At 51.0% G+C, this 57,671-nt stretch carries 52 protein-coding genes (2 of these 52 cut by a window edge); 36 read left to right on the forward strand and 16 right to left on the reverse strand.

The annotated features are described in order from the left end of the window. On the forward strand, positions 1-243 hold the 3' portion of the coding sequence (locus L9G74_RS12430) for a DUF2057 family protein (RefSeq protein WP_238896735.1). 198 nt of this gene lie to the left of the window's left edge; 243 of the gene's 441 nt are visible here — the last part of the coding sequence; its start codon lies beyond the left edge, outside the window; the stop codon is at positions 241-243. A gap of 250 nt (positions 244-493) precedes the next feature. After that, on the forward strand, positions 494-1,414 hold the full coding sequence (locus tag L9G74_RS12435; RefSeq protein ID WP_238896736.1) for a DUF2989 domain-containing protein: 921 nt from the start codon (positions 494-496) through the stop codon (positions 1,412-1,414). Between the two features lie 73 nt (positions 1,415-1,487). On the opposite strand, the gene mog is transcribed toward L9G74_RS12435, so the two are convergent. The 7 genes from mog to L9G74_RS12470 form a co-directional block, all read right to left on the reverse strand. Next, positions 1,488-2,018: a molybdopterin adenylyltransferase gene (gene mog / locus L9G74_RS12440; protein WP_238896737.1), complete on the reverse strand. Its 531-nt coding sequence runs from the start codon at positions 2,016-2,018 to the stop codon at positions 1,488-1,490. 75 nt (positions 2,019-2,093) lie between these two features. Then, the gene (locus L9G74_RS12445; protein WP_238896738.1) at positions 2,094-3,218 is read right to left on the reverse strand and encodes a GGDEF domain-containing protein; all 1,125 of its coding nucleotides are present in this window, start codon (positions 3,216-3,218) and stop codon (positions 2,094-2,096) included. Positions 3,219-3,398: 180 nt separating this feature from the next. After that, the gene (locus L9G74_RS12450) at positions 3,399-3,890 is read right to left on the reverse strand and encodes an NlpC/P60 family protein (protein ID WP_238896739.1); all 492 of its coding nucleotides are present in this window, start codon (positions 3,888-3,890) and stop codon (positions 3,399-3,401) included. 112 nt (positions 3,891-4,002) lie between these two features. Beyond that, positions 4,003-5,142 carry a DNA alkylation repair protein gene (locus L9G74_RS12455; RefSeq protein ID WP_238896740.1) on the reverse strand — a complete coding sequence of 380 codons (1,140 nt, stop codon included), beginning with the start codon at positions 5,140-5,142 and terminating at the stop codon, positions 4,003-4,005. Positions 5,143-5,232: 90 nt separating this feature from the next. After that, on the reverse strand, positions 5,233-6,588 hold the full coding sequence (gene gorA, locus L9G74_RS12460; protein ID WP_238896741.1) for a glutathione-disulfide reductase: 1,356 nt from the start codon (positions 6,586-6,588) through the stop codon (positions 5,233-5,235). Between the two features lie 109 nt (positions 6,589-6,697). Then, entirely contained in the window at positions 6,698-7,141 is a 444-nt protein-coding gene (locus L9G74_RS12465) for a hypothetical protein (RefSeq protein ID WP_238896742.1), read from the reverse strand. Between the two features lie 97 nt (positions 7,142-7,238). Further along, positions 7,239-7,931 carry a hypothetical protein gene (locus tag L9G74_RS12470; RefSeq protein ID WP_238896743.1) on the reverse strand — a complete coding sequence of 231 codons (693 nt, stop codon included), beginning with the start codon at positions 7,929-7,931 and terminating at the stop codon, positions 7,239-7,241. A 245-nt stretch (positions 7,932-8,176) separates the two neighbouring features. Here L9G74_RS12470 and prlC point away from each other — a divergent pair, with 245 nt between their 5' ends. Both prlC and L9G74_RS12480 read left to right on the forward strand, forming a co-directional pair. Further along, positions 8,177-10,216 carry an oligopeptidase A gene (gene prlC / locus L9G74_RS12475; protein ID WP_238896744.1) on the forward strand — a complete coding sequence of 680 codons (2,040 nt, stop codon included), beginning with the start codon at positions 8,177-8,179 and terminating at the stop codon, positions 10,214-10,216. 231 nt (positions 10,217-10,447) lie between these two features. Beyond that, on the forward strand, positions 10,448-10,978 hold the full coding sequence (locus L9G74_RS12480) for a thioesterase family protein (protein ID WP_238896745.1): 531 nt from the start codon (positions 10,448-10,450) through the stop codon (positions 10,976-10,978). On the opposite strand, the gene L9G74_RS12485 is transcribed toward L9G74_RS12480, so the two are convergent. Further along, positions 10,975-11,628 carry a glutathione S-transferase family protein gene (locus L9G74_RS12485; protein ID WP_238896746.1) on the reverse strand — a complete coding sequence of 218 codons (654 nt, stop codon included), beginning with the start codon at positions 11,626-11,628 and terminating at the stop codon, positions 10,975-10,977. The genes L9G74_RS12480 and L9G74_RS12485 overlap by 4 nt on opposite strands. Before the next feature lie 50 nt (positions 11,629-11,678). Next, positions 11,679-12,572, reverse strand: coding sequence for a LysR family transcriptional regulator (locus tag L9G74_RS12490; RefSeq protein ID WP_238896747.1), 894 nt, complete (start codon positions 12,570-12,572; stop codon positions 11,679-11,681). A gap of 120 nt (positions 12,573-12,692) precedes the next feature. Here L9G74_RS12490 and L9G74_RS12495 point away from each other — a divergent pair, with 120 nt between their 5' ends. Together L9G74_RS12495 and L9G74_RS12500 are read left to right on the forward strand one after the other, a co-directional pair. Continuing rightward, positions 12,693-13,388: a DNA-3-methyladenine glycosylase I gene (locus L9G74_RS12495; protein WP_238896748.1), complete on the forward strand. Its 696-nt coding sequence runs from the start codon at positions 12,693-12,695 to the stop codon at positions 13,386-13,388. Positions 13,389-13,836: 448 nt separating this feature from the next. Beyond that, positions 13,837-14,331, forward strand: coding sequence for a hypothetical protein (locus L9G74_RS12500; protein ID WP_238896749.1), 495 nt, complete (start codon positions 13,837-13,839; stop codon positions 14,329-14,331). Between the two features lie 1,254 nt (positions 14,332-15,585). On the opposite strand, the gene L9G74_RS12505 is transcribed toward L9G74_RS12500, so the two are convergent. Together L9G74_RS12505 and L9G74_RS12510 are read right to left on the reverse strand one after the other, a co-directional pair. Beyond that, the gene (locus L9G74_RS12505; protein WP_438944565.1) at positions 15,586-17,712 is read right to left on the reverse strand and encodes a sensor histidine kinase; all 2,127 of its coding nucleotides are present in this window, start codon (positions 17,710-17,712) and stop codon (positions 15,586-15,588) included. A gap of 2 nt (positions 17,713-17,714) precedes the next feature. Then, the gene (locus L9G74_RS12510; protein ID WP_238896750.1) at positions 17,715-19,103 is read right to left on the reverse strand and encodes a sigma-54-dependent transcriptional regulator; all 1,389 of its coding nucleotides are present in this window, start codon (positions 19,101-19,103) and stop codon (positions 17,715-17,717) included. Positions 19,104-19,384: 281 nt separating this feature from the next. Between L9G74_RS12510 and L9G74_RS12515 the strand changes: the two genes are divergently transcribed. The 9 genes from L9G74_RS12515 (at position 19,385) to L9G74_RS12555 (ending at position 27,470) form a co-directional block, all read left to right on the forward strand. Then, entirely contained in the window at positions 19,385-20,197 is an 813-nt protein-coding gene (locus tag L9G74_RS12515; RefSeq protein WP_238896751.1) for an ABC transporter substrate-binding protein, read from the forward strand. Beyond that, positions 20,197-20,904 (forward strand): ABC transporter permease, encoded by a 708-nt coding sequence (locus L9G74_RS12520; protein ID WP_238896752.1) that lies wholly within the window; start codon positions 20,197-20,199, stop codon positions 20,902-20,904. Before L9G74_RS12515 ends, L9G74_RS12520 begins: the two co-directional genes overlap by 1 nt. Then, on the forward strand, positions 20,905-21,615 hold the full coding sequence (locus tag L9G74_RS12525; RefSeq protein ID WP_238896753.1) for an ABC transporter ATP-binding protein: 711 nt from the start codon (positions 20,905-20,907) through the stop codon (positions 21,613-21,615). It begins immediately after the preceding gene. Beyond that, positions 21,593-22,192, forward strand: a complete 600-nt coding sequence (mobA, locus tag L9G74_RS12530) for a molybdenum cofactor guanylyltransferase MobA (RefSeq protein WP_238896754.1) — start codon at positions 21,593-21,595, stop codon at positions 22,190-22,192. The genes L9G74_RS12525 and mobA overlap by 23 nt, the downstream gene beginning before the upstream one ends. Positions 22,193-22,201: 9 nt before the next feature. Then, positions 22,202-24,001 (forward strand): bifunctional molybdopterin-guanine dinucleotide biosynthesis adaptor protein MobB/molybdopterin molybdotransferase MoeA, encoded by a 1,800-nt coding sequence (locus tag L9G74_RS12535; RefSeq protein ID WP_238896755.1) that lies wholly within the window; start codon positions 22,202-22,204, stop codon positions 23,999-24,001. A gap of 30 nt (positions 24,002-24,031) precedes the next feature. Then, positions 24,032-24,487: a hypothetical protein gene (locus L9G74_RS12540; protein WP_238896756.1), complete on the forward strand. Its 456-nt coding sequence runs from the start codon at positions 24,032-24,034 to the stop codon at positions 24,485-24,487. A gap of 18 nt (positions 24,488-24,505) precedes the next feature. Further along, positions 24,506-25,324, forward strand: a complete 819-nt coding sequence (gene mutM, locus L9G74_RS12545; RefSeq protein WP_238896757.1) for a bifunctional DNA-formamidopyrimidine glycosylase/DNA-(apurinic or apyrimidinic site) lyase — start codon at positions 24,506-24,508, stop codon at positions 25,322-25,324. A 300-nt stretch (positions 25,325-25,624) separates the two neighbouring features. Next, positions 25,625-26,050: a hypothetical protein gene (locus L9G74_RS12550; protein ID WP_238896758.1), complete on the forward strand. Its 426-nt coding sequence runs from the start codon at positions 25,625-25,627 to the stop codon at positions 26,048-26,050. Between the two features lie 157 nt (positions 26,051-26,207). Beyond that, complete coding sequence (locus tag L9G74_RS12555) at positions 26,208-27,470, forward strand: mechanosensitive ion channel family protein (protein WP_238896759.1); 1,263 nt, start codon at positions 26,208-26,210, stop codon at positions 27,468-27,470. Between the two features lie 378 nt (positions 27,471-27,848). Here the strand turns inward: L9G74_RS12555 and L9G74_RS12560 are convergent, their stop codons facing one another. Beyond that, the gene (locus tag L9G74_RS12560) at positions 27,849-29,393 is read right to left on the reverse strand and encodes a ZIP family metal transporter (protein WP_238896760.1); all 1,545 of its coding nucleotides are present in this window, start codon (positions 29,391-29,393) and stop codon (positions 27,849-27,851) included. Between the two features lie 164 nt (positions 29,394-29,557). Between L9G74_RS12560 and L9G74_RS12565 the strand changes: the two genes are divergently transcribed. The 3 genes from L9G74_RS12565 (at position 29,558) to L9G74_RS12575 (ending at position 33,188) form a co-directional block, all read left to right on the forward strand. Continuing rightward, complete coding sequence (locus L9G74_RS12565) at positions 29,558-30,163, forward strand: YhgN family NAAT transporter (protein WP_238896761.1); 606 nt, start codon at positions 29,558-29,560, stop codon at positions 30,161-30,163. A 107-nt stretch (positions 30,164-30,270) separates the two neighbouring features. Beyond that, the gene (locus L9G74_RS12570; protein ID WP_238896762.1) at positions 30,271-30,570 is read left to right on the forward strand and encodes a hypothetical protein; all 300 of its coding nucleotides are present in this window, start codon (positions 30,271-30,273) and stop codon (positions 30,568-30,570) included. Continuing rightward, positions 30,567-33,188, forward strand: coding sequence for an immune inhibitor A domain-containing protein (locus tag L9G74_RS12575; protein WP_238896763.1), 2,622 nt, complete (start codon positions 30,567-30,569; stop codon positions 33,186-33,188). The genes L9G74_RS12570 and L9G74_RS12575 overlap by 4 nt, the downstream gene beginning before the upstream one ends. On the opposite strand, the gene L9G74_RS12580 is transcribed toward L9G74_RS12575, so the two are convergent. Next, positions 33,175-33,738: a chorismate--pyruvate lyase family protein gene (locus L9G74_RS12580; protein WP_238896764.1), complete on the reverse strand. Its 564-nt coding sequence runs from the start codon at positions 33,736-33,738 to the stop codon at positions 33,175-33,177. The genes L9G74_RS12575 and L9G74_RS12580 overlap by 14 nt on opposite strands. A gap of 210 nt (positions 33,739-33,948) precedes the next feature. Here L9G74_RS12580 and L9G74_RS12585 point away from each other — a divergent pair, with 210 nt between their 5' ends. Next, positions 33,949-34,359 (forward strand): flagellar basal body-associated protein FliL, encoded by a 411-nt coding sequence (locus L9G74_RS12585; RefSeq protein WP_438944568.1) that lies wholly within the window; start codon positions 33,949-33,951, stop codon positions 34,357-34,359. 61 nt (positions 34,360-34,420) lie between these two features. Here the strand turns inward: L9G74_RS12585 and L9G74_RS12590 are convergent, their stop codons facing one another. Together L9G74_RS12590 and L9G74_RS12595 are read right to left on the reverse strand one after the other, a co-directional pair. Further along, entirely contained in the window at positions 34,421-35,326 is a 906-nt protein-coding gene (locus tag L9G74_RS12590; RefSeq protein ID WP_238896765.1) for a substrate-binding domain-containing protein, read from the reverse strand. A 26-nt stretch (positions 35,327-35,352) separates the two neighbouring features. Beyond that, complete coding sequence (locus tag L9G74_RS12595; protein WP_238896766.1) at positions 35,353-36,177, reverse strand: formate dehydrogenase accessory sulfurtransferase FdhD; 825 nt, start codon at positions 36,175-36,177, stop codon at positions 35,353-35,355. Between the two features lie 405 nt (positions 36,178-36,582). On the opposite strand from L9G74_RS12595, the gene L9G74_RS12600 reads away from it, so the two are divergent. The 17 genes from L9G74_RS12600 (at position 36,583) to L9G74_RS12685 (ending at position 57,330) form a co-directional block, all read left to right on the forward strand. Beyond that, the gene (locus L9G74_RS12600; protein ID WP_238896767.1) at positions 36,583-37,050 is read left to right on the forward strand and encodes a DUF3305 domain-containing protein; all 468 of its coding nucleotides are present in this window, start codon (positions 36,583-36,585) and stop codon (positions 37,048-37,050) included. Continuing rightward, positions 37,047-37,718: a DUF3306 domain-containing protein gene (locus tag L9G74_RS12605; protein WP_238896768.1), complete on the forward strand. Its 672-nt coding sequence runs from the start codon at positions 37,047-37,049 to the stop codon at positions 37,716-37,718. Before L9G74_RS12600 ends, L9G74_RS12605 begins: the two co-directional genes overlap by 4 nt. Positions 37,719-37,882: 164 nt before the next feature. Next, positions 37,883-39,541 carry a 4Fe-4S binding protein gene (locus L9G74_RS12610; protein WP_238896837.1) on the forward strand — a complete coding sequence of 553 codons (1,659 nt, stop codon included), beginning with the start codon at positions 37,883-37,885 and terminating at the stop codon, positions 39,539-39,541. Between the two features lie 10 nt (positions 39,542-39,551). Further along, the gene (locus tag L9G74_RS12615; RefSeq protein ID WP_238896769.1) at positions 39,552-40,211 is read left to right on the forward strand and encodes a TorD/DmsD family molecular chaperone; all 660 of its coding nucleotides are present in this window, start codon (positions 39,552-39,554) and stop codon (positions 40,209-40,211) included. Positions 40,212-40,278: 67 nt separating this feature from the next. Further along, a complete protein-coding gene (locus L9G74_RS12620) occupies positions 40,279-40,479 on the forward strand; it encodes a twin-arginine translocation signal domain-containing protein (RefSeq protein WP_238896770.1) in 201 nt (66 codons plus the stop codon). A 16-nt stretch (positions 40,480-40,495) separates the two neighbouring features. Beyond that, positions 40,496-43,348: a formate dehydrogenase subunit alpha gene (locus L9G74_RS12625; RefSeq protein ID WP_238896771.1), complete on the forward strand. Its 2,853-nt coding sequence runs from the start codon at positions 40,496-40,498 to the stop codon at positions 43,346-43,348. Between the two features lie 26 nt (positions 43,349-43,374). Then, a complete protein-coding gene (gene fdh3B / locus L9G74_RS12630; protein ID WP_238896772.1) occupies positions 43,375-43,971 on the forward strand; it encodes a formate dehydrogenase FDH3 subunit beta in 597 nt (198 codons plus the stop codon). Between the two features lie 43 nt (positions 43,972-44,014). Continuing rightward, a complete protein-coding gene (locus tag L9G74_RS12635) occupies positions 44,015-45,028 on the forward strand; it encodes a formate dehydrogenase subunit gamma (RefSeq protein ID WP_238896773.1) in 1,014 nt (337 codons plus the stop codon). Between the two features lie 378 nt (positions 45,029-45,406). Beyond that, the gene (locus L9G74_RS12640) at positions 45,407-45,601 is read left to right on the forward strand and encodes a formate dehydrogenase (RefSeq protein WP_238896774.1); all 195 of its coding nucleotides are present in this window, start codon (positions 45,407-45,409) and stop codon (positions 45,599-45,601) included. Between the two features lie 17 nt (positions 45,602-45,618). Further along, complete coding sequence (locus L9G74_RS12645; protein ID WP_238896775.1) at positions 45,619-48,474, forward strand: formate dehydrogenase subunit alpha; 2,856 nt, start codon at positions 45,619-45,621, stop codon at positions 48,472-48,474. A gap of 29 nt (positions 48,475-48,503) precedes the next feature. Next, complete coding sequence (fdh3B, locus tag L9G74_RS12650) at positions 48,504-49,073, forward strand: formate dehydrogenase FDH3 subunit beta (protein ID WP_238896776.1); 570 nt, start codon at positions 48,504-48,506, stop codon at positions 49,071-49,073. A gap of 50 nt (positions 49,074-49,123) precedes the next feature. Beyond that, a complete protein-coding gene (locus L9G74_RS12655) occupies positions 49,124-50,101 on the forward strand; it encodes a formate dehydrogenase subunit gamma (RefSeq protein WP_238896777.1) in 978 nt (325 codons plus the stop codon). Positions 50,102-50,389: 288 nt separating this feature from the next. Beyond that, positions 50,390-51,727, forward strand: a complete 1,338-nt coding sequence (locus L9G74_RS12660; protein ID WP_238896778.1) for a coproporphyrinogen III oxidase family protein — start codon at positions 50,390-50,392, stop codon at positions 51,725-51,727. 243 nt (positions 51,728-51,970) lie between these two features. Continuing rightward, the gene (locus L9G74_RS12665; protein ID WP_238896779.1) at positions 51,971-54,298 is read left to right on the forward strand and encodes a glycoside hydrolase family 2 protein; all 2,328 of its coding nucleotides are present in this window, start codon (positions 51,971-51,973) and stop codon (positions 54,296-54,298) included. 328 nt (positions 54,299-54,626) lie between these two features. Beyond that, positions 54,627-54,809, forward strand: a complete 183-nt coding sequence (locus L9G74_RS12670) for a type II toxin-antitoxin system prevent-host-death family antitoxin (RefSeq protein ID WP_438944566.1) — start codon at positions 54,627-54,629, stop codon at positions 54,807-54,809. A 1,138-nt stretch (positions 54,810-55,947) separates the two neighbouring features. Beyond that, entirely contained in the window at positions 55,948-56,709 is a 762-nt protein-coding gene (locus L9G74_RS12680) for an SDR family NAD(P)-dependent oxidoreductase (RefSeq protein ID WP_213683229.1), read from the forward strand. Between the two features lie 378 nt (positions 56,710-57,087). Beyond that, positions 57,088-57,330, forward strand: coding sequence for a type II toxin-antitoxin system Phd/YefM family antitoxin (locus L9G74_RS12685; protein WP_238896780.1), 243 nt, complete (start codon positions 57,088-57,090; stop codon positions 57,328-57,330). Positions 57,331-57,657: 327 nt separating this feature from the next. On the opposite strand, the gene L9G74_RS12690 is transcribed toward L9G74_RS12685, so the two are convergent. Then, a protein-coding gene (locus L9G74_RS12690) for a hypothetical protein (protein WP_238896781.1) crosses the window boundary here: on the reverse strand, positions 57,658-57,671 show its final stretch. 190 nt of this gene lie beyond the right edge of the window; only the last 14 of its 204 coding nucleotides appear in the window; its start codon lies off the right edge, out of view — the gene reads right to left on this strand; the stop codon is at positions 57,658-57,660.

A 57,671-nucleotide genomic window follows, 5' to 3' on the forward strand; every position in this document is an offset into this window, starting at 1 on the left:
TATTTTAGTGCGTATGCCGATGATTCTGGCGATTGGGTTAGCTCCAAAACCTTGTTTGCACACATTAAGGTGGGTGATCAGGCACAGTTAACCTTGGCTACTCCAGTGATCCAAAATGCGGCTGATGCCCGTGCATTTGTCAAACAGCCACAACTGCAATTGACTGATAACCAAGGCGGTAGCGCTACCGTGCAACTGCAATCGCAAGCGGCGTTGCTGACGCAATTGTTAGCGCGTCGCTAATTGTTCACGGTGTAACTTCCCCAGTAAGCCAGCCCCGCTCCCAGCGGGGCTTTTTATCGCTGAAATGTGCAGATTTTTTGTCGAGTCGTGATATCGAACGTGCTAAAAAATTAAGAAAATGTGATGATAGGTCGCTTATTCATAAGGGATTATCTGAACATCGTCGCCATAGTACCTTGGTGCTATCGGCGGTTAGCACCGCTGTTTACAGGTAATGGATCACCAATCTTCATGAGTGTTGTTGAGTAGTATGGCTAAGTCGAATTCAGTCGCAAAACTTGGTGTCGGAGCTGCAAGTGTGGTCGGTCTACTGTTATTAGCTGGCTGTGGTGGCAAATCACCCTTGGCAGAAATTTGTCATGATAATCCGCAGGTGTGCCGCGATTTAGATTTAGATGCAACGTGCCGCGAGCGGCGTACGCCGTTGTTGGAGTTACGCTTGGCAATCAAGCGCCAACAAGTCAGCGCTGATGATGAAACCCAGTTTAAACTGCTGCAAGCCTTGGAGTCGTATAACACCTGCTTGAAGCGGGCGGCGGGGATTCAGCATGTGAATAACCCATCACTGACCAGTAATGCCCAACGCGCTTATGCGTTAACCTCCGAAAGTTTGCAGGCGTTACAGCAGCAAACACAAGGGCGTGACAATGCCCATTTGGCCTATTATCACTGGACTAAATTAAGCGACCGTAGTGCGCTCGAAGTGCTGAATACGCTCCAGCAACAGCATAAAATTCAAGATGCCTACATTTTGGCGGGGCTGGGCACCGAGCGTTTGCGCAGTGAACCTGAGCAAGCGCGCGAGCTATTTTTGCAGGCACTGCAAAATGCTACGCCAGAGCAGTTTGTGGCGGATTGGCTGTTAGCGCTCGCCAGCGTAACACCGGATGTCGAGTTAAAATACCTGCTACAAAAAACCAATGTAGTGTTGACCGATCGCGGCGTGAATCAACGCATGTTAACTGACAGTTTGGGGGCGCGTCGCGCCGCACAGGCGGGCTTAGATACGGAGGCCCAGCAGTTAGCGCAAGCATTGCAGCGGGGCGAATACCAACAAAGCCATTGGCCTGATCGTTTAGCTTACACTGAACCTGTGGCACAAGCTCCAGTGGCCGCTTCAACCGATAACGCCAGCGTCAGCGGCGCAGTCACCTCACCCACGACGCGCTAGCGGTTAAATCGCTCATACAACAACGCCGAACCTTGAGTTCGGCGTTGTGCTGTTAACGCGGCGCTAATGGCGCTTATTTTTTCGGACGGAACGGCTTGATCACCGCTTCATTGCATTCCAAATACGGGCCTTCCATCAAGTCGATGCAGTAAGGAATGGCCGGGAACACCGCATCCAAACATTCACGAATCGATTTTGGTTTGCCGGGCAAGTTAACAATCAGCGTATCGGCACGTAATCCGGCAGTTTGACGTGACAAAATCGCCGTTGGCACATATTGCAGTGACACCTGACGCATCAGTTCGCCAAAGCCTGGCATCATGCGGTCACACACCGCTTCGGTGGCTTCTGGGGTGACATCGCGTTTGGCTGGGCCAGTACCGCCGGTGGTGACCACTAAACTGCAGCCGTCTTCGTCTGCCATGCGGATCAAGGTGGCTTCAATTACATCGCGCTCATCTGGGATCACCTCATAAACCGGTTCCCATTCGCTGGTGAGATAATCGTTAAGGGTATCGATAATGGCTTTGCCTGACAGATCTTCATACACGCCAGCACTGGCGCGGTCACTGACAGTCACAATGCCGATTTTGGCTTTTCCCATGGTTTACTCCACAATCTTGTTCGGCAGTATAAAAGCGCCACAATAGCATAATCGCGCCGAAAGAGCCTGTGTGGGTTATGTTGCGGTGGCGCTTGCGGCTAAGTAGACGACGTTGTCTCGCCCTTGCGCTTTGGCTTGGTATAACGCGATGTCGGCGCGGCGCATCAGCTGCGATAAGGTCTCATGCACGTATTGCGCTTCCGTCACACCAATGCTGGCACTTTTATGGCCGACCACCGGAAACTGGTGTTGGTTGATGCACTGTTGTAGCTGCTGCGCCACTTGCAGTGCTTGAGTCCCGTCGGTGTTGGGCAAAATAATAAAAAACTCTTCGCCACCAAAGCGACCAACATGGTCTTGCTTGCGGACGTTGCGCCGCAGCAAGGTGGCAAAGTGCGACAGCACTTTATCGCCAGCATCGTGACCGAATTCATCGTTCACCGCCTTAAAGTGGTCAATATCCAGCATGATCAATGACATCGGCTGTTTATGGGCGGCCACCTGTTGTTGTTCAAGCGTAAATAGCTGCGACATCTTTTCACGGTTCCACAGTTGAGTCAGTGGATCGCGGCTGGCGAGTGCGGCGAGTTCGAGATTTTTCTCATACAGCGAGTAGTGCGTGCGCTCCAATACCAAGGCGCAGACAAAGCCAAAGCTAAAGGCGGAAAACAGCCACATGATGTGTAGGTTGATAAAGGTGCTAGGCAGATCGGTCATAACACTGGCGCCGATAATAACCACGCAACTGCTGCTGGCGGAGATAAACGCATGTTTGAGCCGCAGGCCAGAAATGGCAAAAATCCACATGATGCTGAGATAAAACTCAGGGGCAAAATAGACAAAATAGCGCGAGCTGAGATTGAGATAAACGTTGATAGTATTGGCCCCAATGGGCGCCAATATCAACAACAGCAACATGGCGCGATGGTGCCGAGGAAAATGCGTCAAAATCCCTACGGTCGCCATGACGGACGGCACCAACACCGCGTGAAAGAAAAATCGCTCAGCGTTGTAGTTGGGTACAACCGTATATTCGACGACGGTGTAAATCAGGTACAGCAGCGTGGTGACGAGCGCGATATAACGAATTTGTGGCAGGCGTGTGCGCAACGCCCAAGTGTGAAAATCGTGGGTTTGGTGTGACTGGCTAATGGGTACATCGTTTTGAATTTTATTAAGAAAGCGCACAACCATTGACATCGTTGCCTCAAAAATGAATTGCCTGCTGTGCAAATACTCGGTGCTAGCGGGTCTGGTATTATTGGCAATCCTTGCTGTTAAAAATATCGCTGTAGTCGTCAACAGCTCATAGTATAAGCAGTTGACGCGTGAGTACATCGGTTAACGTAAATAAAATGTTAAATCAAACAGGCGCATTCCTCATTGTGTGATGGCAATCAAGCGCCGTGCTTGCCAAAAGGCATCGCGCCAATAGGGCGTGTTGAGCGAGGAGATGGTAACGCCTTCGCTGGTGGAGGCGTGCATGAAGTTGTTATGGCTCAGGTAAATACCCACATGGCGGCTACTCCAACCGGTCTTAAAAAAGACTAAATCACCACTCACCAACTCTGAACGTGCCACTTTGACGCCGCGGCTTGCTTGTTCCTCGGTGGTGCGCGGTAAATTCATCCGCGCTAGTTGCTGATAGGTGAGTTGCACAAAACCAGAGCAATCAATGCCGCGTTTGCTGCTGCCGCCATAACGATAGGGTACGCCACGCCACTGCTGCTCAAAGGCCGCCAGTGTTTTTACTGGTAATAACAGTTGGTTGGGGCTTGGCGCTGCCACCTTAGTGGGCTCCGGCGCACTGCTACAACCGGCCAGTAACAGCATGAACAATAACAACGATACGGATAAATAGGCGCGCAACATCTTTTCCTACGGGCGATGATATGTTTCAGACTAGCAGTTCAATGATGATCTAGACAATGATCAGTGCATTAGCGCAGCGTCATTGCACTATTTGGCATCTGGACTAGCGCCGCTAGCCCGGCATCACTAGCTCAAATTCCCCTCGTGCCACCACCAGACCATTGATCTGCAATTCCACTTTATGCGTTCCAGGGTAATACACTCGGGTGGTAATGGGTTTGATGGTATGTTTTTTAGCGATAGTGAGTGTTTTGCCTGCGCCGAGTTCAGCGGTGCGCCATTTAAACACTTTCGGAGATGTAGCACCGTTGGCTTTTTGGTGATGGACCACATAATCAATCATCAAAGACTGCGGATGTTTTGCTGTTGATGTAATACTCGCGGTCAATTGCATCGACCCACCATAAATGAGTTCTGATGCTGATAACTGCAATGAGCAGACGCCCAATTCAGCATCACGATAACCTAGTGCTTTCAAGGTTGCAGGGTGTCCTGCTTTAATCAAACTACGGCAAGCGTGTGCCACTAACTTTTGACGCTGCTTGTTCGCATTGATTAACCAATCCGCCGCTAGCTGGGCAATCAGATCTGGATGGTCTTTACTAATATCGTTGAGATTATTGGCAACCGAGCGGCGTACATATTCGCTTGGGTCATCTTTCAACTTGTCGAGCAACGATAAAACCGGCTGAGGATCTTGCACAAACTTATGCAGTCTCATGCCCCAAGGTAAACGAGGTCTTGAGCCTTCGCTGGCTAAACGACGAACATGCTCATTTTCATCCACAGCCCACTGATGCATGATCTGCATCGCTTGTTCAGTATGCCGATCTAAAAAAGGGCGGATGGCAAACTCTGAGCTGAATCGCTTGGTCATCTCTTTTAGTAGCAGCATAGAAACATCAAAATGCTGCATACCATGCTTTGCGACATAATCTGCCAGCGGCATTATCGCCCAACCACTTAAACCCTGTTGATCTTGGTCGCTGGTGGCAGTGAGCGCATTGGCATCAACTGTGTCACCAAGTAAGCGCTGGAGTATTGCGCTACTCTCAAGAAAGTCTTGCGGCAAAAATCGAGTGAGCTGTTCACAAATCAGATCACTACGCTGTTTAAGCTCAAGATGGTCTAGTTTGCTGTTGATCGAACTAACAAAGCTTGCTCCATCAAAGGTGTGGTGAACCTGTTGTATCTGCTTGGCAAGCTTGAGCACTAACTGCTGGTTAAATACGTTCTTAAACGGTTCAGACATAACGAGGTCACCAGTGGTGGAGGGAGGCAAAATTCTGTGTCATCGATAAAAAAGGCCGCTTATGCGACCTTTTTTATTAAAATCAAATGACTAGCGCATCGTCACGAACTCTTCAGCACCGGTCGGATGAATCGCTACCACCGCATCAAAATCAGCTTTGGTCGCGCCCATCTTAATCGCCACGCCAAAGCCTTGCAGGATCTCGTCCATACCAAAGCCGATGCCGTGAATACCGACCACTTTCTCTTCTGCGCCGACGCAGACCAGTTTCATTTTGCATGGCTGACGGTGCGCGGTCACTGCGGTGTACATGGCGGTAAAGCTCGAGGTGTAAACCTTCACTTTTTCTGCTCCGTAGCGGTCTTTCGCTTCTGGTTCAGATAAGCCCATGGTGCCAATAGGTGGGTGGCTGAACACCACGGTTGGAATACAGTCGTAATCCATCTTAGCATCGGGCAGTTTGCCAAAGAGGCGTTCTGATAACAGACGACCCGCTTTCACCGCGACTGGCGTTAGCTCAACACCGCCGGCCATGATGTCGCCGACACAGTACACGCCTTCTGCAGCGGTATTTTGCTGGGCATCAGTGATGATGTAGCCACGTTCATCGCGCGCCACATCGGTGTTTTCGAGGCCGATATTGCCGGTAGATGGATGACGGCCAATGGCCCAGATCAGGCTATCAACTTCATATTGTTCATCATTTTCTAGTGTCAGCGTCAGGCTACCATCGCTATTTTTGATGACCGATTTTGGCACGCTGTGGGTATGCAAGGTTGGACCATCGGCGGCCATGGCTTCCACCAATGTTTCATACAACATCGGGTCGAAGTTACGCAGTGGCGCGTGTTTACGCACAAACAGGTGGGTTTCGCTGCCGAGTGCCTGCAATACGCCAGCAATCTCCACCGCGATATAACCAGCGCCGATCACCGCCACGCGTTTGGGTTGTTCGGTCAGGGCAAAAAAGCCGTCTGAGTCGATGCCGTATTCCGCGCCGGGAATGTTCGGAATCGTTGGCGCGCCGCCAGTGGCGATCAGAATATGGTCAGCCGTGTAGTGCTCGCCGTTTACTTCGATGGTGTGATTATCCACAAAGCGGCCGTAACCGTTCACCACGGTGACTTTGTTATTGCCCAAGCCGCGTTCGTAAGAACCGTGAATGCGCTCGATGTAAGCTTCGCGGCTGTTAACCAGCGTTTGCCAATCAAACTTGTTGATGCTGACATCAAAGCCATAATCTGCGGCGTACAGTTTCATGGCTTCGGCGATGTGGGCGCCGTACCACATCACTTTTTTCGGTACACAACCCACGTTAACGCAGGTGCCACCCAGCTGTTTGGCTTCAATCAGTAGTACCTTTGCGCCGCGCATTGCCGCGCGATTGGCAGAAGCGATGCCGCCGCTGCCTGCCCCGAGGCAGATATAGTCAAAATGCTGTGCCATGTTTTACTCCATTGCTTGGATTGGCTGGCCAAAATTGGCCCCACGAGCTGATTAATGGAAGCCATTGTAGGGAGATTTAACTGGCCTTGCTAGCCTTGCACATGACCAACTATAAGCCACATCGCGCGTGGTCGCCTGCGGCAGGCCCGGCACCAGCACACTTCAAGCATTGCCACTGCTGTTGGTACTGGTTGATTTCATCATGAAAGTATTCGGCTAAGCGGGTATCCGACTTTAACCGCCGTTTCAATTCGCCCATGCGGCTGTGCAGCCAGCGACATCCTGCGTCATCCGCCACTTTATCAGCCTTGGCCGACTGGCGCGTTCTATGGCGCTGAGGGCTAACCTTAACGGGCGTGACCAACGCCTCATGGGCGTGATATTCCAGTGCGGGCGCATACTCGGTTGGCAGTGGGATCGGGTTGCCGTCGGCATCTAATGCTTGCTCCTGCGGGTGCTTGAGCGGTGTGTTGTTAGTGAGTTCAGTGGCGATGAGGTGACTGCTGGCAACCAATAGCAATAGGCTGAGCGTGAGGTGTGGCGCGAGTGACATTCCGTGTCCTCCGTGAGAAGCCATTCCGTTGGCGGTAATTGCGGCAAGGCGGAATTGTCAGTGTAAACATGGCCGCTGTTGCGCACCAGTGTTTAATTTAGAACTGATAACTGAACATCACCCCGCCAAAGGTTTGCTGGGCTTGGCATTGATCGCCTTGCTCATGTTTGATGTCTTGCTGGGCGATGCTACGGCTGACATGTAATGACAATGCCAGTTGTGGGTTGAGTTGCAGCTCGCCGATAACGCCAAATTGCAAGTTGTTGCGGCCATCATAGTCGGCGGTGGCAAAGCCAAAATCCCAGCCTTGGGTGACATAGGGCGATAGTTCGAGGCTATCATTAAGCGGCCAATGACCGGCTAGCGTGAATTCCAAAAAGCCGCCGTTGGCTGCCGTTGCATGAGTATAAACCAGCGAGGGCGTTAGCCACTGCCACGCTTGATATTCGAGCGCGGCGGCGAGTTCGTTATCGTGGCAGCGTTCATCACCGAAAAACTCCAAGCGGGTGTAACTGCCAATGAGTTGCCAATCATCAAATTGCAGCTGATAGCCGATACCGCCATTAAACTCGACATAGTTTTCGCTGCTGGCAACACCTTGGCGCTCAAACAGTAATACACTGCCATTTTGGTAATCGATACCACTCCAAATCACACCGCCACTGGGCAAATTATTGCGGCCTTCAGAGATGTATTTACTCTCCCAATCGACATAGATGGCGGTTTCTGCTGCATAGCTGTAACCCACACAGCAGCAGGCGATAAATGGCAGTAGGCACCCAGTTTTCATTGTGTTATTCCAAGAGTAAATGAGAATCGGTTTTATTATTGGTGCGATTAATGAACAAAAATTTTAACTCGGCATCACTTTTGGCGGTGGTTAACAAAAAATAGCCAATTAAGTGCAAATTTGTGAGTGGTGTAACGTCTTGCTGGAAAAATCAATCAGGGTGATCGCTTGCTAAGCCTTGATAAACAGCGTGGCAGACCTTATTTATAACCACATATTCGCATTACAACGCGCAAGGAATCATCATGACCAATCCACTCGTTACCCCAGCGGAATTGCCAGCCTTTTCGCAACTCAAAGCCGAGCACATTCAACCCGCCGTTGAGCAAGCGATAGCTGCTTGTCGCAGTAAAATCGATGCCGTGCTCGCCAGCGGCGGCCCCTACACTTGGGATAACTTAGTGGCGCCACTGGAACAAGTGGATGATGAACTCGGTAATATCTGGTCGCCGGTATCGCATTTGAACTCAGTGATGAGTAACGATAGCTGGCGTGCGGCGCACGATGCGTGTTTGCCGCTGCTATCGGAATACGGCACCTATGTCGGCCAGCACCAAGGCTTGTACCAAGCGTATAAATCGCTGCATGAATCGGCCGAGTTCGCCACACTGAGCCAACCACAGCAAACCGTGATTGAACATGCGCTGCGTGACTTTGAACTGTCTGGCATCGGTTTGGAAGATGCGCAAAAAGCCCGTTACGGCGAAATCGTCAAACGTCTGTCAGAACTGACCAGTAAGTTTGCCAACCAAGTGTTAGATGCGACTCACGCATGGCACAAGTTGATCACCGATGAAGCCGAACTGGCGGGGTTGCCAGAATCTGCCGTAGCCATGGCGAAAGCGATGGCCGAAGCCAAAGAGAAAGACGGCTGGTTGTTTACGCTGGATATTCCGTCTTACTTGCCCGTATTGATGTACAGCGACAACCGCGCCTTGCGGGAAGAGCTGTATCGCGCTTTCTGCACTCGCGCCTCAGAGCAAGGCCCGAATGCGGGTGAGTTTGATAACTCACCCGTGATTGATGAAATTCTCGCGCTGCGCTTCGAGCTGGCACAACTGCTGGGTTTTGACAGTTACGCCGACAAATCACTCGCCACCAAAATGGCGGAATCGCCCGCGCAAGTGATCGCCTTTTTGAATGAGTTGGCGCTGCGCTCCAAGCCGCAAGCCAAAGCGGAATTAGCCGAGCTGAAAGCGTTCGCCAAAGAACATTACGGTGTGGAGGAAATGGCGTCGTGGGACTTGTCGTTCTATGCCGAAAAACTCAAGCAACACACCTACGAAATCTCTCAAGAAGAGCTGCGCCCTTACTTCCCTGAAGATCGCGTATTAAACGGTTTGTTTTACACCGTGAAACGCCTGTTCGGCATGCGCGTGGAAGAGCAACAAGGCGTGGATACTTGGCACAAAGATGTGCGCTTTTTCCACATCATTGATGAGAACAACACCCATCGCGGCAGCTTCTACCTCGACTTGTATGCCCGCGAAGGCAAACGTGGCGGTGCGTGGATGGATGTGTGCCGTAGCCGTCGCCAAACGCCAAACGGGTTGCAAAAACCAGTGGCGTATCTGACCTGTAACTTCAACGGCCCTGTCGGCGACAAGCCAGCGCTGTTTACCCATGATGAAGTGACCACGTTGTTCCACGAATTTGGTCACGGCATTCACCATATGCTGACCCAAATAGACGTCGGCGGCGTGTCTGGCATCAGCGGTGTGGCGTGGGACGCGGTCGAGTTGCCCAGCCAATTTATGGAAAACTGGTGTTGGTCAGAAGAAGCGTTAGCGGAGATCTCTGGTCACTACCAATCTGGCGAACCACTGCCAAAAGCGATGCTGGATAAAATGCTAGCGGCGAAAAACTTCCAATCCGGCATGGCGATGGTGCGCCAGTTGGAATTCTCGCTGTTTGATTTCCGTTTGCACCACGAATATGACCCAGCCGTCGGCGCGCGGGTGCAACAGGTGTTGGATGAAGTGCGTCAGCAAGTGGCGGTAGTGATCCCGCCAGAATTTAACCGCTTCCAAAACGGCTTCTCGCACATTTTTGCTGGGGGTTATGCGGCGGGTTACTACAGCTACAAATGGGCGGAAGTGTTGTCAGCCGATGCGTTCTCTCGCTTTGAGGAAGAAGGCATCTTTAACGAAGACACTGGCCGCAGCTTCCTGCACAACATTCTCGAAAAAGGCGGTTCTGATGAGCCAATGACTTTATTCGTGAATTTCCGCGGTCGCGAACCTAACATTGATGCTTTGCTGCGTCACTCAGGCATTACCGCCTAAGCGAGTAAATTGTGTTAATCGAAGAACCGGCGCTTGAGCCGGTTTTTTACTTTGTGGCGCCAAAAGATGGCGAGTCATCGCTGCTATCCAGTTACGGCTTAACATGTGGCGTTTAAATTGTTAGTTTAATCAATTGATTTTTATTGAAATATTTTGTTGGTGCTGTCGCTTGTCAAGCTAGGTGGGGGATGTGTTAGATTAATTGCCGCTATTAAAAAGGACTGTTGCTTCATGAACTTGTATTTTCGCTTGTTTTGGCTATTTGTGTGGCGGATGCGCAACATCAGCTCCATTGGTTTTTTGGAAACCAGCCGTATGGCGCATCGCGTGTGGCCATCGGACTGCGATATCAATATGCATCTGACCAACGCGCGTTACCCAGCCTTGATGGATCTTGGCCGCACATACATGCTGGCGGAAATGGGGCAACTGAAGCCACTACTTAAGCTCAAATGGTTGCCAGTAGTGAACGCCTCTGAATTCACTTTTATCAAAGACATTAAGCCGTTACAGCCATTTCATTTAGATACGCGGGTATTAGGTTGGGATGATAAGTATTTCTATATCGAACAACGTTTTGTCAGCGAGCGGGGCTTGCATGCCATCGCCAATGTGCGCGGTTTGTTTGTCTGCAAAGGCCGCAAAATCAGCTCGCAGGAGTTAGTGGCGCAAGTGGGGTTTGACGGCGTGATGCCGCAGTTGCCTGCGGCGGTCGAAGAATGGAAGCTGATGTTACAACGTAAAAAAGCAGAGAACCTTTAGGGCGGCGGTTGAATGCCGGTGTGTAGCGCTTGTTTGGCTTGGTCGATTTCATCTTTAACCAACAGCCAAGAGCCGCGTAGCTGCGCCTGTTGCCAATATCGATTAAGCTCGAAATATTCCATCAACTGTACCTCGGCGGGCAGGCTTGCCAATGCGGGGATCAGTGCACAGTCGGCCAAGGTAAAGCCATCACCACACAACCAGTAATGCCCCTCAACCTGCTTATCAAATTCGGTCAAAATGATATCGAGTTGCTTATGTAACTGGCGCAGTAAAAGCGGCTGCTGCATCTGTTGCGGCAGACGGTGATGACGCTCGATTTCATACATGATGTGATACAGCTGGTTATCCACTAAACGGTCGAGCATTTTGCTGCGAATGTTGAGCACCGAATCGGTTGGAAACAGCTGAGTGTTATCGGTAACGTGTTGGTCGATATACTCGATGATGATGCTGGAATCCGAGATTTGCCATCCTCCGCGGGTTCTTAGCAGCGGTAACTGCCCCAGCGGAAACATTTCCATATAGTTATGCCGCTCTACCGGATCATGTAGATTCACTAAACGCGGAAAAAAGTTGGCCTGCTTCTCATACAGTGCAATCAGCACTTTTTGGCATGAACGGGACAACGGATGGTAATAAAGCTCCATAGTGGACGGCTCCAAACTTAGCAGCCAGTTAACTGTAGTTCTGCTGGAGCTTAATCGGCAAAGTTCTCTTGGAAAAACTTCAACAATACCCGCACGCGTGGCGGGATGTTTTCGCCAAAACGATGGACTACAAATAGCTGGCTGGTCATCAAAGGGTAACTTGGTAACAGTTGTACCAAAAGCCTTTGATCAAGCGCCTCCCTGCATAAGTAATCGGGTAAACAGGCAAATCCTACGCTCTGTTCGACTAATGATTTTAATGCTAACAAGCTATTACACCCAGAAAACGGGGTGAGCCTAACTTCATAGCGTTGACCGCTGCTATCGTGTAACTGCCAGCTTTGTGGCAGTTGATTAACACTTGCCGCCAGCCAATGGAACTGTTGCAAATTATCTGGATGCAACGGTTTGCCATGTTGCTCCACATATTCAGCGCTAGCAACAATTAGCTGCTGATAATGTGCGAATGGTAATGCTTCTTGTTGAATTGCATGACTACTGGCGATGATCGCCACATCAGCTTGCCATGCTGTTATCGACATGTAATCAGCTTGTTCCAAAGATAGATTAAGCTGTAACTGTGGATGTTGGCGATGAAATTTACCTAATTGCGGCAATAATTTTAATGTGCCCCAAGCCTCGGGCACTGAAAGTCTAATACTGCCGTAGAGTTGTTCGTTAGATACTGTGATGGCGGCAGCGGCCTGTTTTGCCATGCGCGTGAGTTCGGCGCAGTGTTCATAGTAATCTTTTCCGGCGGCGGTCAGCGCTAAACTGCGGGTGGTGCGTTGTAGCAGTTGCTGCTGCAATTTGGTTTCTAACGTTTTTAGATGCTGGCTCACCATCGAGCGGCTAATGCCTAGCTGTTGTGCCGCACCAGTGAGTGAACCTTGCTCGACCACATTGGCAAAGACCAGCATGCGATAAAGATGGGTGGCGTCCATAAGTGTGCTCGCTTGTTCCGTTAGGTTAACCAAAATCTAAGTTAAGCAGTGATTGGTTATCTCTGCTAATTCATTACTCATTGCCATCGCCAGCGGCAAATAAGTTAAGAGGAACTATGCATGGCGACATTAGAAAAGTTTGACGACATCTATGCTCGCGCCTGTGAACGTAAGGGCGGCGAGGCGCAGTTAGAAAGCCTGCTACCGCAGACGCTCAGCAGTGACGAGATCATGCAGTATCAAGATGCCGAGTTACTGTCGGCCATGAGCATGCAGGTGTTTCAAAGCGGCTTTGTGTGGAAGGTGGTTGAGGCCAAATGGCCCGCTTACCAGCAGGCATTTTTTCAATTTGATCCCAATAAAGTGATGTTGCTGTCGCCCGAGCAGCTACAAGCCCGTGCCAGTGACCCGCAGTTAATTCGCCACCTGAAGAAGACCCAAGCTATCTACGACAACGCGCTGATGATTCGCGACATCATGCAAGATCACGGCAGCTTAGCGCGGTATATCGCTTTGTGGCCGGTGGAGGAGATTGTCGGCCTGTGGCAAGTGTTGAAGCAGCAAGGCAGCCGTTTGGGCGGAAATACCGGCCCCTATTTTCTGCGCAAAATCGGTAAAGACACCTTCTTACTGACCGAAGACATCAAAGGTTATCTGTTGACGCATAAGCTGGTGGACGCCAGTTTCAGCTCCAAAACGGGCTTAACCCAAGTGCAAGCGGCATTTAACCAGTGGCAGCAAAGTAGTGGCCGCACCATGGCGGAGATCAGCCGCATCATCGCTTGTAGTGTTGGAGACAACCGCTTGTCGTCATAAATTGTCTCAGTGCTAAAAAATTATGCAAAAATCGCTTGCAAATACAAATGAGAATGATTATCGTTAGTTTGCGTTCCAAAACTCATCCCTAGCGAAAGGTATGCACAACCCCTCCGTTCGTTATGGTGCTCCTGAGTTTGCATAGCACGACATTGCTCACACACTCTTCTGCCGATGAATTTCATCGGCATTTTTTTATCTAAAATTCATTGAGATGCGAGATGCGAGATGCGAGATGCGAGATGCGAGATGCGAAAGGGCGTTGGCCTGCCGTGATGCAGAACGGCCATGTTCGTGTTGTCAGCAATATTCTCCAATCGCAACAGTTGCTTAGCGGCATACCGTCTTAGCCACCATGAATTAGCCCTCAATGCCGCTGCTAATTCGGCATGAATTCCGCTATGCTGTCGCCCTCAGTTTTGACGTTAGACATCTATAGGTGATTGATTTGAATACCTACCAATTGAACAAACAGCATCTTGCCAGCTATATCATGGCGCCGTTGCTGCTGTGGCTCTGTAGTTCGGTAGCGTGGATCCAGCTCGCGCTGGTTTCGGTACCTGATAGCTTACGTGGTAAGGCGTTGTGTTTGGTTGCGTTGGCCTTAGCCTCTTTGGGCTGGCTGTTTGTGCGCTTCTTCCGTTTCGCTGGTACGCCCAAAGCGATCACGTTCAACATGGATGAGCAGCGGCTGTATATCGATAGCTCTGGCTATGCCTTGGCTGATATGAAATACGTGATTGTGACGCAAAAAAATCGTTCATTCGCCGTGGAGATTGAGTGGTTAACTAAACCACGTTTTGCGGCTAATACGCGACTTAAAACGCCGTTATTATTGGCGTTAGACACCGATGCTGTGGCTTTTAGAGAAGCTATAGCGGCGGTCAGTAATGTCGAATGGTATCAAGTGGGCGCGCCGCGTCAGCCAGTGACAACCAAGTAAATGGCAGTGTTGTCTGCCATTTTGTAAAGAGCGCAAAAATAGTTTGCAAACACAAATGAGAACTATTATCGTTAGTTTGCGTTCCAAAACTCATTCCTAACGAAAGGTATGCACTACCCCTCCGTTCGTTATGGTGCTCCTGAGTTTGCATTGCACGACATTACTCACACTCTTTGCGCCGATGAATTTCATCGGCGTTTTTTTATCTAAAATTTCTGAGTTGCGAGTTGCGAGTTGCGAGTTGCGCAAAGGCGCTTTGATTGGGCGTCAAGTTATACCGCTTGTCATTCATGTCACATGGTCATACCGTCTTGTATGGTCGAGTCTCCCATCGTCAGTGTGCCAGCGTTGCTTGTTAGCCGGCATACCGCACGGCTAATGTTGCCGCAGCCATAGTTATCTGGCGCTCGCTAACTCTTGCTTGCTCATCTGCTGCCTGCCGCTGTCGATTAACAGCAATCGCTTAACTGGGCAATACGCTACTCACGCGAGACCCACGCCGACGTCGCAGCAAATATGGACGAATTGTAAAGATGACGAATTTTTTAGCAAATAGCTTGATAATGTTAATGAGAACTATTATCGTTTGTTTGCGTTCCAAAACTCATCATTCCAAACGAGGATTAGATTGCAGTCTGCTTCTTCGTATGGTGTTCCCTGAGTTTGCATAGCACGACATTGCTCACACACTCTTTGCGCCGATGAATTTCATCGGCGTTTTTTTATTTAAAATTTCTGAGTTGCGAGTTGCGAGTTGCGAGTTGCGCAAAGGCGCTTTGATTGGGCGTCAAGTTATACCGCTTGTCATTCATCTCACATATTCGAAGCGGTCATACCGTCTTTTATGGTCGAGTCTCCCATCGTCAGTGTGCCAGCGTTGCTTGTTAGCCGGCATACCGCACGGCTAATGTTGCCGCAGCCATGGTTATCTGGCGCTCGCTAACTCTTGTTTGCTCATCTGCTGCCCGCCGCTGTCGATTAACAGCAATCGCTTAACGGGGCCATATGCTACTGACGCTAGAATTACGCCGACGGTGCAGCAACGGTAGGCGAATTGTAAAGATGACGAATTTTTTAGCAAACCGCTTGCTAATGTTAATGAGAACTATTATCGTTTGTTTGCGTTCCAAAACTCATTCCAAACGAGGATTAGATTGCAGTCTGCTTCTTCGTATGGTGTTCCCTGAGTTTGCATAGCACGACATTGCTCACACACTCTTTGCGCCGATGAATTTCATCGGCGTTTTTTTTATGTCATCGGCGGGTCTGGTTCGCGCTGCCCAGCAGCCCCTCGAACGGCAGTACATGGTTTTCTTGCGCTTTATGGCGTAGATAGATGGTAAACACCGTGCCTTTATTCACTTCTGAGCGCACTTCGATGCTGCCGCCAATGCGTTTAATCAAGCCGTAACTGAGGGATAACCCCAAACCGGTGCCGTCTTTGCGGGTGGTATAGAATGGATCAAAAATGCGGCCGACTTGCTCGGCTGGAATACCGCAACCTTCGTCTTCAATCTCAATCTTCACCCCAACCGGCTTATCTTGCAGCGTCCAGTCATTGGTACGCAGCCAGATACGGCCATTGCCATCCATCGCATGGGCGGCGTTCATCACCATGTTGATCAGCACTTGCAGCAGCTGTGGCCGATTCACTTCAACCGGACAACTGGCGTTGAGTTCAGACAGCAATACCACTTCCTGTTTGCCGAGTGAGTGGCGCACCAGCAGTTGCATCTCATCAATGATCGGCCCGGTCTGTTGCATCTCAATCGGCGCGTTAAATTCGCCAGGACGGCTGTATTGCAGCAGGCTGCGAATGATGGTGCTGATGCGTCCCACTTGCTGGATCACCAGCTCAATCTCTTCCTCTACCGCGGCGGCATTATCGCCTAGCTCGTAGCGCATTAGCTCCATATTGCCGAGGATCACCGCTGTTGGGTTGTTGATCTCATGGGCGATGCCAGCGGTTAGTTCACCGAGCGCGGTGAGTTTTTCGTTGGTGACCAGCTGGTGGCGGGTTTCATTCAGCAGTTTAACGTTTTGCTGTAGCTCTTCGGTCTTTTCTTGCAGGCTGCGAGTACGTTGCTCAACTTTCATCTCCAACTGCTCGGCCGCCGCTTGAATTTGCGCATTACGGCGTTGCAGCAGATCGAGCATGTTGTCGAACTGTTCGGCGAGGTTAGACAGCTCGTTGTCGCTTTCCAGCCCTAACTCACCGATACGCAGATTACGGCCAGACTGCACCGCGTTAACCACGTGGTGAATCCGTTCAATCGGTTGCAGCAAACTGTAGGCACCGCGATACACCAACATGCCAGAAACCAGCAGTACCAGCATCAAAATGGTGCCGAGTTCGATGATGTTTAACAGGTAGTTGTGGATAAACGGCGCTTCGGAGAAACCGGTGTAGATCATGCCGATGCGTTGGCCGCGCACATCCTCTAACGGTGCGTAAGCGGAGATAAACCAGTCGTTGTAGACAAAGGCGCGATCCAGCCACAGCAAGCCGTCATCGAGCACTTTCTGCCGTACGTCTTCCGACACTAAAGTCCCTAGCGCGCGGCCTTCAGTGGCGTGGCGAATGTTATCGACTTTGAGCGGCACGTTGGTACTCACGCGAATATTATCGAGGAAGATAGTGACAGTGCCGATGGAGCGTTCTGGCAAGGTGCCTTGGTCGTAAACCAAGTCGCGAATGTGGTCGACAATGCGGTTGTCACCGTTGATCAAGGTTCCGCCGTCGAGGAACCAAGCGGGGCTACCGCTACTGCCTTCAATTGCCAATAAACTGCGGCTGAGTAGCCCGCGGGTTTCTTCTGACAGTGACGGCGAGTGCGCGCGCGGCGTGGCGATAATCGGCAAGCGCGCTTTGGCTGGTAAATTAGGGTCAATGCGGGCGAGGCGGGCGCCGGGCAGCACCATCAAGCCAGAATAGACGCCGGTATCTTTCATCTTAGGTAACATCTGCCGCACGTCAGGATCTTGGGCAGCGCTATCGATGGTGATGAACTGTAAAAAGTCGAGGTGCAGTAGTTGTTTCTGCTCGGCGAGAAAACGGCGGATCTCCACCACTTGGCTGTTATCGCCCGCTTGCAATGCGCGTAAGCGGGTTTGAAATTCGTAGGAGTTTTTAATCCGATCCAGCAGCTTTTCTTGATTTTGCTGCACTGACGATAGCGTGTTGATTGCCACAGTTAAGTCAGCTTTTACTTTCATAAATAGCTGCTTGCCGGTGTAACTGATATTCCAGTAAATGGTAATGAACACCAAGCTCACTAACGTCAGTAAGATCGGCAGCAGCGTCAGAATCAAGATTTTATAGCGCACCTTGGCTTGCATCTGCCGCCAAGTTACGCCAAACAGCCGTTGAAACAGCGTCACAATTAAAACTCCTGATCCGGCTCAGATTCGCTATCAAACCACTCTTTATATTTACGGTCGAGCGTTTTACGCGATACGCCCAATACCCGCGCGGCCGCCGATTTGTTGCCGCCGTGGGTGGCGACTACCGCGGTAACGTGGTCTTTTTCCACTTCTTTGAGTGGCCAATCCATTGGATAACCGCTTTGCACGGGTTGTTCCGATTTTGGCAGATCTTTCCAATACTCTGCTGGTGGTTTGCCCAACAGCAGACAGCGTTCGATCATGTTGCGCAGCTCGCGGGTGTTACCCGGCCAGTCATGCTGCTGCAACTTGAGCAGATCTTCGTGGCTCCACACCACTTCGCGCACACCGAGTTCTACCCCGAGTTGACGGGTGAAATGGTGGGTCAGTTCCACCACATCCTCCGGCCGTTCACGCAGTGGTGGAATGGTCAGATTAAGTACGTTGAGGCGGTAAAACAGATCGCGACGGAAGTTACCGGCTTCAACTTCTTCTTGCAGTTTGCGGTTGGTGGCGGCCACTACGCGCACATCAATGGCAATCTCTTTCTCACTGCCGACTGGGCGAATCGATTTCTGCTCCAATACGCGCAGCAGCGAGGTTTGCATCTTCAGCGGCATTTCGCCGATTTCATCGAGGAAGATGGTGCCGCCAGAGGCGAAACTAAACAGCCCTTCGCGGTTACCTTTGGCGCCAGTAAAGGCGCCAGCGGTGTGACCAAACAGTTCGCTTTCCAGCAGTTCTGGCGCGATAGAGCCACAGTTTACTGGCACAAATGGACCGCGGCGGCCACTCAGTGCATGCAGTTGACGCGCCACTAACTCTTTACCTGTGCCTGATTCGCCTTCAATCAACACCACCGCATTGGTTGGCGCGACTCGCTCGATAATGCGCTTCACTTCGGTCATGGCGTCGCTGTTGCCAATCAAGGTAGACGAGAAGCCGAGCGAGACATCGCGGCGCAGCATTAAGTTTTCCCGTTTCAACAGGCGGCGCTCAATACAACGATCGACCGATTGCATCATCTGGTCGAGATGGAATGGCTTGAGGATAAAGTCGGAGGCGCCCGCCCGTAGCGCTTGAATCGCTACGTCCATGTCGGCGTAACCGGTCATAAAAATGATGTCGGAACGGCGCTCTTGGTCGTCCAGCGCTTCGCGCCATTCGATACCGCTGCGGCCAGGCAGGCGAATGTCCACTATCAGCAGGTCAAAGTGGCAACGGCTCCGCAGTTGCTCCGCTTCTTCGATGCTGGCAGCGGTTTCCACCAAGGCAAATTTCTTTGCCAGTGCTTTACTCAAAAAACTGCGCATCCCTGGCTCGTCATCCACAATCAGCACTGATACGGCTGAAGGCAATGGTTTTAGCTGTGTATCAATTTGACTCATAGTTGATTAGGCTGGACATTCTGACGGGTTAGGTAAGTATTCTATCACTGACTAATGTAAATTTGGTCACTATGGGGCAGTTTAAAGTGGCGTTGAGACAAATTGTCTGAGGGCTTTTTAGTCTAACTGTGACAAATTTCACACCAATGTTAGGTAGATGCAGATAACTCGACCATAATTGCGTGTGGCACTCATTTTGCTAATGGGGCAGGCACGAACGCGTTGTGAAAGTGGCACTCTAAACAAAACTTTCACCGCAATTACTAAGCCAAGGAGCAATCATGCTAAAAATGAAAAAAATGATCGGTTATGCCGTTGCTGCTGGATTGATGTTTGTTTCTTCTGCATATGCACAGGAAACCATCAAACTGGCAACAACAACCAGTACAGAAAACTCAGGGTTGTTGGGCTATCTGTTACCTAAATTTGAAGCCGAATCAGGCTATAAAGTCCAAGTTATTGCCACCGGTACCGGTAAAGCGTTGAAACTGGGTGAACAAGGCGATGTGGACTTGGTGATGACCCACGCACCAAAAGCAGAAGCTAAATTTGTTGATGATGGTTTCGGGGTGGAACCACGCGGCATTATGGAAAACGATTTTGTGGTGTTGGGCCCTAAAGCTGACCCAGCCAAACTGCAAGGCAGTGCTTCAGCCGAGGAAGCGTTCGCTAAGATCGCGAAATCTGACGCGGGGTTTATCTCTCGTGGTGACGATTCTGGTACCCATAAAAAAGAACTGGCTATTTGGAAAGCGGCTGACGTGAAACCAGATTTCGCTGGTTACAAATCTATCGGCCAAGGCATGGGCAAAACCCTGCAAATGGCGAGCGAACTGCAAGCTTATACCCTGTCTGACCGCGGTACTTATATCGCTTACCAAGGCAAAGTTGATTTAGTGGTCGATTTTGATGGCGGCAACACGCTGGCAAACCCTTACCAAGTGATTCTGATCAACCCTAAAAAATACCCAGATCTGAACCACGCCGGTGCACGCGCATTTGCCGATTGGTTGTGTTCTAAAGAAGGGCAAGCCTTAATTGATGGCTTCCAAGTAAAAGGCCAACAACTGTTTAAAGCGACTTATCACAAGTAATGTCTGAAGGTTGGTTAACACTGATACAGCAGGCGTTTCGCCTGCTGTTTTCTCTGGACCCGGAAGTTTGGTCCATCATCTCTGTGTCGTTTGCGGTGTCGTTATCGGCATTGCTTATCACGCTGGTTCCCTCCATTGTGCTCGGCTTTTTGCTGGCGTTTACCCGTTTCCCCGGCCAGTGGATTGTGACCAATTTAGTACAAACCTTGCAGTCGATCCCCACGGTGGTGATTGGGCTGCTGGCCTATCTGTTACTGACCCGTAACGGCGCCTTTGGCGACCTGCGTTGGTTGTTCACTCAGCAAGGGATGATTATCGGCCAGATGATGATCTGCGCGCCAGTATTGGTTGCCATGAGCCAAGCGGCATTTACCAGCGCCGATAAACGCGCGTGGGAAACCTGCCGCACTATGGGCGCTAGTTGGCTGGGCGCGGTGTGGGTTATCTGCCGCGAATTACGCGTACCACTGCTGATGGCGGTGATCGCCTCGTTTTATCGTATCGTCACCGAAGTGGGCTGTTCGATGATGGTCGGCGGCAATATCGCCCATGTCACCCGCAACATTCCTACCGCTATCGCATTAGAAACCAGCAAAGGCGATTTTGCTCAAGCCATCGCTTTAGGTCTGGTGCTGCTGATTTTATCGCTGCTGTTGAATTTCCTGTTAGGCATATTGCGCGGTGGCTCGCGGCCAAGGAGTCATTAAATGGCAGATTACGCGATTACCGCCCATGAACTCAGCATGCAATTTGGTGAACGTTTACTGTTTGCCGCCGCTGAGCTGACGTTTAAGCAGGGCGATGTGATCTATCTTGCTGGGGATAATGGCACTGGCAAAACCACGTTGATGAAGTTGCTGGCGGGGCTGATCCAGCCGACAGCGGGCACGATTCAGGCGCAGCAGCGGCCGAAAAGTTTTTGGCGGCCTAACCCGTTACTGGGCTATGCGCTGTATTTGCACCAACATCCCTATCTTTATGATGGCGATGTGTCTTACAACCTCACATTGGCCCAGCGTTATAGCAAACTGCCTAAGGCCGAACAGCAGCAGCGCTTAGCCGCCGCGATTGAGTTGGCCCAGTTAGGGCATTTGCTCAAGTCAGGCGCGTCCCACTTATCTGGCGGCGAGCGACAACGTTTAGCATTAGCTAGAATTTGGTTACTCAAACCGGCGTTGTTAATGCTGGATGAACCGATTTCAAACATGGACAAGGTCTCGCGACAAGTGGTGTCGACCATGATCGCCGAGTTGAAAAAACAGGGAACGGGATTACTGTTGAGTAGTCACCAAGATTCAGAGTTATTGGCGTTATGTTGCAGCAAATGGTTAATCGAGTCGCAACGTATCGATGTATCCCCTATTGAGCAGCCTTGGTTGGCTGGAGAGTATTCAAATGTCGCAGCAAGTAGAGATTGAAGCCGTTGTGTTAGCCGGTGGCCTTTCGCGGCGCATGGATCGTAATGATAAAGGGCTGATCACCCTAGCGGATAAGCCGATGGTCAGTTATGTGCTGGAACGGTTGCAGCCGCAAGTGCAACACATCCGTATCAATGCCAATCAAAACCAACAGCAGTATGCCCAGTTTGGTTATGCGGTGTTTGCCGATAAACTACCGGGTTTTATGGGGCCGCTCACTGGCATGTACAGCGCGCTGGTGGATACCAAAGCCGATTATGTGTTGGTGGTGCCGTGTGATTGCCCGTTGCTGCCGAAAGATTTAGCCGCGCGCATGTTAACGCAACTACTGGCTGACAACGCCGATGTGGCAGTCGCTACCGACGGCGAGCGCGACCATTCGGTGGTGCTACTGATCAAGCCTAAGTTGGCAGAATCTATTCGTATTTTCCTAGAGACCGGCCGCCGCCGTGTTGACATGTGGTATGGTGATTTTCGCGTCACGCGGGTATCGTTCGCTGATCAACCCGAGGCATTTGTTAACGTCAATACCCCTGAAGATAAACAACAGCTCGCCGAAGTTATTGCCCAGAGTTAAGAGGTTTTTATGAGCACCACATTCAACAATCCGTTATCTATTCCGGTGTTGGGATTTTGCGCCTACAGCGGCACCGGCAAAACCACACTACTGAAGCAGTTGATCCCCGCATTAACGCAACGTGGATTACGGTTAGCGGTGTTGAAGCACGCCCATCATAACTTTGATGTGGATATTCCCGGCAAAGACAGTTACGAGATGCGCAAAGCGGGCGCACGGCAGATGCTGGTGGCGTCGCACGTACGTTGGGCGTTGATGACCGAAGATGAATGTGACGGCGACCCAGATTTAGTGCATCTGCTGCAACAACTGGAAGCGGATAAAGTGGATCTGGTGCTGGTGGAAGGCTTTAAAAAGCTGGCGTTACCCAAAATAGAATTACACCGCCAAGCGGTCGGTAAACCGCTGATTTTTGACCAAGATCCGAATGTGTTGGCGATTGCCTGTTGTGCCGATACCCAACTGCCGCACGATATCAACATCGATCAGCTCGATATCAACAACGTGGCGCAGATTGCCGATTACGTTGAACAATATGCGCAAAACTACCAAGGCAAACCGTCAGTGCGGCCGCTGCCGCTGCAAGCGTTGAGTTCATCGGGCAGCTTTTTATCGGTGCGCCAAGGGATAGAGAACATTCTGGCGCATGTTGCCGCCGTGGCGCAGAACGACATCGTCAGCCTTGATGACGCCGAAAACCGTGTCTTGGCCGAGGATGCCATTTCACCGGTGGATGTGCCGCAAAATACCAACTCAGCGATGGACGGTTTTGCCTTTAGTGCGGCCGAGCCAATGCCAGAAGCTTTCGAAGTGGTTGGCGAAGTACGTGCGGGTTATCAATATGACGGCAGCCTACAAGCCGGCCAAGCGGTGCGCATCATGACCGGCGCGCCAGTGCCAGCGGGCGCAGACACCGTGCAACCGCGTGAAAATGCCACCGAGCAAGATGGCCGCGTTAGTTTGCAAGGCAAAATCAAAGTGGGGCAGAACGTGCGTCTGGCCGGTGAAGATATTGCTAAAGGTGCCGTGGCGTTGGCTGCCGGTAGCCGTTTGGGCGCTGCCGAACAAGGGTTATTGGCTTCGCTCGGTTTTGCCGAATTTGCGGTAAAACGTCGTCCAGTGGTGGCGGTGTTCTCATCGGGTGATGAAGTTAGCCAACCGGGCACTGAGCTAAAAGCTAATTGCATCTACGACTCGAACCGCTACACCATCAAATCGATGGCACGCCGGTTAGGTTGTGAGGTGATTGATCTGGGCATTATTGAAGACTCAGAAGCGGCGCTGACAGCGGCGTTGTCACAAGCATCTATACAAGCCGATGTGGTGATCAGCTCCGGCGGTGTTTCGGTCGGTAATGCCGATTACATCAAAAAAGTATTAGCGGCGATTGGTGAAATCCACTTCTGGCGCATCGACATGCGTCCGGGGCGACCACTAGCGTTTGGCAAAATCAACGATGCGCTGTTCTTTGGTCTGCCGGGTAACCCCGTGGCGGCCATGGTGGTATTTTTGATGTTTGTACAACCGGCGCTGCGTAAACTGGCAGGCGAGCAAGCGTGGCAACCACAAATGCTGCCCGCGATTGCCGATGAGCCGTTCCGCAGCCGTGTCGGCCGCACCGAGTTTAACCGTGGCATTGCCGCTTTAGGCACCGATGGCAAACTGCATGTGCGCTCTACCGGCGGCCAAGGTTCTGGTATGTTAAGTTCCATGGTTAAAGGCAACTGTCTTGTGATTGTCGGCGAAGCCGATGAACGAATTGAAGTAGGTGAATTGGTATATATTTTGCCATTCGCTGAGCTACTCTAAGCTAATCTGAGTGGGGTGTGTGGAGCATTTATGGCGATCTCTCGGCGACGTTGGAACAACATCATTATTATCGCTTCGGCCATCATGATTGGTGTGCTGACCTTGCTGAATCACTATACCCAAAAAGCGCCGAGTAGCAGTGAACCGCTGTTTGATCAACAACACCCGCTGACACAGTTGCAGTTGGCGGGTATTTGGATGGCGCAGGATGAACAAGGCCAGTGGCAGTGCGACGAACGCGTGTTGAATTGCGCCGTTTGGAGCCAACATTGGCAACTGCTGCGTGTCTCGGCGTTAGGCGCCTCGCAGCAAACCCCGGCAGAACGGCCGGAAGAGTTGTTGCTGCAAGTCGGTAAGCAGCAGTCACAAATCTGGTTGTTATATCCCGCCTCGGGGCTGTTAAAGTCCAAGGCGGGCAACTGGTATCAAATTCCCCCAAGTTTACGCGAAGGTTTGCTGCCGCTGGTGAATGCCGCATCGCGTTAGTCTGTTATTGGATCTGTTATGCCTGAATTACCGGAAGTTGAAGTCACCCGCCGTGGGGTTGAGCCTTGGTTGCTGGGACAAAACGTGCAAGCGTTGATTGTGCGTAACGCCTCGCTGCGTTGGCCTGTGCCAGAGTTGGCGCAGCAGATGGTGGGTCAAACGATTAAAGCGGTACGCCGTCGTGCCAAGTATCTGTTGATCGATACCGATGCGGGCACGGCAATAGTGCATTTGGGCATGTCTGGCAGCTTACGGATTGTCAGCGAGCGCACTGAGGTGCAAAAGCACGACCATATCGATCTGGTGCTCGGCAGCGGCCGCATTATGCGCTTTAACGATCCACGCCGCTTTGGCGCGTGGTTATGGTGCCAACTGCCAGAGCAAGCACATCCGCTGCTGGCAAAACTCGGCCCTGAGCCGCTGAGTGATGCGTTTAATGTTGATTACCTCGCGGCAGCATTAAAGGGCAAATCCAAGGCGATCAAGCTGTGCTTGATGGATAACGCCGTGGTGGTCGGCGTGGGAAATATCTACGCCAACGAAGCGCTGTTTGCCGCGGCGATTCATCCCCAAACGCCAGCAGGAAAGATTGAGCGCGAAGCGTTGGCGCAGTTAGTGACGGCGGTGAAGCAGATTTTGGCATTTGCCATTGAACAGGGCGGCACGACTTTAAAAGACTTCACCAACGCCGAAGGTAAGCCGGGCTATTTTGCGCAGAAACTGCATGTGTATGGTCGCGGTGGTGCAACCTGTAACCAGTGCGGTGCGTTATTAACTGAGATCCGTTTGGGGCAACGCAGCACGGTATTTTGTGGTGTGTGCCAACCCAAGCGCTGAGTGTTTTTGCCGTTGGCAGGGACTGACTTAGGCAAGGCTGGGAATGTGCCGTGTTGTGATGCACCAGCAACAGCCTCTAGGCTGTTGCTGGCGAGTTCACGAGGGTCGGCGCATTTTTTTAGCGGTACAACGCTAAAACCGCGTAAATTTTAACCCGTTACAATTCAATCGCTTTAGTTTTAAGCTGCACAACTTAATTACAAATGTAATTTGTTGATAACATTGTCATTGTTTACTTTGCTAATATTGCGGCGTAGCCTGCCAGTTTGTTTCCGTTTTATTTTGGTAAGGATCTGCGTCGTGTCATCGTCTACTCCTGTTGTATATAAGCTGCTGCAATCGTTGGCGGGTGTCGCCGCTTTGCTGTTGGCTTCTTTTGCCGTGATGCAGTTGGTCGGTAAGGTCAACAGCGCGACTGCCCAAGGGTTTTGTGATGATACATTGATGACCTCGTTACCTTCCCCCAACGGCCATTGGCTGGCCGAAGTGCATTTTTCCAATTGCGATATCAGCGTACCTAAACGCTGGAAAAGTTATCTGCATTTAACCAATCTGCATTCTGGTGAAGTCTTCCGTAGCACCGTGGTGATGCTGGGCCGACAGGACGATTTACGGCTGGAATGGGCGCCTGAGTCATTGAAAGTGTCTGGCGTTAATCTGCAAGAGTTGCAGCGGATCGAGCAGCCACAAGCGCTGCGCGTTGAGTTAGCCGACCCCGTCATTTAGCCTCACAACCGCAGCGCCGACAGGTGGTTGCTGCGCCAATCTCCGCCTCGATCATGGTTTTGTGATTTCTTTATTCACTGTTCAACTTTCATTTGTAGCGTTATGTTAAGCTCCGTTTCGAGCCGCTCGGGCTTGGTGAGATGTATGTGAGGTTAATGTGGATCAGGAACTGCGACAGGCGTTGTCGCAATGGTTGACGCAAGTAGGCGTCGCAAGCGAGCCCTCCGATTGGCTATCTTCTTTACTGCTGGTATGTGCTTGCATCGTGTTAGCCGCCATCGTTTATGTGGTGCTACGTCGCGGTGTTGTTGCTGGCATGAATGCGGTGATTCTCCGCTCTAAAGCAACGTGGGACGATATTTTTGTTCGCTATCGTGTGCTAGAAAAGCTGGCGATGGTTATCCCGATTATGGTGCTCAAGCTGCTGATCCCGGTGGCATTAAGCGCCCACGATGTGGCACAGCGTCTGTCCGACAGATTGATTACCGTGTGGTTGGTGATTGCCGTGGTGCGGGCGCTGTATTCGGCGTTAGATGCGGCCAATGAGATCGCCGACGTTAAGCTGATCAGCCGCCGCTTGCCGATCAAAAGCTTTGTGCAGTTGTTCAAGCTGTTTCTATTTTTCATCGCCATCATTGTGTCGATTTCGATTGTGTCCGATCAATCGCCAGTGTACTTCCTCAGCGGCTTAGGTGTTGCCACCGGTTTGGTGATGTTGGTATTCCGCGACACTATCCTAGGCTTCGTAGCAGGTATCCAGTTGGCGGCTAACCGCATGGTCAGCCCCGGTGATTGGATCCAGATGGAAAAATACGGCGCCGATGGTGCGGTGGAAGAGGTGTCGCTCATCACCGTAAAAGTGCGCAACTGGGACCACACGCTCACCATGATCCCTGCGTATGCGCTGGTGTCTGACGCCTTTAAAAACTGGCGCGGCATGTCGGAGTCGGGTGGACGCCGTATCAAACGTGCGGTCAATATCGACATCAACAGCATTCGCTTTTTGACTGAAGCCGATCGGCCGCGATTGAGCAAGATTAACTATCTCAAAGATTATCTGCCAAAGAAAACCCGTGAGCTGGGCGAATCAAACGCTAAAGTGAGCGATATGGACAGCCTAGTGAACGGCCGTCGCTTAACTAACGTGGGCACCTTCCGCGCCTATCTGGTGGAGTTTTTGCGTCACCACGAGAAAGTGCATCAAGATATGACCTTGATGGTGCGTCAACTCGCGCCGACCACTGAAGGCCTGCCGTTAGAGATCTATATTTTTACTAACGACACGCGTTGGGTGTATTACGAAGAGATTCAAGCCGACATTTTTGACCATGTGTTCGCTATTCTGCCGGAATTCGATTTGCGTGCGTTCCAAGGCCCAACTGGGTTGGATGTGCGTAGCATCAAAGGCTCGCTGGATTAAGCTGAGTTCGCCAATAATTAGGGCTGCATTTGCAGCCCTTTTTCTAGGGGCTGTTTATCTTTAGTGTTTAATTTTTGTTCAAATTAAACGCATTATGAGCGAGGCGAGGTCTGCGATGCTTAGTCAACTAAGCAAGCTGGGGGCAACAAAGTTCAGGAGGCGTTTAAATGAACCCTTCGGGCAGCGACAGAGCGCAATTTATTCAGCGTTAGCTGCTGTTGGTGGAGAATAACTACACGGCACATCACCTGCCTTGCCTAAATCACGCTCTGCCTGCTGCAAAAACAATCAGCAAAGATAAACAGCCCCTAGTGTGTTCGCTGAGTTGAAACGGTGTGAATCAGCGTGTTTGGCAGATGCGCCGATGTTGAGCGTGCATCAATGGTGATGTTCATGGTGTTCGTGCGGCATATGTGGCATGGCTATCGCGGCAGGCAACTCAGGTTTGAGCCGCCCCAAAAATTGACGTGGCCCAAGGCGCATTAAACCAACGGCAAATAGCAGCATCATTACCGTGAGTGCGCCATATTCCAGCCACCCTGGGTAATGCAAAATCTGCACGGTTGATGGCTGCCAAAAGTGCACCACCACTAGAATGCAGACACTCAGTAGCGCCGACATTGCCAGTTTCCACCACGGCAGATGCTGTTGATATTGTTGGCGCAGCAGCGGCGCCAGCAAACAAAATACCACCGCAGCTGGGCTCCAATCGCTAGAACCGAGTCCCATAGCAAGCACAATGGCTCCCGGCAGGCTAAATGGCAGCAGCGCAAAAACCACCGCGAGGAATATCACCTGTGCCCAATCCGCATTGAGCGGCATGGCCGGATGTCCCACTAAATTGGCGAGTAGCAAGCTGAGTAACATCCATGGCGCACAACGCTCGACATCTTTCATCAAACTGCTTAGCAGCGAGTCATGCGCTTCGGGGCTATTATCAGCAGGCACAATGCACGCGGCTAGCGCGGTAAACAGCGGCAGTAATAAACCGTAGGCAGGGCCAAGCAGCAAAATGGCGAAGATCCAGATCTCTGGCGTCGCTTGTTGCAACCAAGCTCTGAGCCAACCAGATTGGCGCTCAACATAGAAGCCGATCACGCGGCGGCAGGTGGCTAACACAAATACCAGTATCAACGCTGGCGCTAAGCTGAGCAGCCACTCAAATAGTGCGTGATGTTCATGGTGATGATGGCCGCTGCTTTCTGCTTCTGTGAGCAGTAACACCAGCAGCAGTGCGATGCCGAGCAGGCTGCCAACGCCAGCATGCAGCTCGTAACGCGGTTTGGTGGGCGCATGGTGAGTATGTTGCTGCTCATGTTCATGTTCGTGCGCATGTGGTTGATGCATCACCACATGTAGAATCGAGCCGGTGACAAACGCCTGTAAATACACTGTGTTATCAAGGGTTAACTGCGACAACAGCTGTTCGCCAGCAAAATAACCAACAATGGTCAGTAACATCATCAGGGCGATAACGACACTGGCCCATAATCTGCCGGCTTGCGGTTTCAGCAACCACCAAATCGCCAATCCCACTGGCAGACGATGTAGAATCACGCCGAGTGCCAACAGCACGCTACCGTTGCCTTGCTGGGCTAACACAATGGCGCCGCCATCGGTAAGCGTGTGCAGCAACAAGCCCGCTATGCCAAAAATGAGCGTCAGTTTATGGGTGATTTCTGAGTAACGATGAAACAGCTTTTCACTCGCCGTAGGGCCCCAAAGCCCGAGGATTACAAACAGAATTGCCAGCAGGCCACCATGTTGCAGCAGCTCAGGCAAAATATGGATCAGTACCAGCCCACCGAGGGAAACAAAAATAAAGCCGTCTAATCCCTTATGTAGTCCACCACCAGCATTTAGGTAGCGGTAACTCAAGGGACCAAGCAACAGCGCAATACAACTGGCGATCAGGTAGGTCATGGGACTCAGACAACAGCGGAAAATCGCCATAGTATAGCAACTGTCTAGCCCGAGAGCAGCCTTCTGATAAATCCTTTACGCATAAGAAATATTCCGCCAAGCGCAGTAAAAAATCGATACAATATGCGCAGCTGATTTACCTTAACCATTAATGTGAGAGTTTCATGGATATTCTGTCTGCCGCAGTGATGCTGTTCCTGATCATGGACCCTCTGGGCAACCTGCCCGTGTTTGCATCAATCTTGCGTCACATCGACCCTAAAAAACGCCGTCGCGTGTTGATCCGCGAACTGATTTTCGCCCTGATCATCATGCTGATGTTCCTTTATGCTGGCGAGGCGATTCTTAACTTCCTCAGTCTGCGTTCTGAATCGGTCAGTATCGCGGGCGGCATCATTCTATTTTTGATTGCGTTGAAGATGATCTTCCCACAACCCGGTGGTATTGCTGGGTTGCCCGCAGGGGAAGAGCCGTTCATTGTGCCGATGGCCATTCCGCTGATGGCGGGACCGTCGATTTTGGCGGCGCTGATTTTACTGGCACACACCGACTCTGGCCGCATGGTGGATTGGACCATCGCACTGGTGTCTGCGTGGGGTGTCAGTTCATTTATCTTAATGTTCTACAAGGCATTTAACCGCATCCTTGGCGATAAAGGCTTGACCGCCGTTGAGCGCTTGATGGGCATGGTACTGGTGATGATTTCGGTGCAGATGTTCCTCGATGGCGTAGCGCGTTATCTGTCAGCGGTGCCTAACTCGCCGCTGTAGTTAACCGACGGCTGAACTGTTGCTGAATATTTGCATTTTTGTTGCTCCTTTTTCCGCTAAGCAACGTATAAACTAGGACGGTTGCAAGTTTTGGATGGGAGTCTGCTGTGAATATCAGCACTGTTCGGTGGTTAATACCGTGTTTTCTTTTGCTGGGGCCGCTGGGGTGTCAGGCCGGAGCGGCTACCGATGCGTCATCGGCGTCCCCCGCTGCGCCCGTGCCACCGCTAACCCCTTGCGGTAACGGTGCGGCCCATGTTGATCGTGAAAAAATCTACCAAAGTCTGGTGAAGCAAGGCGTGATTACGGAACAAATGAGCAAGGAAGCGGCTGAACAGCAAGTGATGGAGTACATCAAAAAACGCCAGCAAGCCTATTCGAAATGTTTGAAGAGGAACAAACCATGAGCCGTAAGTGGATGACTTCAATTGGGCTGGCCGCGACACTGTTGCTGAGCGCTGCCGTACAGGCAGTTCCCGCACCAGCAGACACTGCAATTCAAAATAATGAGCGCATTCTTTACTGGTTAGAGAAACACGGCGAGCTGTCAGCCAATGCCAGCGAGGCAGAAAAACAGCAAGCATTACAGCGCTATATCAACAGAAACAGCAGTAAAGACGCGTTGCTGTTTAAGAAACAAGAGCGTGAGATGCGTGCCACAGCGTTCAAGGCAGAAGTGCAGCGCTCGAAGTTAGCCACAATGCAACGCGCCGCAGCGCAAGCGGCTCCCAATGATGTTGAAAAAACCGTGAAAGTGCTGGTGGTGCTGATTGATTTTCCCGATCTGCCGCATGATAACAACGGTCTGACCGCCGCCGACACCCCGATGTACTTCAATGATTATCCTGCCAGCCACTACAACGAGTTGCTGTTTTCAGAAACGGGGATGACGGGTCCGTCTGGGCAAAATTTACAATCCGCCTACCAATATTACCAAGCGGCATCCGGTGAGACATTTCACTTCACCGGCACCGTTAAAGGCTGGTATCGCGCGCAAAACAATGCCGCTTACTACGGTGAAAACGATACCGATACTGGCGATGATCTGCGTGCCACCGAACTGGTGACCGAAGCCGTCACCGCCGCAGTGCAAGAGATGACGGCGGCAGAACTGGCACAGTATGACGTTGAAGATCCGTATGACTTTGACAACGATGGCAACTTAGATGAGCCAGACGGCATCATCGACCATGTGATGGTGTTCCATTCCAGCATTGGCGAAGAAGCCGGTGGTGGCAATCTGCTCGACAAAGCTATTTGGTCACATCGTTTTGTGGTCAGTGGCCCCAACAACAACGGCTATGCCATTCCCGGCACCGACAAACGTTTGTTCGGTTACACCATTCAGCCCATTGATGCCGGCGTAGGTGTTTGTGTGCATGAGTTTGGGCATGATTTAGGTCTGCCAGATGAATATGACACTGCCAACGAGTCGGCGCTAAATGATTCGCCGGTGGGCTTGTGGTCGTTAATGGCCGCAGGCAACTGGACTGGCGCCTTGTCTGGTTCACAGCCTTCAAGTTTTTCGCCCTATGCACGTTCATTTTTACAAGAGCGTTATCAAGGCCGCTGGCTCAACGAGCAGGAGATCAACTATGCCGCATTGACCGAGGCTGGACAGGATTACCGTCTCACTAACGCGAGCGATAGTAGTGCAGTTAATCAACTGGCGATTAATCTGCCGCAGGACAGCGTGCCGTTTAATCAGCCGTTCGCGGGTCAGTATCAATACTACTCCGGTCGCAGCAATGACACCGTTAGCGCCATGTCGTTTGAACTGAGCTTGCCGACGGACAGCAGCATCACGCTGCAGATGCAAGCGCGTTGGGACATTGAAGAAGATTATGACTACGTGCAAGTACGGGTGGGCGGAGTCGCCATTGCTGGTAATCACACCAAAGCGAGTAACAGCGTAAATACCGCCCGTAATATCATCACTGGCAAGTCGAGCGACCTGAGCGACGCCGATGCGCGCGGTTGGGTGACGCTCAGTTATGATCTCAGTGCTTATGCCGGTTCTAGTCGGCAGATCAGTATTGTGTACACCACCGACCCCGCAGTGCTTGGCAGTGGTTTTCAGCTCGACAACTTACAACTGTTGTCTGCAACCGCAACGCTATTTAGCGACGATGCCGAGCAGGCCAATAGTGCAGTGAGACTCACCGGTTTTAGCCGTATTCAGGATAAGATTGCCGGGCAACATCGCTACTTGGTGCAGTTGCGTAACTACAGTGGCAACGACGCTGGATTACGTTTCGAAAATTATGAGCCCGGCGTGTTGGTCTGGTACGAAAACGCCAACATGGACAATAACGATTCATCTGCCCATCCAGGTTACAACCTGATCTCAGTGGTCGATGCCGATCAGCAGATGATTGCTAATGCCGCAACGGAGACCCAACTACGGGACGCCTCGTTCAGCATGTACGATCAAACCGCTTATACCGGCGACAGACACTTAGGCTACAGCAGTGTGTTTGATGATCGCGACGATTACCGCGCTCCAAGTCGACCGACCGCTGGCGTGGTGTTACCCGAGCTGGGTGTGATTATTGAAGTCACCTCACAAGAGCAAGACAGCTCTGCGGCCACGGTGAATATTCGCCGCGCTGCTACCGCAACGCCAGAAGCGCCGCCGCTAGTGGTCACGGCGTCACAACAAGTGAGCAATAACACCGTGGCTTTCACTGGTGCCGTTTCCGGTGGTGCTGCGCCGTATCAATACCGTTGGAATTTTGGTGACGGAGGCAGCAGCACCGCGCTGGCGCCGAGCCACACTTACGCCAATGCGGGGAGTTATAGTGTGGTGTTTAGCGTGACCGACAGCGCGGGGGCTACTGCCAATTACAGCACTAGCGTAACCATAGCTGCCACCGCCACCACGGGTGGTAATGAACCGAATGTTAACGCTCAGTCCAGCAGTTCATCGGGCGGCGGTAGTTTGAGCGCTTGGTGGTTGTTGCTGTTGGCTGGTTTGGCGTTTGCTCGCCGCGGCAGCCAAGTAAAAGCGGCTAAGTTCGCTTAATCGCCGCCTCTGCCGCTGGCAGAAACACTTCGGCGACGATTAGTGGATGTTGCTGATAACTAAAGTGACGGCGTCTGCCCCATAGCGTGGTAGACGCCGTTTGTTTTAGTGCGCTAGCCAAGTCGTTCACCGACGAGGGGGCTTCAATGTGGCAGATGTCGATGTCGCCTGCGACAAAATTCAAATCGCTAAACAACAGTTCACCTAACGGACGCTGACCCAATTGTTCTAGCTGTTGTTGCTGTTGCAGCAGTTGTGGTGACATCAAGGTGCGAGCAAATACCCACGGTGTGCCATCCAGTTGCAATAACACTTCCCGCAGCCATAACTGCTGCTCAGGCCCATGCCACTCGCGCGGATCGGCGGTAATCCACTGCTCGCCCAGCACAATTACTTCAAACTGGTCACAGCAGAGTTTGAGTTTTTGTGTCAAACTCCCTTCTGATAACAACCAATCTTTTAGCGGCTGGGTGGGTAATACTTGTGGTGCCTGCGCGGTAAACCAGCGAATATCATCGCCAAAAGGAAAGGTTAAACTAGAAAGACCCATGCATTACTCGAAAAGTCGATAATTCGGGATGGAGTCTACCACGTCTATGACGTATTTTTGCAGCTACTAGGGGCTGTTGAGCTTTGCTGCGACCAGCTTGCTTAGTTGACTAAGCGTCGCAGGCCGCGTCTTGTTCATAACGCGTAAAAATTAAACACTAAAGATAAACAGCCCCTAAGGGTTGCTGGATGAAGGGAGTACGCCACTGTGCTGAAAAAATTTTTGTTAGTGTTGTTATGTTTGCAGGTGTGGCTGCCAGTGTCGGCGGCTGATGAAGCTAAGCCGCCAGTGGGCTCTGATAACTATGCTTACTACGGCTTTGAGCCGGAGATCGTCACTAACTATATTTCTAATCGCAAAAAGCTTGGCTTTGTTCGTATCAGTGTCGAGTTGATGGTTAAAAGCCCTGAAGATCTGGTGCAGATTGAACATCATGATCCGTTGTTGCGTTCAGCCATGGTGGAAATCTTGGGCAATCAGCCTGAAGACCGCGTGAAATCCATTGCTGGCCGGGAAGAGATCCGCAAAGAGTGTTTTGACGAACTCAATAAACTGTTGCAGCAAGAAACGGGTAAGTCGCTGATCGTCAACCTGTTGTTTACCAGCTACCTGTACGATTAATTGCGGTTCAAACGTTAAAAAGCCAGTCGCAACTGGCTTTTTTACGTTTGCGGAGAGCTAGTTACTGCGGGCTCCAAATAATCTGCCCACAATCTGTTAAATCGTAACCACCAAGTTGGGCCGCCATCTGCCGCGTGCCGGGATTGAGCAGCATCTTAAACAGCTGTTGTAACTGACGGCGGAAGTAGATGCCTTGCGGCATGACAAAATCAAACGACTCCGTCAGCAATGGCACAAAGCCCAAACCACTTTCCTGCGCCACCGCTTGGCAACCAAAGCCAATGTCGGCTTCATTGCGGGCAATACTGCCTGCTAATTCCCGCTCACTAAAGGCCATCAGCACCGCATTGAGGCTATCCACCGTGGCGCCACGTTTCATCAGCCAATGTTCTAAATGCTGTTGGCTGCCCGCGCCGCCTTGGCGCGTGACCCAGCGCCAAGATTGCTGCAACACTGTATCTTCCTCTTGGCAGCGATGTAACAGCTCGGGTCGCACAATCAAGCCCTGCTGGCGATTGTAGCCATGTACCATGATCCACTGTTGGTGGTTAGGATAGCCTTTGAGCAACGCGGTGTGGCGAATATTGCGCTCGTCGACACTGCCCCAGTGCAGGGTACAGATATCGGCATAGCCTTTAGACAGCAACTCCAGCCCTAAACGTGAACCGGTGGCGCTGTAGCTGATCAGCTCGCGGCTGCCCACTTCCGCCATCAAGCGGCCAACCAACATCGACAACAATGGGTCGTCACTGCCGGTGACTAACATGCGGTCAGACAACATGCCGCTGTGGCAAGAGTCCATCACCCAGCGGTCAATCAGGATCTTAGGAAACAACCATTTACCGGTAATTTTGGTGGCTGGCAGCATACGCTCGTTCGCCATGGCGTACACTTTCTTTTCGTTGAGGTCTAAATATTCTGCTACTTGCTTGGCGCTCATATAAACCAGTTCACTGGGTTCGCTCATTAGGGCTCCTGCGCTTAACCGTGCGGTTATTTTTGGGCATCGAATTGAAGGTTTTCCGCGCCATTATAAACGAGGAAGTGGCGACCTTTAGCACGTGCGATCATGGTAATGCCAAGTTTTTGCGCTAGCTCAAGTCCCATTTGGGTCACGCCGCTGCGTGAGAGCAGCACCGGAATGCCCATCTTGGCGACTTTAATCACCATCTCTGAAGTAAGTCGGCCAGTGGTGTAGAAAATCTTATCGCCGCCCGTTTGGCCTTCGAGCCACATCTCACCCGCCAAGGTATCCACCGCATTGTGGCGACCGACGTCTTCCACGAATGACAGAATTTGATCGTGCTGACACACGCCGCAGCCATGCACCGCGCCGGCATTTTTGTAGGTATCGTTGTATTGGCTGATATTTTTTAGCAACTCATAGATGGTGGTTTGCGATAACGACGGCGTGGGCAAGGTAATATCTTCGACGCCATCCATAAAACCACCGAACACTGTACCTTGGCCGCAACCGGTGGTGACGGTTTTTTCCGATAGCTTAGCTTGTACGCTGTCGGTATTTTCCTTGGTGACGATGGCCGCTGAGCTGACTTCCCAATCAATAATCACCGAATCCAATAGGTTCGCATCTGAGATAAATCCCTGATTTTTAAGATAGCCTAGCGCTAGAGCTTCTGGGCGCGCGCCTAAGGTCATTAAGGTGACAATCGGTTGCCAATTGAGATACACCGTCAGTGGTCGTTCACAAGCGATGAATTTTTCATGCACCTCACCGTTTTCATCAACGGCGGTAACGGCAATGGTTAGCGGCACTTGTGCGGCAGTTTTAATCAGGTGGAGCTTAGGCTCAGTCATAAATCGCTTTACTCTGTTATCAATTGCAAGGGACTGTTGGCTTTTAGTGTTTGATTTATGTTCAAATTAAACGCGTTATGGACAAGGTGCGGCCGGTCACGCTTAGTTAACTCAGCAAACTGGATGCACAAAATGACCAGCAAAGGTCAACAGCCACCGTATACAGCAATATCTATACCGTGTTGGGTTTGCCTCTAAATAGTAGGCGATATTTCCCCGCAATCCGTCACCGGCACTATGCTTTAGTGCAAAATGTCTGTTTTGACCAGACAAATTGTCCCAATCTGGGCCAAAATTAAGCGATCTAGCACTCATAAAAAACCGTATAACAAGTTGGTGCATATCTTGCTATGCCCCGTGGAACGCTCATGGCCCGAAAATACTAACTCGGGAGGAATAATCCGAATGCAACATTCTCAAAGTTTATGGCCGATGTACGTGTCATTGAAAAAGGTCGAAAAACAAGTTGGCCGCTGGTTGGCAGAAAGCTGGGAACTTGACCAAGTGGTGCCAGCCACTGAACCCGCGCCTGAAAATGCCAAGTTGGTGGTATTAGAGCTGTTTCTGGACCAACGTGCCAGCTATCGCCTCAATCTCGATATGGATAACCCCATGCTTTACGTGGTGTGTGATGAACAGGAAGACGGGACTTGGGTGCCATCGCTGCTCTCCGCCGACCAAAACGTGGCCGCAGGTTGTTTAGAGGGCGATACGCCGGTATTGAACATGGCGATGCCAGAAGCGATTGCCTGCTGGATTGAATCGTTTATTACCCAATATGGTGAAGTCGAGATTTGTGCTCACCGTCGTAAACATGTGAATCGCCGTAAGGAAGTGGCCGAAGAACAGCACCGAGGCAGGAATCACTCATGAGTGACAAACCCAGTTTTCTGAGTCGTTGGGCGCTGCGCAAACAGCAGGTGCAAGATGGCGAAGCGGTGACTGAAGCGACGGAAATTGAGGTCACTGACGCCAACAGCGATGTTGAGGCCGAGCAGAGCCGCGCGGATGTCCCTGCGCTTGCCACTGACGATGACACATCAGCGCTGGCTGCAACCAACGCTGATGCTGAGCAAGAGCCATTGCTGGGCGCGGACGATCTGCCCGATCCCAATGCGATTGAGGAGGGCGGCAGCTTTGCCAGTTTTATGGGCAAAAACGTCGACCCGAGTGTGCGCCAAAATGCGCTGCGGGCCTTGTGGAAACAACCGCATTTCAGCGAAATCGACGGCATGATGGAATACGCCCTCGACTACTCAAATCAAGAGGTTCTCACGCCAGAAGTGTCCACCGAGTTGGCTAAAAAAGTGTTTCGACACCTCATCCAAGAAGAAAAACCTGCTGACGAAGCGGCAAGTGAGCCAATGTTGGCCGATACTGAGCAAAGCGACGCTGTAAGTGCGGCAGATGATGCGCAAACAACAGCGGCTGCGGATGTATCAGCAACAGCTGAATTATCGGACAAAATGGACGGTGAAATGGCGACAGTTAGCCAAAATGCACCAGTCGCAGGTGAAAAAAACAATGATGGAGTTGCTTAACGTCAGTTTGGCAGTATCTGTTAGCCATAAAATTGGTGTGTGAATTGCTTATAACTTTTTAATTCGCTGTAGCTAGCTGATAAAAATAACAAAAGCTGAAACTAATAATATTTTGCTACAGCCCGAATCTCATTTAGGAACGCATTGTGAGTAATAGTGAGAGCATGATGCTGGCGCAGCCCGAGCTGCAGCTGGCGCGTAGCGATGTCCAGGGGCAGACTCGCATACTGCAAAACTTGATCCCACCCACCGTCAGTTACTCAACTGAGGGCAACCTATTATTGATCGGTCCAGAGGACTTGACCCGATTGGCCGCAGGCCAACTGGCAGGTATGGCTGGCCGTGCCATTTTGGCCAATGGCGCCATCACTAACCAAGATGAAAGTTATCTGGAACAAGTGATGGAAGCCGCGCCAGAAGTGGAAAGTTACTACGGCAAGTTGCTGGGTATCAAAGGCTTTTTAGGTCAGTTCCAAGTGTCGGTTGACCACAACGGTCAAGCGGCTGAGCTGAGCAAAGTGGCACTGCGTAAAGCGCATTTTGATATCGTGCTCGATATGAGCAGCGACCCATGCATTCAGCTGGAAATGCTGCCACCGGGCTATTTTTACGTCGGTGAAGACAGCGACAAACTCGCCGCCGCGCTGGAAGAAATTCCCCAACTGGTTGGTCAGTTTGATAAACCGCGTTACGTCAAAGTGAACAGCGATATCTGCGCCCACAGCCGTAACGGCATTGAGGGTTGTACCCGCTGCCTCAACTTCTGCCCAGCGGATGCGATTAAAAGCGTCGAGCAGGCCATCGAGATTGACCCATACCTGTGCCACGGTGCTGGCAGCTGTACTAATGCCTGCCCAACCGGCGCGTTGTCGTATGACTTGCCGACTCCGCAAGCGCTGCACTCTTACCTGAATAAACTGATCAATCGCTATCTGGCAAAAACCAACGTCGCGCCGGTGATCCTGTTTCACGATGCCAACCAAGGCGCCGAGTTGATCAACGAAGCGCTGGCAGGCCAAGTGCTGCCGGTCGAGCTGGAAGAGATCACTGTCGCTGGTATCGACCACTGGATGACCGCGTTAGCTTGGGGCGCGCAGCAAGTGCTGGTACTCAATACCGCCGCTACCGCGCCGACCTTGACCCAAATGCTCAACGGTGAAGTTGCCCTCGCTAACACGTTACTTGAACAAATTGGTCAGCCTGCACGTATTCAACTGATAGATGAAAAAGCACTGGCAAATCTGTCGCCTATACTTGAAGAGTCTGCGGCATGGTCAAACACCACACCGGCGGACTTCGCAGTCACCACCAAACGTAACGGTTTCTACGCCGCGGTGGATTATCTCAACGAGCAAGCGGCTAACACCAAAGATGAGCTGGCGTTGAGCAACATCCCTTACGGTGAAGTGACAGTGAAAGAGGCAGGTTGCACGCTGTGTATGTCATGCGTGTCAACTTGTCCAACGCAAGCTTTGCTTGATGGCGGCGATTCACCCGCGCTGTATTTCGTTGAGCAAGACTGCGTGCAATGTGGCTTATGTGAAGCCGCTTGCCCTGAAAAAGTCATCAGTCTGTCGCCAAGGATCAATCTGGATAAGGAGTCCAGACAAGCGCGTAAGACCTTGAAAGAGGAAGCTCCGTTCGAATGTATTCGTTGCGGCGCTCCATTTGCGACCCAGTCTATGGTGCATCGGATGCTGGAAATGGTCGGAACGCACAGTGCCTTTAGCGCCAATATCGAGCGCCTAAAAATGTGCGGCGATTGCCGAGTCAAAGATATGTTTGAAGACATTCTTGAAGACCCGGAAAAGCAACTGAGATAAGAGAGCCGATATGACCGAAAACACCAAACAAATCTCCGAAAACGATCTGCTCCGGGCTGATATCTATCAACTGTTGGCAGCCTTATTACGCCGCACTCCATCAGCGGAGCTGCTGCAATTTCTGCATGGATTAGAAGTCGATAGCAACGACGATAGCAGCATGACTCGCGCGTGGTTGTCGATGAAATTAGCCGCGGAGCAGTTCTCTGCCGAGCAGCTAGAAGATGAATACTTCAATCTGTTTATCGGCGTCGGTTCAGGGGAAATCCTGCCGTACGGCAGCTGGTTTATGACCGGCTCGCTGATGGACAAGCCGCTGGCTCTGCTACGCCAAGATCTGATCCAACTCGGCTTTGAGCGGGGTGATGATGTTAAAGAGCCAGAAGACCACGTCGCCGCGTTGTTTGAAGTGATGAGTGCGCTGATCCTCGAAGCACCGAGCCACCAACAACTGGCGTTTTATCGCCGCCATCTCGGTAGCTGGATCATCCGTTTTTGGGATTCACTGTCACGCTGCAACAGCGCCGCATTTTACGCGGTCGTGGCTCAGTTGGGACGCGCATTTTTTGAAACCGAAATCGTTGAATTTGAACGCTTAGTGTTGAGTACACCTGTGGTGGAATCTTCCGGCGTGCAGATCCAACCCAAGGCCAACGAACTGGCCTCGTAACCCGCTTATCGATAGATGAGCACCGCACGGGAGTGAGGGCTCCCGTGTATAACAACTAGGAGACGCTATGAAGAAGCAAGCTTCAGATCTGAGTCGCCGTCAACTGCTGAAAACGCTGGCGCTAGGTAGCGCAGCGGGTGCCGTAGCCACTGTGAGTGGTCAAGCGCTTGCCGCCACCGAAGCAACAGCCACAGCTGCAAAACAAGCTGACGGTTACCGTGAAACAGAGCATGTCCGCAGTTACTACGACACCTTGCGTAGTAAATGATAATAAGGAGTGTGTGATGCGATTAACTCGTAAAGCTGACCAAGCACCCGTAGCCGAGGCTAAGCCATCGCTCGGGCTGAATCGTCGTCAGTTCCTCAAATCAGCAGGGTTCGCTACCGGTGGTATCGCCGCGGCTTCCATGCTGGGCGCCGGCATGATGCGTCGTGCTGAAGCCACTGAAGTGCCACATGATGCACCGACCGAAGTGAAACGTACTATCTGCTCGCACTGCGCAGTAGGTTGTGGTGTTTATGCTGAAGTACAAAACGGTGTATGGACTGGCCAAGAACCGGCATTTGACCATCCGTTTAACCGCGGTGGCCACTGTGCTAAAGGTGCCTCGTTGCGCGAAGTTGCCCACGGCGACAAACGTAACAAGTACCCAATGAAACTTGAAGGCGGTAAGTGGAAGCGTCTGTCTTGGGAACAAGCCATCAACGAAGTTGGTGACAAGATGCTGAAAATCCGTGAAGAATCTGGTCCAGATTCAGTCTACTTCATGGGTAGCGCTAAGTTCTCTAACGAACAGTCATATCTGTATCGCAAATTGGCCGCTATGTGGGGCACCAACAACGTCGACCACTCAGCGCGTATTTGTCACTCTACCACGGTAGCCGGTGTTGCTAACACTTGGGGCTACGGTGCGCAAACCAACTCATTTAACGACATGCACAACTCTAAGTTGATGTTGTTTGTGGGTTCAAACCCTAGTGAAGCTCACCCAGTTGCCATGCAACACGTGTTAGAAGGGAAAGAGCGCGGTGCCAAAATTATCGTGGTTGATCCACGTTTCACCCGTACTGCAGCGAAAGCTGACGAGTACGTGCATATCCGTCCCGGCACTGACATTCCTTTCATCTACGGCTTGCTGTGGCACATTTTTGAAAACGGTTGGGAAGACAAACAGTTTATCCAATCACGTGTTTACGGTATGGAACGCATTCGCGAAGAAGTGGCTAAGTACACCCCTGACGAGGTGGAACATGTTGCTGGCGTGAAGAAAGAACAGATGTTCCGTATTGCCAAGATGCTGCATGAGCACAAACCCGGCACCATCGTTTGGTGTATGGGCGGTACGCAGCACCACGTTGGTAACGCTAACACTCGCTCTTACTGTATTTTGCAGTTGGCGCTGGGCAACATGGGCGTTTCTGGTGGCGGTACTAACATTTTCCGTGGTCACGATAACGTGCAAGGCGCGACAGACTTTGGTCTGTTGTTTGATAACTTGCCAGGTTACTACGGCCTGACATCAGGCGCTTGGGCACACTGGACTGGCGTGTGGGATCTCGATCCTGCATGGGTTAACAGCCGTTTTGACCAAGGTGAATACCTCGGCCAAAAACCACAAACCTCAACCGGTATTCCCTGTTCACGTTGGCATGACGGCGTGTTGGAAGACAAAGCCAAGATCGCACAGAAAGACAACATCCGTCTGGCGTTCTTCTGGGGTCAGTCTGTTAACACCGAAACCCGTGGTCGTGAAGTGCGTGAAGCACTGAACAAGATGGACACCGTAGTGGTCGTCGATCCGCACCCAACCATGGCGGCGGTAATGTCTCAACGTACTGATGGCGTCTACATTCTGCCAGCATGTACCCAGTTTGAAACCTACGGTTCTGTGACTGCGTCAAACCGCTCAGTACAGTGGCGTGACCGTGTGATTGAACCGCATTTCGAGTCACTGCCTGATCACGTGATCATGTACAAGTTGGCCAAGAAATTGGGCGTTGAAAAAGAGCTGTGTAAACACATTCAAGTCAATGGTGACGAGCCATTGGTAGAAGATGTGACCCGCGAATTCAACCGCGGTATGTGGACCATTGGTTACACTGGTCACAGCCCAGAACGTTTGAAAATGCACCAGCAAAACTGGGGCACATTCGACTTTGATTCTCTGGAAGCACCCGGCGGTCCAGCTAAAGGTGAAACCTACGGTTTGCCTTGGCCATGTTGGGGGACCCCAGAGATGAAACACCCTGGTACGCAGATCCTCTACGATACTAGCAAAGCGGTTAAAGATGGTGGTGGTGTGTTCCGTGCCCGTTACGGCGTAGAGCACAACGGCAACAACATTTTGGCCGAAGGTTCCTATTCAAAAGGCAGTGAAATCACTGACGGTTACCCAGAATTTACCGACAAGATGCTCAAGCAACTTGGCTGGTGGGATGACCTGACTGCCGAAGAAAAAGTGGCTGCTGAAGGCAAAAACTGGAAGACCGACCTCTCTGGCGGTATTCAACGTGTTGCCATCAAGCACGGCTGTATCCCTTACGGTAACGCGAAAGCACGTTGCATCGTGTGGAACTTCCCAGATGATATTCCACTGCACCGTGAACCACTGTACACCCCACGTCGTGACTTGGTGAGCAAGTACCCAACCTATGAAGACCGCATGGTGGCACGTCTGCCAACCTTGTATAAGTCGATTCAGGATCAGGACTTCACCAAAGACTTCCCATTGGTACTGACTTCTGGTCGTCTGGTGGAATACGAAGGTGGTGGTGAAGAAACCCGTTCAAACCCATGGCTGGCTGAGCTGCAACAGGAGATGTTCATCGAACTGAACCCTGCTGATGCGGCAGATCGTGGCCTGCGTGATGGCGACAACGTGTGGGTTCATGGGCCGGAAGGCGCCAAAATCAAGGTTAAGGCAATGGTCACTCCACGCGTTATCGCGGGTGAGTGTTTCATGCCATATCACTTCGCCGGTATGTTCGAAGGCGAAAGCCTCGTGGGCAATTATCCTGAAGGCACTGTGCCATATGTTCAGGGTGAATCTGCCAATACCGTGCTGACTTACGGCTACGACGTGGTGACACAGATGCAGGAAACTAAATCCTCACTGTGCCAAATCACTAAAGCATAACCGACTTGATGAGGAGATAAGCCACTATGGCAGTCATGAAATTCTTATGTGACACCAAGCGCTGCATCGAGTGTAACGGTTGCGTCACTGCCTGTAAAAACGAAAACGACTCCGCTCTTGAGTGGGGTATCCAGCGTCGCCGCGTGGTGACCATCAATGATGGTAAACCGGGTGAAGCTTCAATTTCAGTTGCTTGTATGCACTGTACTGATGCGCCTTGTATGGCGGTTTGCCCAGCAGACTGTTTCTACCGTACCGAGGAAGGCATCGTACTGCATAACAAAAACACCTGTATCGGTTGCGGTTACTGCTTCTACGCTTGTCCTTTCGGAGCACCTCAGTTCCCGAAAAAGACGGCGTTCGGCAGTCGCGGCAAGATGGACAAATGTACTTTCTGTGCAGGTGGCCCTGAAGAGAACTTCTCTGAACGCGAACACAAGTTGTACGGTGCTAACCGTATCGCCGAAGGTAAATTGCCAATGTGTGCTGAGCTTTGCTCCACCAAGGCGTTGCTGGCAGGTGATGCGGAAGTGGTATCGAGCATCTATCGTGAGCGTATGGCACGCCGTGGTAACCCGAACACCATTTGGGGCTACAACCCACAAACTGGTGACATGAACTAAGAGTGAACCAAAGCGGGGCAACCCGCTTTGATGAGGAGTGACTATGCTAAATAAATCACTGCGCAGTCTGTTTGCTCTCATGGTGTTGGTATGCGGGTTAGGGCTGGCAAGCGTAAGCACCAGCGCGATGGCCGCGGATGAACAATCCAGTAGCCAACAGGCGAAAGCACAAACCAGCGAAGCCGATCTTTGGCGTGCGGTTAAGTCAGGCGAGTCTGGCTACACCACTGCTCAAGGTGTTGAGCCGGGCGTGTTGATCAACGTTGTCGGCGAACAAGGGCGCGAAGTGCGCAACAAATACCTGACCCCCATTATGGCGCTGGCCGTCGTGGGCGTATTTGGTGCGTTTTTGCTGTTCTACTTCGTTAACGGTCCATCACGCTTGAGCAAAGGCTTTTCTGGCAAGATGGTGTTTCGTTGGAGCAAGGCAGACTTGATCATCCACTGGTGTGTGGCGATCAGCTGTTTAACCTTGATCTTCACTGGCCTCAACATCATGCTCGGCAAACATGTATTGCAACCCTACGTGGGCGGCGATATTTGGGCGGCATTGATCTACGGTTCTAAAACTGTGCACGACTGGGTGGGACCATTCTTCCTCGTCGCTTGGGCAGTATTAGTGATCAAGTGGTTGCCGGACCAGATGCTGAAAAGTTATGACCTGAAATGGTTTATGACCGTCGGTGGTTACTTCAACATCGGCCCATTGAAAGGCAAACACCCGGACTCTGGCTTTGCCAACGCGGGTGAAAAACTGTGGTTCTGGACCTTGGCAATTTTCGGTCTGTTCATCGGGGTTTCCGGTGTGATGATGGTACTGCCAAATCTGGATCTGCCACGTGAAGCCTCAATGGCAGCGTTGCTGGTACATGGTATCAGCGCCACGCTGATCATCGCGTTTACCATCGTCCATATTTGGATGGCGACCGCGCTGAGTGAAGGGGGTATGGAGTGTATGGTTTCTGGTTATTGTGATGAAAACTGGGCCATGCAACACCACAACCTTTGGTACGATGAAATCAAAGCCAATGGTACCTTGAAGTATCGCGAAGAGTAAGCAAACATTTGCGCTAAAATTCACACCCCGGCCAAGGCTGGGGTGTTTTATTTTTAGGCAAAAATAGTGATTAAAAACACGGCAAAAATTGCTAACAAAATGATCATTTTTCACGCTTTTCCACATGACAAATCTGCGTGAGTTAACGCTTTTGAAAATCCCTTAAGAATGCGGCATACAAAGCTGTTTTAGATCAATATTTCTCGCCCTTTTTCTCTATATATTCCACTTGCCTAAATTAAGAGTTTAGTTGTTACTTTTTTAAGCAACTTTCCTTAATGGTCTGCCGTCGTATTCGGACCATCATATCTGCATACCACCACGGCTAAAAATACCCACTTTTTGCCCACCTTGGGCAGCTGTAAATCAGGAGTCGTCATGACCCAATCTAAACCAGATCTGAGTCGCCGTTCGCTGCTGAAAGCACTGACTGTAGGTTCTGCCGCAGGCGCCGCCGTAATGGCAACTGGCGCCATCGCTAGTGAACCAAAGTCAGAAGAAAAACAGTCAGTTAAGGCAAGCGGATACCGGGAAACCGAGCATATTCGCCACTATTACAACAGCCTGCGTTAATCCAGGAGAATCAAGCGATGAAGTTAACTCGCACATCTGATGTCGCCGCCAAGGTCGACAAGCCGACGCTGGGGATCAGTCGTCGTCAATTTATGAGAAATGCCGGGGTGACCGCAGGTGGTATTGCTGCAGCGTCATTTTTAGGCACTGGCATGATGCGTCGCGCCGAAGCGAAAGACGTACCGCATGATGCGCCAATCGAAGTCAAACGTACCATTTGTAGTGCCTGTGCCGTCGGTTGTGGTTTGTATGCTGAAGTACAAAACGGCGTGTGGACCGGTCAAGAACCTGCATTCGATCACCCATTCAACCAAGGCGGTCACTGTGCCAAAGGTGCGGCACTACGTGAACACGGCCACGGTGAAAAACGTCTGAAATACCCAATGAAACTTGTCGATGGCAAGTGGAAAAAAGTCTCTTGGGCAACGGCGATTGATGAAGTGGGCGACCAAATGCTCAAGATCCGTCAAGAGTCAGGTCCAGATTCACTGTACTTCATGGGTAGCGCTAAGTTCTCTAACGAAGGTTGCTACATGTACCGTAAATTCGCGGCCATGTGGGGTACTAACAACGTCGACCACTCAGCCCGTATTTGTCACTCTACCACGGTAGCCGGTGTTGCTAACACTTGGGGCTACGGTGCGCAAACCAACTCGTTTAACGATATTCAAAACACCAAGGCGATCTTCTTCATCGGTTCTAACCCTGCCGAAGCTCACCCTGTTGCCATGCAACATATCCTGCTGGCAAAAGAGCGTAACAACGCCAAAATTATCGTTATTGATCCACGTTTCTCCCGTACAGCTGCTCACTCAGATCTGCACGTTGCTATCCGCCCAGGTACCGATATTCCGTTTATTTACGGCATGTTATGGCACATTTTTGAAAACGGTTGGGAAGATAAAACCTTTATCGAACAACGCGTATTCGCCATGGATGAAATCCGTAAAGAAGCCGCGAAATTCCCACCAAAAGAAGTGGCCAACATCTGCGGTATCACCGAAGAATCACTCTATCAAACCGCCAAAATGTTCGCTGATAACCGTCCGGGCACCGTGGTTTGGTGTATGGGTGGTACCCAGCACCATGTGGGTAACGCCAACACCCGTGCTTATTGTATTTTGCAGTTGGCGCTGGGCAACATGGGTAAACAAGGTGGCGGTACTAACATTTTCCGTGGTCACGACAACGTACAAGGGGCGACTGACTTAGGTTTGCTGTTCGACAACTTACCGGGTTACTACGGCCTGACCTCTGCCGCGTGGGCACACTGGACCCACGTTTGGGATCTGGACCCAGAATGGGTGAAAAGTCGTTTCGATAAAGGCACCTATTTAGGTAGCGATCCAATGACCACCCCGGGGATTCCATGTTCTCGTTGGCATGATGGTGTGTTGGAAGATAAAGCCAAGTTGGCGCAACGCGACAACATCCGCATGGCGTTCTTCTGGGGCCAATCGGTTAACACCGAAACTCGTCAACGCGATGTGCGTGAAGCACTGGATAAGATGGACACCATCGTGGTGGTCGATCCAACCCCAACCATGGCCGGTGTAATGCATCGCCGTAAAAACGGCGTGTACCTGCTGCCAGCGTGTACTCAGTTTGAAAGCCGTGGCTCACTGTCTAACTCAGGCCGCTCTATTCAATGGCGTGAGCAGGTGATTGAACCGCTGTTTGAATCTAAAAACGATTTGGAAATCATGTACCTACTGTCGAAAAAATTAGGCTTCGACAAAGAGTACACCAAACGTATGCAAATCGATGAAAAAGGCATTCCATTAGTGGAAGACGTGACCCGCGAAATCAACCGCGGCATGTGGACCATTGGTATGACTGGCCAAAGCCCAGAGCGTATTAAAGAACACACCATGAACTGGGGCACCTTCAGCAACAAGACTTTGGAAGCCGAAGGCGGCCCATGCAAAGGTGAAACTTACGGTTTGCCTTGGCCATGTTGGGGCACGCCAGAGCAGAAACACCCAGGCACCCAAATTCTGTATAACCAAAGCCGTCATGTCTTGCAGGGCGGTGGTAACTTCCGCGCCCGTTACGGTGTGGAATACAAAGGTGAAAACATTCTGGCAAACGGCTCCTACTCATTAGGCGCTGAAATCCAAGATGGTTACCCAGAATTCTCCGACAAGCTGCTCAAACAACTGGGCTGGTGGGATGATCTGACCGACGCTGAAAAAGCCGAAGCCGAAGGTAAAAACTGGAAGACTGACTTGTCTGGCGGTATCCACCGCGTAGCGATGAAGCACGGTTGTATTCCATTCGGTAACGCCAAAGCGCGTTGTATCGTGTGGACCTTCCCTGACCAAGTGCCGGTACACCGCGAGCCGCTGTATACCCCACGTCGTGATCTGGTGGAAAAATATCCAACCTATGAAGACCGTCAGGTACACCGTCTGCCAACCTTGTACAAGACTATCCAACAACAGGATATGACCGGCAAATACCCACTGGCACTGACTTCTGGTCGCCTGGTTGAGTATGAAGGTGGTGGTGAAGAATCTCGTGGTAACCCATGGTTGGCTGAACTGCAACAAAGCATGTTTGTGGAAATTAACCCGGGCGACGCAGCAGACCGCAGCATTCGCAACGGCGACAAAGTATGGCTAGAAGGCGCCGAAGGCGGCCGCATTCTGATTGAAGCCTTAGTGACTCCACGGGTAAAACCGGGGGTAACTTGGATGCCATACCACTTCGCTGGTGTGATGCACGGCGAAAGCTTAGCGGCAAATTATCCAGAAGGCACAGTGCCTTACGTGATTGGCGAATCAGCCAACACCGCACTGACTTATGGTTATGACCCAGTGACGCAGATGCAGGAAACCAAAGCGTCCCTGTGTCAAATCGTCAAAGCTTAATTGCAGCGTTGTGAAGGAGAAAATCCACTATGGCAACTATGAAATTTTTGTGTGATAGCAAACGCTGCATTGAATGTAACGGCTGTGTCACCGCCTGTAAAAACGAAAACGATCATGCCCTTGAATGGGGCATTCAACGTCGCCGCGTTGTCACCATCCATGATGGTGAACGTGGTGAAGCCTCAATATCTGTCGCCTGTATGCACTGCTCAGATGCACCGTGCATGGCAGTGTGTCCAGCAGATTGCTTCTATCGCACCGAAGACGGTGTGATCCTGCACAACAAAGACAAGTGCATCGGCTGTGGTTACTGCCTGTACGCTTGCCCATTTGGTGCACCGCAGTTTAAGAAAAATGGCGCCTTCGGCAGCCGTGGCAAGATGGACAAATGTACCTTCTGCTCTGGCGGCCCTGAAGAAAACCATTCAGAAGCTGAACGCGCGAAATACGGTGCTAACCGTCTCGCCGAAGGCAAACTGCCAATGTGCGCCGAGTTGTGTGCCACCAAAGCTCTGTTAGCGGGTGATGCCGAAGTGGTTTCAAGCATCTTCCGTGAACGCGTAGCTTACCGTGGCGCTGATAACGCAGCGTGGAAGTAATAAGCGACAACAACCAGCCTGTTTAGGCAGGCTGGTGAGCGAGGTTTTATATGAACAAATTGTTCACCCGTATCGGGCTGGCGTTGGTGCTGTTGTTCAGCACGCTCAGCTTTGCCGCCGATAATGCAACCCACGAGCAACCCGTGGGCAATGACGCGCTGTGGGCGCAGTTACAAGATGGCGCTACCGGTTACACCACCTCACACAGTGAGTTCCATAACATGCCGATCAACAGCTACGATCTGCGCGTGTTGGAGTTACGCAGTGACTGGTTAGCACCGGGACTGATGGCTGCGCTGTTTGGCATGATCGTCATCTTTGCGCTGTTCATCATGGTTAACGGTATCTCCAAACTGCACCACGGCTTCTCTGGCAAAATGGTGCAGCGTTGGTCGAAATTCGATATCTCGATTCACTGGTTAGGGGCGATTCCGTGCTTAACCTTGATCCTCACTGGGTTGACGTTATTGGCGGGCCGCTTCTTCCTGCAACCTTATGTGAGTGAAGGTTTCTGGGCGAGTTTTGTCTACCTTGCCAAGCAGATCCACAACGTGATGGCGTTTCCGTTCATGATCGGTTGGCTGCTGATGACCTGTTTGTGGGCCAAAAACCAGCTACCAAAAATGTACGACCTGAAATGGTTCCTCGTCGTCGGTGGTTACATCAACTTCGGCCCATTCAAAGGCAAACACCCAGATTCTGGCTTTGCTAACGCCGGTGAGAAGATGTGGTTTTGGACCTTTGCACTGTTCGGCTTGGTGATTTCCGCCTCGGGTTTGTTGCTGATTTTCCCGAACGTGTTTGAACCAAGCCGCACCTTAAGCTTGATCTCATTAATCCTGCACGCGGTTAGCGCCATCATCATTTGCGCCTTCTCCATCGTGCACATCTTCATGGCAACTGTGATGTCAGAAGGTGGTATGGAATGTATGGTTTCTGGCTACTGTGACGAGAACTGGGCCACTCAGCATCACAACCTGTGGTACGACGAAATCAAAGCTAACGGCACGTTAAAATACCGTGACTAAACGCTAATTGGTTAAAAAAGCCGCACAAATGGTGCGGCTTTTTTATAGCGAATACATGCGCTTAAACTAACGTAACTTAAGTGCATTATAGTTGTCTAAAACATGACCGGCTTAACAAATTCCCCCATCTAGTCTTGCTAGGAATCCTAATCTCTAGCAAGTTCACATTTTCCAACAGCTTGAGGCGGTAGCCTTACTAGCAGATAAAGCTAATAAATAAAGCTGCCTTGGATAATCGTTAACTCTGCGCGGTATTTGAGGATTATTGCAACCCAGACAGGAACCCCTATGTCATCCGTTATTGAAAGCCTAGATAGTCAACTGGTACGCCCATACCAAGCCAACATCACAACACCCACTTGGATGTTAAGCGCCATGGAAAAGGTGATGCATTACTATGTGGACAAGAATCTGCGGCTGGATACCTTGTCAGCGGATATCATGCCTGCGCCGCAGCCGGGCAAAAAGTACATGTTGTACGCCCACGTGCCGTTCTGTCACACCTTGTGCTCTTACTGCACCTTCCACCGTTTTCTATTCAAAGAAGACAAAGCACGGCGCTACTTTGTGGCGCTGCGTAAAGAGATGGACATGGTCAAAGCGCTGGGGTACGACTTTGAATCTATGTACATCGGCGGCGGCACCACCACCGTGCTGGAAGATGAGTTAGCGCGCACTATCGAACACGCTAAAACCTTGTTCCCATCGATCAAAGAAGTGTCATGCGAATCTGATCCACAACACCTCGACAGCCCCGGCTTTAAACAGCTCAAAGGCTTGGTCGACCGTATGTCGATTGGGGTGCAAAGCTTTAACGATGACATTTTGAAAATGACCGAACGGCTAGATAAGTTCGGCTCAGGCCAGCAAACGTTCGACAAGATCATGGCCGCCAAAGAGCTGTTCCCGATCATCAACGTTGACCTGATTTTTGGCTTCCGTGGCCAAACCGACGAGATCATTCAGCACGATTTGAACATGGCCTCCAAACTCGACCCGCGGCAGATCACCACCTATCCGCTGATGGTCACCCACCAAACCCGTAAGAGTGTTAAAGCCAAATTGGCCGCCCCACATGCCGACATGGCTAACCAATATCGGATGATTTTGAACACCCTCAACGGCCAATATAACCAGCTGTCAGCATGGGCATTTGGTAAAGCCAACGACGAAGGCTTTGACGAATACGTGATTGATTACGACGAATACTTAGGTGTCGGCTCTGGCTCATTTAGTTTCTTGAACGACACGTTATACGTGAACACCTTTTCGCTACGCCGCTACGAAGACCGCATCATCAACGGCAAAATGGGTGTTGAACAGCAGAAAAACTACAGCATCAAAGACGTGATGCAGTACCGCTTCCTGCTCGGCATGTTCTCCGGTCGCCTTAATCGCAAATACTTCCGCGATACTTTCGGCGTCAACTTGGACACCGCCTTGTTCAAAGAGATGAGTTCAATGAAGTTGATTGGTGCCATTAAAAACGACCCAACCAATCCCGATGAGCTGATTGTGACTGACAACGGCAAGATGATGGGCTTGCTGATGATGAAAGAGTTTTACGCGGGGATGGATAACGTGCGGGCGCAGTTGCGTAAGCCGTTGAAACAATGTGATATGTAGTGGTCTTGTAAGCTTTCGCTTGCGCTGACGTCGATGGAAGGAATGCTAAGGTATCTCGTAACGGGGCAAAAGCGTGTTGTTATAGCTATTGCCCGCCGCCGTTAAGCGGTAGGTCGTATTCCTCACTAAACAAATCAAATAGATTTTCTGCTCACACTTAGGTCGCAATGACGTTGCGTTATTATATTTGTATGATAATTGTGCGAATTAATACTCGTTAGAGTTAACTCACAAGGAATCGTCATGTCAGTTATGCGCTTGGTCGGAGCGGTTTGTTTACTTGTCTCAACACTGTTTACGGTGAATGCTCAAACGGCGTCTGCAGAGGCGAGTCGGCTAACACTGAACTTCAACACCGGTTGGTTGTATTCCCCGCACGATATGAATGACGGCCAACGTCTGGCGTTGGATGAAAGCAGTTTTACGCCTGTATCTCTGCCGCATGCCAATAAATTGATGGATAGGCACTTAGATGTGGATGCCAATGCGTTTCGCTTTGTGTCTTGGTATCGGCGCCATTTTGCACTCTCCGAGCAGTACCAATCCAAACGGGTATTAATCAATTTTGAAGGGGTGGCGACCGTCGCCGATGTGTTTATTAATGGCCATCATGTGACGCAACATAAGGGCGCGTATAGCGGTTTTACGGTCGATGTGACCGACTACGTTAAATGGGGCGTGGCCGCCGATAATCTGTTGTCGGTGCGGGTTGATTCCACCAAGCATAGTGATATTCCGCCAGAGGGTGACAAGGTGGATTACATGTTGTTCGGCGGCATTGTGCGCGATGTCAATCTGCTGCTGACCAGTCCTGTCTATTTGCGCGATAGCTTTGTGCGCAGTACTTCGCTGACTACCGCCAAAGCCGATGTTGCCGCGTCCAGCACCATAGTTAATACCACCGGCAAGCCCCAATCATTGGTGTTGCGTAGTGAACTGCGTAATGCCAATGGGCAGTTAGTGGCTACGCAACAGCAAGCGCTGACCATTGATGCAGCAGCAACAACGCCGACGGCAGATGTGCTGAGCCAAGTTGCCAAACCACACTTATGGGATGTGGATTCGCCTTATCTGTACCACGCCACATTGTCGCTGCTACAAGATGGCGAAGTGATTGATAGTGTGCACTCACGGCTGGGATTTCGCAGTGTGCAATTCAAGTCCGATGGCTTTTATCTCAACCAGCGGCGATTGCCTTTGATTGGGCTTAATCGCCACGAACAATGGCCGTGGCTGGGGCGTGCGGTACCGAACCGATTGCAAGTACGCGATGCTGACCGACTCAAATATGAGTTAGGCCTCAATATTGTGCGTCTGTCGCATTATCCGCAAGATCCGGCGTTTCTCGCGCACGCCGATGAAATTGGTTTGCTGGTGTTGGAAGAGCTACCCGGCTGGCAACATATTGGCGATAAAGCGTGGCAGCAGTTGGCGTTACAAGAGCTAAAAGCGATGATCTTACGTGACCGCAACCATAGCGCCATCATCTCTTGGGGCGTGCGCATTAATGAATCCGCTGATAACCATGAGTTTTACCAAGCCACCAATCATTTGGCGGCGCAGTTAGATCCCACACGACAAACTCACGGTGTACACACCAATGAGAACCCAGATGGTGAGTATCTTGAAAACGGTTTCTATGGCTACAACGACTATAACTGCTGGGATGGCACCCGCGACTTAAAAGCGCCGCGCAGCATGCCGTGGCTGATCACAGAAACCAATTGTAAGTGGAAGCTGGTGTTACCTAACGCGAGCGATGCTGCATGGGTTGAGCATATGCAAGAGTTCGCCCGTATCACCAACGACGCGCTGGCCAATCCGCACATCTTGGGCGCTATTGGTTGGAGCTATGTCGATTACAACACCGAAGTTGACTACAACAACACCCACAAGAATTTTTACAGCGGCGTCTACGATCTCTTTCGGCTCCCCCGATTTGGTGCTTATTTTTATCAATCGCAGCGCGATCCCGTTCGCTATGGGGCGATGGTAAAAATTGCCAGCTTCTGGCAGCAAGACTCACCCGCCAAGGTGACTATTGCCACCAATGCCGAGGAGGTTGAATTGTGGCTCAATGGCAAGTCGCTCGGGGTATTTACCCCTAATGTATATCCACAACTGCCGCACCCGCTGCTTGAGGTACCAGTGACATTTGCCGCCGGAGAGCTGCGCGCAGAAGCGCGTATTAATGGTCAGATTGTTGCTGTGGATAATGTTTACACCGCCAGCAGCGCGACGCAGCTGAAGTTAAGCGTAGATGATACTGAATTGCAGGCCGATGGTGCCGATCTGACCCGAGTGATTGTGGAAGCGCAAGACGCGCAAGGCCATTGGGTCGCCAACAATCAAAGTAAAGTGACTTTTGCGGTGCAAGGCGTGGGTAAATTATTGGGCGAGAATCCGCTACAGCTTGAAAATGGCCGCGGCATTATTTTTGTGCAAAGCGACTATCTGCGTACAGGCGCAATAACGGTAAACAGCAGCGCAAAGGGGCTTAAACGTGATGCGATTTCGCTTCGAACCGTAATGCCAACCGCGAATTATGTACCACTACCTGTGTCAGATTAAACGTACTCAACCTGCGTTGTTGCCATTCAGCTTGCTGTCATTATGCAGATAGTCACTTTCATCGGGGAATTGTGACTGCCAGCAAAAATAATGACTGCCACCAATTTACGTAGTCGATGGGGTTAAATTGGCGGCTTTACGAATTGCTAATCCTGCTTGAGCTAGTCGTGAGATTAAATTTTGTTCAAATCACACGACTTAATTAAATTGAACGTTTTGAGTGATGCATTATTAATGGGCGGGTTAGCCAACGGAGAATTAACCATGCAGACATTAACGGCGCACGATGCGAAACGAAATTTTGATGAACTACTGCTGAGCGCCCAACGTGAGTGAGCCTGTAAAGATCAGCAAAAACAGTAAAGATGCTGTGGTGGTGATGTCGATTCGAGACTTTGAAGCGCTGGAAGCGATGAAAGCTGAATACCTTAAGCACTGCTTCACATCAGCACAGCAAGACTTAAAAAATGGCACCACTGTTGATGGCGAAAGTTTTCTTAATTCGCTGTAATTGATTGATGAAAAACAATAAATACAAGTTAAGCAGCTTGGCGCAGTCGCACTTACGCAAAGTAAAAAGCGACACTGTTGAAAATTTCTCAGAATTGCAGTGGCAGATCTACCAAGACACTTTGCCATCAGGGTGCAAATGTTAGCCGACAACCCGGGCGTTGGCATAAGTTGCGACGAGATCTATCCCAATGGCTTTTAATTCCTCATTGGCAAACATATGGTTTACTTCACCAAAGAAAACGGTTTTATCTTGATTGTGGCGGTGTTAGGTCAGCCACAGCTACCGCAGAACCATCTGAAATAACTTTAGACCACGCAGCGTGTGGAAACGTCGTGAGCTTTCGCGCTCACACTACGATCAAGATTTATCACTGCGTGATTGCAACCTGCGGTTGCTAACGCTGGCGCCTTGCAAACTTCATTGGCGAAAGTTGTGGAGCTACTCGCTCCACACCAGAGGACAAGGGGACTGGACGGCCTCGAATGACATCCATGTCAAACGGCCAGCCATCCATGGCTCGCGCTCATAAGCACACTCATCATCGATGAGTATTCGCCCTTATCAATCCCCATGCCGCCCCAAGGCGCTAAACGCTACGGCGCTTCTGGTTTGTCATTTTCGCAAATCGCCGCCAACTCGGAATCCATTCCTCGGCGCGGCTTCGAAGTATCGACGTACAGGATGTACTAATGCCGTGGAGCACATGGATGTGCGGGAGCGGCGAATATCTCGATTGCTCAATGCCTGCCCAACGCACCTACGCAGCGCCGAAGGGGAATTGGTGTCGCCTGTAAGTTCAGTGTATTAGCTAAGATTTATTGGTCACGGCCCTATCATCTTTTGCACTATTTTTGAGATTTTTTCTCCCTCGCGGCTATTCATCTAAGTAGCCTAACCTCAAAAAACATTGAAAACCGACACTTGTCGGTTATTATTATCCGACACATGTCGGTTTTTGTGTGTTGCACTTATTCAACGAAGAAACAGGTAAGTTCTTACCGGGACCAGCATTGACCAGTATCAAGGCAGTTGTGATCGTCTGAAATGACGGCACAAAAATCGTTGTTCTGGCTGAGGTCGCCGATGCTCTTGCCCCGGATATCAAGCAGACTCATTACGAAAGAGGAAACATCTCATGACAGATCTCAACGATAAAGTAATCATCGTGACTGGTGGCGCAAGTGGTATTGGGAAAGTTACGGCAACACTTCTGGCTGGTTGCGGAGCCCGCATCGTGGTTGCAGACCTCAACGACGACGGTGCTGTAACCGCCGAGGAAATCCGCAGCGCTGGTGGAACTAGTTTGTTCGTCAAAACCAACGTGAGCTTAGAAGCCGACGTGGAAAACCTCGTCGCCACTACCCTTGCTGAATTCGGCCGTTTGGACGGCGCGTTCAACAATGCCGGTGTTGAACAGGCGATAAAGCCGCTGCACGAGATCAGTGAAGCGCAGTGGGATAAGGTGATTGACATCGACCTCAAGGGCGTGTTCCTGTGCATGAAGCACGAAATCAAGGCGATGCTGGCCTCGGGAGGTGGTGCGATTGTGAATACTGCCTCCACCACTGCACAAGCTGCGATCCCCTTTGCAGCAGAATACATCGCTGCAAAGGCTGGCGTGATCGGCATCACCCGTGCTGCCGCAGTGGATTATGCTCAGAAGGGCATCCGAGTGAACACTGTGCTACCTGGCCTAACCCAGACCGCTATGGTTGGACGGATGCCACAAGATCCGGAGCTGATCAAGATCTTCACGGCTATCCAAGCCGCGGTTCCCATGCAGCGACTCGGCCAGCCCGAGGAAGTCGCCCAAGCAGTGGCTTGGTTGCTGTCCGAAGCCGCTGGCTTCGTTACCGGTGTGGCGCTTCCTGTCGATGGCGGCACCATCGCTGTCTAAGAAACTGCCTTCAAAGTGGGGGATTTCGACTGGGGGAACTCAGCAAACGAAAATAGAGTACAGCCATCACTGTTATTGGCTGTGCTAACGCAAGCTAGCGTTCGCTAACGTTATAGAATAGATACAGAAAGTCTTGATACCCTGGAGCACTGGGATGTGCGGGAGCGGCGAATGTCTGCTGCCTATCCAATGCTCCTTGGGTGAACGCGAGTTTGATTGCTAACGCTAATTGATGAGTTTCAGGTAACAATTTTCATGGATTAATCCCTAATGAGCTATTTTTGAGTTTACATTTTGTACAAATCGCACGATTTAATTAAATTGAACGTTTTGAGTGATGCATTATTAATGGGCGGGTTAGCCAACGGAGAATTAACCATGCAGACATTAACGGCGCACGATGCGAAACGAAATTTTGGTGAACTACTGCTGAGCGCTCAACGCGAGCCTGTAAAGATCAGCAAAAACAGTAAAGATGCTGTGGTGGTGATGTCGATTCGCGACGTTGAAGCGCTGGAAGCGATGAAAGCTGAATACCTTAAGCACTGCTTCACATCAGCACAGCAAGACTTAAAAAATGGCACCACTGTTGATGGCGAAAGTTTTCTTAATTCGCTGTAATTGATTTCTGGAGCGCCGATGTTGTGATTTGTTCACCTCTGGGTGGCAAGCAGCAATCTTGGTGGCGGTGCCAACGCAAACTGCGCTGATGAACCTTGTGGCGTGATTGTCAGGCGGTGCGGCAAAGCATGTGGTGCTTTCACAGCAGGGAAAACATGATTGGAACGGCGGATGCAGCGATGCCCCACGCTACTTGAGTAGCGTCAGGGGGTATCGGTTTTGTGGGGATGTCTCACGAAAGTTTCCGTGTTAGCAATGGCAGTGAGTGAGCTGCATGCTGGTTATCTATGGCATGGCGTGTGCCACGCAAAGATGGGGTGGTGGGACTTAGTTGTGCTGCT

This window comes from Shewanella electrica (genome assembly GCF_022321485.1).
In the GTDB taxonomy this organism is placed as follows: Bacteria; Pseudomonadota; Gammaproteobacteria; order Enterobacterales; family Shewanellaceae; genus Shewanella; species Shewanella electrica.

Bases quoted from the DNA above. Each gene is read 5' to 3' on its own strand.
- L9G74_RS12580 (WP_238896764.1), bottom strand. From the start codon at position 33,738: ATGGGTCTTTCTAGTTTAACCTTTCCTTTTGGCGATGATATTCGCTGG.
- L9G74_RS12635 (WP_238896773.1), top strand. From the start codon at position 44,015: ATGCTAAATAAATCACTGCGCAGTCTGTTTGCTCTCATGGTGTTGGTA.
- L9G74_RS12560 (WP_238896760.1), bottom strand. From the start codon at position 29,393: ATGACCTACCTGATCGCCAGTTGTATTGCGCTGTTGCTTGGTCCCTTG.
- fdh3B (WP_238896772.1), top strand. From the start codon at position 43,375: ATGGCAGTCATGAAATTCTTATGTGACACCAAGCGCTGCATCGAGTGT.
- L9G74_RS12600 (WP_238896767.1), top strand. From the start codon at position 36,583: ATGCAACATTCTCAAAGTTTATGGCCGATGTACGTGTCATTGAAAAAG.
- L9G74_RS12590 (WP_238896765.1), bottom strand. From the start codon at position 35,326: ATGAGCGAACCCAGTGAACTGGTTTATATGAGCGCCAAGCAAGTAGCA.
- gorA (WP_238896741.1), bottom strand. From the start codon at position 6,588: ATGGCACAGCATTTTGACTATATCTGCCTCGGGGCAGGCAGCGGCGGC.
- L9G74_RS12435 (WP_238896736.1), top strand. From the start codon at position 494: ATGGCTAAGTCGAATTCAGTCGCAAAACTTGGTGTCGGAGCTGCAAGT.
- L9G74_RS12540 (WP_238896756.1), top strand. From the start codon at position 24,032: ATGGCGATCTCTCGGCGACGTTGGAACAACATCATTATTATCGCTTCG.
- L9G74_RS12450 (WP_238896739.1), bottom strand. From the start codon at position 3,890: ATGTTGCGCGCCTATTTATCCGTATCGTTGTTATTGTTCATGCTGTTA.
- fdh3B (WP_238896776.1), top strand. From the start codon at position 48,504: ATGGCAACTATGAAATTTTTGTGTGATAGCAAACGCTGCATTGAATGT.
- L9G74_RS12485 (WP_238896746.1), bottom strand. From the start codon at position 11,628: ATGGAGCTTTATTACCATCCGTTGTCCCGTTCATGCCAAAAAGTGCTG.
- L9G74_RS12465 (WP_238896742.1), bottom strand. From the start codon at position 7,141: ATGTCACTCGCGCCACACCTCACGCTCAGCCTATTGCTATTGGTTGCC.
- L9G74_RS12565 (WP_238896761.1), top strand. From the start codon at position 29,558: ATGGATATTCTGTCTGCCGCAGTGATGCTGTTCCTGATCATGGACCCT.
- L9G74_RS12495 (WP_238896748.1), top strand. From the start codon at position 12,693: ATGGCGACATTAGAAAAGTTTGACGACATCTATGCTCGCGCCTGTGAA.
- L9G74_RS12625 (WP_238896771.1), top strand. From the start codon at position 40,496: ATGCGATTAACTCGTAAAGCTGACCAAGCACCCGTAGCCGAGGCTAAG.
- L9G74_RS12535 (WP_238896755.1), top strand. From the start codon at position 22,202: ATGAGCACCACATTCAACAATCCGTTATCTATTCCGGTGTTGGGATTT.
- L9G74_RS12665 (WP_238896779.1), top strand. From the start codon at position 51,971: ATGTCAGTTATGCGCTTGGTCGGAGCGGTTTGTTTACTTGTCTCAACA.
- prlC (WP_238896744.1), top strand. From the start codon at position 8,177: ATGACCAATCCACTCGTTACCCCAGCGGAATTGCCAGCCTTTTCGCAA.
- L9G74_RS12605 (WP_238896768.1), top strand. From the start codon at position 37,047: ATGAGTGACAAACCCAGTTTTCTGAGTCGTTGGGCGCTGCGCAAACAG.
- L9G74_RS12615 (WP_238896769.1), top strand. From the start codon at position 39,552: ATGACCGAAAACACCAAACAAATCTCCGAAAACGATCTGCTCCGGGCT.
- L9G74_RS12455 (WP_238896740.1), bottom strand. From the start codon at position 5,142: ATGTCTGAACCGTTTAAGAACGTATTTAACCAGCAGTTAGTGCTCAAG.
- L9G74_RS12515 (WP_238896751.1), top strand. From the start codon at position 19,385: ATGCTAAAAATGAAAAAAATGATCGGTTATGCCGTTGCTGCTGGATTG.
- L9G74_RS12685 (WP_238896780.1), top strand. From the start codon at position 57,088: ATGCAGACATTAACGGCGCACGATGCGAAACGAAATTTTGGTGAACTA.
- L9G74_RS12525 (WP_238896753.1), top strand. From the start codon at position 20,905: ATGGCAGATTACGCGATTACCGCCCATGAACTCAGCATGCAATTTGGT.
- L9G74_RS12610 (WP_238896837.1), top strand. From the start codon at position 37,883: ATGATGCTGGCGCAGCCCGAGCTGCAGCTGGCGCGTAGCGATGTCCAG.
- mobA (WP_238896754.1), top strand. From the start codon at position 21,593: ATGTCGCAGCAAGTAGAGATTGAAGCCGTTGTGTTAGCCGGTGGCCTT.
- L9G74_RS12520 (WP_238896752.1), top strand. From the start codon at position 20,197: ATGTCTGAAGGTTGGTTAACACTGATACAGCAGGCGTTTCGCCTGCTG.
- L9G74_RS12645 (WP_238896775.1), top strand. From the start codon at position 45,619: ATGAAGTTAACTCGCACATCTGATGTCGCCGCCAAGGTCGACAAGCCG.
- L9G74_RS12655 (WP_238896777.1), top strand. From the start codon at position 49,124: ATGAACAAATTGTTCACCCGTATCGGGCTGGCGTTGGTGCTGTTGTTC.
- L9G74_RS12575 (WP_238896763.1), top strand. From the start codon at position 30,567: ATGAGCCGTAAGTGGATGACTTCAATTGGGCTGGCCGCGACACTGTTG.
- L9G74_RS12640 (WP_238896774.1), top strand. From the start codon at position 45,407: ATGACCCAATCTAAACCAGATCTGAGTCGCCGTTCGCTGCTGAAAGCA.
- mutM (WP_238896757.1), top strand. From the start codon at position 24,506: ATGCCTGAATTACCGGAAGTTGAAGTCACCCGCCGTGGGGTTGAGCCT.
- L9G74_RS12595 (WP_238896766.1), bottom strand. From the start codon at position 36,177: ATGACTGAGCCTAAGCTCCACCTGATTAAAACTGCCGCACAAGTGCCG.
- L9G74_RS12660 (WP_238896778.1), top strand. From the start codon at position 50,390: ATGTCATCCGTTATTGAAAGCCTAGATAGTCAACTGGTACGCCCATAC.
- L9G74_RS12680 (WP_213683229.1), top strand. From the start codon at position 55,948: ATGACAGATCTCAACGATAAAGTAATCATCGTGACTGGTGGCGCAAGT.
- mog (WP_238896737.1), bottom strand. From the start codon at position 2,018: ATGGGAAAAGCCAAAATCGGCATTGTGACTGTCAGTGACCGCGCCAGT.
- L9G74_RS12480 (WP_238896745.1), top strand. From the start codon at position 10,448: ATGAACTTGTATTTTCGCTTGTTTTGGCTATTTGTGTGGCGGATGCGC.
- L9G74_RS12510 (WP_238896750.1), bottom strand. From the start codon at position 19,103: ATGAGTCAAATTGATACACAGCTAAAACCATTGCCTTCAGCCGTATCA.
- L9G74_RS12470 (WP_238896743.1), bottom strand. From the start codon at position 7,931: ATGAAAACTGGGTGCCTACTGCCATTTATCGCCTGCTGCTGTGTGGGT.
- L9G74_RS12445 (WP_238896738.1), bottom strand. From the start codon at position 3,218: ATGTCAATGGTTGTGCGCTTTCTTAATAAAATTCAAAACGATGTACCC.
- L9G74_RS12620 (WP_238896770.1), top strand. From the start codon at position 40,279: ATGAAGAAGCAAGCTTCAGATCTGAGTCGCCGTCAACTGCTGAAAACG.
- L9G74_RS12490 (WP_238896747.1), bottom strand. From the start codon at position 12,572: ATGGACGCCACCCATCTTTATCGCATGCTGGTCTTTGCCAATGTGGTC.